Source organism: Pseudomonas sp. CCOS 191, from assembly GCF_001007005.1.
In the GTDB taxonomy this organism is placed as follows: Bacteria; Pseudomonadota; Gammaproteobacteria; order Pseudomonadales; family Pseudomonadaceae; genus Aquipseudomonas; species Aquipseudomonas soli.
Map to the genome: position 1 here is coordinate 3,706,581 of NZ_LN847264.1, position 56,754 is coordinate 3,763,334.

Annotated in this window: 55 protein-coding genes and 1 tRNA gene (2 of these 56 running past the window's edge); 46 read left to right on the plus strand and 10 right to left on the minus strand. The window is 59.5% G+C overall.

Annotated features, from left to right (window positions below; translation table 11 throughout):
* Positions 1-1,013: the 5' portion of an acyl-CoA dehydrogenase C-terminal domain-containing protein gene (locus CCOS191_RS16360; protein ID WP_046856119.1), read on the minus strand. Its footprint begins 766 nt before the window's first position; the window shows 1,013 of its 1,779 coding nt (coding positions 1-1,013); it begins with the start codon at positions 1,011-1,013; its stop codon lies beyond the left edge, outside the window.
* A gap of 438 nt (positions 1,014-1,451) precedes the next feature.
* Between CCOS191_RS16360 and CCOS191_RS28010 the strand changes: the two genes are divergently transcribed.
* The 4 genes from CCOS191_RS28010 (at position 1,452) to CCOS191_RS16375 (ending at position 4,818) form a co-directional block, all read left to right on the plus strand.
* Positions 1,452-1,616, plus strand: a complete 165-nt coding sequence (locus tag CCOS191_RS28010; protein ID WP_156177624.1) for a hypothetical protein — start codon at positions 1,452-1,454, stop codon at positions 1,614-1,616.
* A 152-nt stretch (positions 1,617-1,768) separates the two neighbouring features.
* On the plus strand, positions 1,769-2,980 hold the full coding sequence (locus CCOS191_RS16365) for an acyl-CoA dehydrogenase family protein (protein WP_046856120.1): 1,212 nt from the start codon (positions 1,769-1,771) through the stop codon (positions 2,978-2,980).
* Between the two features lie 12 nt (positions 2,981-2,992).
* Positions 2,993-4,021, plus strand: a complete 1,029-nt coding sequence (locus CCOS191_RS16370; RefSeq protein WP_046856121.1) for a phosphotransferase — start codon at positions 2,993-2,995, stop codon at positions 4,019-4,021.
* A 26-nt stretch (positions 4,022-4,047) separates the two neighbouring features.
* Positions 4,048-4,818 carry an SDR family NAD(P)-dependent oxidoreductase gene (locus CCOS191_RS16375; RefSeq protein ID WP_046856122.1) on the plus strand — a complete coding sequence of 257 codons (771 nt, stop codon included), beginning with the start codon at positions 4,048-4,050 and terminating at the stop codon, positions 4,816-4,818.
* Between the two features lie 567 nt (positions 4,819-5,385).
* On the opposite strand, the gene CCOS191_RS28455 is transcribed toward CCOS191_RS16375, so the two are convergent.
* Positions 5,386-5,610 (minus strand): hypothetical protein, encoded by a 225-nt coding sequence (locus CCOS191_RS28455; RefSeq protein WP_082120445.1) that lies wholly within the window; start codon positions 5,608-5,610, stop codon positions 5,386-5,388.
* Positions 5,611-5,673: 63 nt separating this feature from the next.
* Positions 5,674-5,919 carry a hypothetical protein gene (locus CCOS191_RS16380; protein ID WP_046856123.1) on the minus strand — a complete coding sequence of 82 codons (246 nt, stop codon included), beginning with the start codon at positions 5,917-5,919 and terminating at the stop codon, positions 5,674-5,676.
* A gap of 424 nt (positions 5,920-6,343) precedes the next feature.
* Here CCOS191_RS16380 and CCOS191_RS27510 point away from each other — a divergent pair, with 424 nt between their 5' ends.
* The 21 genes from CCOS191_RS27510 (at position 6,344) to CCOS191_RS16485 (ending at position 24,794) form a co-directional block, all read left to right on the plus strand.
* Positions 6,344-7,069 (plus strand): hypothetical protein, encoded by a 726-nt coding sequence (locus CCOS191_RS27510; RefSeq protein ID WP_082120446.1) that lies wholly within the window; start codon positions 6,344-6,346, stop codon positions 7,067-7,069.
* Positions 7,070-7,182: 113 nt separating this feature from the next.
* Positions 7,183-7,398 (plus strand): AlpA family transcriptional regulator, encoded by a 216-nt coding sequence (locus CCOS191_RS16385; protein WP_046856124.1) that lies wholly within the window; start codon positions 7,183-7,185, stop codon positions 7,396-7,398.
* 4 nt (positions 7,399-7,402) lie between these two features.
* On the plus strand, positions 7,403-8,281 hold the full coding sequence (locus CCOS191_RS16390) for a ParA family protein (RefSeq protein ID WP_046856125.1): 879 nt from the start codon (positions 7,403-7,405) through the stop codon (positions 8,279-8,281).
* A 14-nt stretch (positions 8,282-8,295) separates the two neighbouring features.
* Positions 8,296-9,837 carry a ParB family protein gene (locus CCOS191_RS16395; RefSeq protein ID WP_046856126.1) on the plus strand — a complete coding sequence of 514 codons (1,542 nt, stop codon included), beginning with the start codon at positions 8,296-8,298 and terminating at the stop codon, positions 9,835-9,837.
* A 15-nt stretch (positions 9,838-9,852) separates the two neighbouring features.
* Positions 9,853-10,404, plus strand: a complete 552-nt coding sequence (locus CCOS191_RS16400; protein WP_046856127.1) for a DUF2857 domain-containing protein — start codon at positions 9,853-9,855, stop codon at positions 10,402-10,404.
* A complete protein-coding gene (locus tag CCOS191_RS16405; protein WP_046856128.1) occupies positions 10,398-11,603 on the plus strand; it encodes an STY4528 family pathogenicity island replication protein in 1,206 nt (401 codons plus the stop codon). Before CCOS191_RS16400 ends, CCOS191_RS16405 begins: the two co-directional genes overlap by 7 nt.
* A 148-nt stretch (positions 11,604-11,751) precedes the next feature.
* Positions 11,752-12,516, plus strand: a complete 765-nt coding sequence (locus tag CCOS191_RS16410; protein ID WP_046856129.1) for a PFL_4669 family integrating conjugative element protein — start codon at positions 11,752-11,754, stop codon at positions 12,514-12,516.
* Entirely contained in the window at positions 12,513-13,007 is a 495-nt protein-coding gene (locus CCOS191_RS16415) for a DUF3158 family protein (protein WP_046856130.1), read from the plus strand. The genes CCOS191_RS16410 and CCOS191_RS16415 overlap by 4 nt, the downstream gene beginning before the upstream one ends.
* A gap of 5 nt (positions 13,008-13,012) precedes the next feature.
* Entirely contained in the window at positions 13,013-13,441 is a 429-nt protein-coding gene (locus CCOS191_RS16420; protein ID WP_046856131.1) for a single-stranded DNA-binding protein, read from the plus strand.
* A 513-nt stretch (positions 13,442-13,954) separates the two neighbouring features.
* Complete coding sequence (locus CCOS191_RS16430) at positions 13,955-15,922, plus strand: DNA topoisomerase III (protein WP_046856132.1); 1,968 nt, start codon at positions 13,955-13,957, stop codon at positions 15,920-15,922.
* Between the two features lie 741 nt (positions 15,923-16,663).
* On the plus strand, positions 16,664-17,203 hold the full coding sequence (locus tag CCOS191_RS16435) for an STY4534 family ICE replication protein (RefSeq protein WP_046856133.1): 540 nt from the start codon (positions 16,664-16,666) through the stop codon (positions 17,201-17,203).
* A gap of 67 nt (positions 17,204-17,270) precedes the next feature.
* Positions 17,271-17,528 (plus strand): hypothetical protein, encoded by a 258-nt coding sequence (locus tag CCOS191_RS16440; RefSeq protein ID WP_046856134.1) that lies wholly within the window; start codon positions 17,271-17,273, stop codon positions 17,526-17,528.
* Positions 17,529-17,590: 62 nt separating this feature from the next.
* The gene (locus CCOS191_RS16445; protein ID WP_046856135.1) at positions 17,591-18,085 is read left to right on the plus strand and encodes a JAB domain-containing protein; all 495 of its coding nucleotides are present in this window, start codon (positions 17,591-17,593) and stop codon (positions 18,083-18,085) included.
* A 58-nt stretch (positions 18,086-18,143) separates the two neighbouring features.
* On the plus strand, positions 18,144-18,860 hold the full coding sequence (locus CCOS191_RS16450; protein ID WP_046856136.1) for a DUF5983 family protein: 717 nt from the start codon (positions 18,144-18,146) through the stop codon (positions 18,858-18,860).
* Between the two features lie 130 nt (positions 18,861-18,990).
* A complete protein-coding gene (pilL2, locus tag CCOS191_RS16455; protein WP_046856137.1) occupies positions 18,991-19,509 on the plus strand; it encodes a PFGI-1 class ICE element type IV pilus protein PilL2 in 519 nt (172 codons plus the stop codon).
* Entirely contained in the window at positions 19,506-20,174 is a 669-nt protein-coding gene (locus tag CCOS191_RS16460) for a hypothetical protein (protein ID WP_046856138.1), read from the plus strand. The genes pilL2 and CCOS191_RS16460 overlap by 4 nt, the downstream gene beginning before the upstream one ends.
* Before the next feature lie 10 nt (positions 20,175-20,184).
* Positions 20,185-20,901, plus strand: a complete 717-nt coding sequence (locus CCOS191_RS16465) for a TIGR03759 family integrating conjugative element protein (RefSeq protein ID WP_046856139.1) — start codon at positions 20,185-20,187, stop codon at positions 20,899-20,901.
* Positions 20,883-21,437 carry a transglycosylase gene (locus CCOS191_RS16470; protein WP_046856140.1) on the plus strand — a complete coding sequence of 185 codons (555 nt, stop codon included), beginning with the start codon at positions 20,883-20,885 and terminating at the stop codon, positions 21,435-21,437. Before CCOS191_RS16465 ends, CCOS191_RS16470 begins: the two co-directional genes overlap by 19 nt.
* Complete coding sequence (locus tag CCOS191_RS16475; protein WP_231867445.1) at positions 21,434-21,895, plus strand: integrating conjugative element protein; 462 nt, start codon at positions 21,434-21,436, stop codon at positions 21,893-21,895. The genes CCOS191_RS16470 and CCOS191_RS16475 overlap by 4 nt, the downstream gene beginning before the upstream one ends.
* Positions 21,896-21,904: 9 nt before the next feature.
* Positions 21,905-24,031 (plus strand): type IV conjugative transfer system coupling protein TraD, encoded by a 2,127-nt coding sequence (gene traD / locus CCOS191_RS16480; protein ID WP_046856141.1) that lies wholly within the window; start codon positions 21,905-21,907, stop codon positions 24,029-24,031.
* A 34-nt stretch (positions 24,032-24,065) separates the two neighbouring features.
* Entirely contained in the window at positions 24,066-24,794 is a 729-nt protein-coding gene (locus CCOS191_RS16485; RefSeq protein WP_046856142.1) for a TIGR03747 family integrating conjugative element membrane protein, read from the plus strand.
* A gap of 42 nt (positions 24,795-24,836) precedes the next feature.
* Here CCOS191_RS16485 and CCOS191_RS28015 read toward each other — a convergent pair whose 3' ends face one another.
* Positions 24,837-26,186, minus strand: coding sequence for a hypothetical protein (locus tag CCOS191_RS28015; RefSeq protein WP_156177627.1), 1,350 nt, complete (start codon positions 26,184-26,186; stop codon positions 24,837-24,839).
* 339 nt (positions 26,187-26,525) lie between these two features.
* Between CCOS191_RS28015 and CCOS191_RS16495 the strand changes: the two genes are divergently transcribed.
* From CCOS191_RS16495 to CCOS191_RS16555, 13 genes are all read left to right on the plus strand, one after another.
* On the plus strand, positions 26,526-26,861 hold the full coding sequence (locus CCOS191_RS16495; RefSeq protein WP_046856144.1) for an integrative conjugative element protein, RAQPRD family: 336 nt from the start codon (positions 26,526-26,528) through the stop codon (positions 26,859-26,861).
* On the plus strand, positions 26,848-27,087 hold the full coding sequence (locus CCOS191_RS16500) for a TIGR03758 family integrating conjugative element protein (RefSeq protein WP_046856145.1): 240 nt from the start codon (positions 26,848-26,850) through the stop codon (positions 27,085-27,087). The genes CCOS191_RS16495 and CCOS191_RS16500 overlap by 14 nt, the downstream gene beginning before the upstream one ends.
* Before the next feature lie 15 nt (positions 27,088-27,102).
* Complete coding sequence (locus tag CCOS191_RS16505) at positions 27,103-27,480, plus strand: TIGR03745 family integrating conjugative element membrane protein (RefSeq protein WP_046856146.1); 378 nt, start codon at positions 27,103-27,105, stop codon at positions 27,478-27,480.
* A gap of 7 nt (positions 27,481-27,487) precedes the next feature.
* On the plus strand, positions 27,488-27,889 hold the full coding sequence (locus CCOS191_RS16510; RefSeq protein ID WP_046856147.1) for a TIGR03750 family conjugal transfer protein: 402 nt from the start codon (positions 27,488-27,490) through the stop codon (positions 27,887-27,889).
* Positions 27,886-28,524, plus strand: coding sequence for a PFL_4703 family integrating conjugative element protein (locus CCOS191_RS16515; RefSeq protein ID WP_046856148.1), 639 nt, complete (start codon positions 27,886-27,888; stop codon positions 28,522-28,524). The genes CCOS191_RS16510 and CCOS191_RS16515 overlap by 4 nt, the downstream gene beginning before the upstream one ends.
* The gene (locus CCOS191_RS16520; protein WP_046856149.1) at positions 28,524-29,327 is read left to right on the plus strand and encodes a TIGR03749 family integrating conjugative element protein; all 804 of its coding nucleotides are present in this window, start codon (positions 28,524-28,526) and stop codon (positions 29,325-29,327) included. The genes CCOS191_RS16515 and CCOS191_RS16520 overlap by 1 nt, the downstream gene beginning before the upstream one ends.
* On the plus strand, positions 29,317-30,825 hold the full coding sequence (locus CCOS191_RS16525) for a TIGR03752 family integrating conjugative element protein (protein WP_046856150.1): 1,509 nt from the start codon (positions 29,317-29,319) through the stop codon (positions 30,823-30,825). Before CCOS191_RS16520 ends, CCOS191_RS16525 begins: the two co-directional genes overlap by 11 nt.
* Positions 30,788-31,207 carry a TIGR03751 family conjugal transfer lipoprotein gene (locus CCOS191_RS16530; RefSeq protein WP_046856151.1) on the plus strand — a complete coding sequence of 140 codons (420 nt, stop codon included), beginning with the start codon at positions 30,788-30,790 and terminating at the stop codon, positions 31,205-31,207. Before CCOS191_RS16525 ends, CCOS191_RS16530 begins: the two co-directional genes overlap by 38 nt.
* The gene (locus CCOS191_RS16535; protein WP_046856152.1) at positions 31,207-33,948 is read left to right on the plus strand and encodes a conjugative transfer ATPase; all 2,742 of its coding nucleotides are present in this window, start codon (positions 31,207-31,209) and stop codon (positions 33,946-33,948) included. The genes CCOS191_RS16530 and CCOS191_RS16535 overlap by 1 nt, the downstream gene beginning before the upstream one ends.
* A gap of 219 nt (positions 33,949-34,167) precedes the next feature.
* Positions 34,168-35,139: a TIGR03756 family integrating conjugative element protein gene (locus CCOS191_RS16540; protein ID WP_046856153.1), complete on the plus strand. Its 972-nt coding sequence runs from the start codon at positions 34,168-34,170 to the stop codon at positions 35,137-35,139.
* Positions 35,139-36,494, plus strand: coding sequence for an integrating conjugative element protein (locus CCOS191_RS16545; RefSeq protein WP_046856154.1), 1,356 nt, complete (start codon positions 35,139-35,141; stop codon positions 36,492-36,494). Before CCOS191_RS16540 ends, CCOS191_RS16545 begins: the two co-directional genes overlap by 1 nt.
* Complete coding sequence (locus tag CCOS191_RS16550) at positions 36,491-36,796, plus strand: hypothetical protein (protein ID WP_046856155.1); 306 nt, start codon at positions 36,491-36,493, stop codon at positions 36,794-36,796. Before CCOS191_RS16545 ends, CCOS191_RS16550 begins: the two co-directional genes overlap by 4 nt.
* Before the next feature lie 9 nt (positions 36,797-36,805).
* Complete coding sequence (locus CCOS191_RS16555) at positions 36,806-38,344, plus strand: conjugal transfer protein TraG N-terminal domain-containing protein (protein ID WP_046856156.1); 1,539 nt, start codon at positions 36,806-36,808, stop codon at positions 38,342-38,344.
* Positions 38,345-38,348: 4 nt separating this feature from the next.
* Here the strand turns inward: CCOS191_RS16555 and CCOS191_RS27515 are convergent, their stop codons facing one another.
* Positions 38,349-38,708: a hypothetical protein gene (locus CCOS191_RS27515; protein ID WP_070095638.1), complete on the minus strand. Its 360-nt coding sequence runs from the start codon at positions 38,706-38,708 to the stop codon at positions 38,349-38,351.
* Positions 38,709-39,165: 457 nt separating this feature from the next.
* Here CCOS191_RS27515 and CCOS191_RS16560 point away from each other — a divergent pair, with 457 nt between their 5' ends.
* The 3 genes from CCOS191_RS16560 (at position 39,166) to CCOS191_RS16565 (ending at position 41,179) form a co-directional block, all read left to right on the plus strand.
* The gene (locus CCOS191_RS16560; RefSeq protein ID WP_046856157.1) at positions 39,166-39,531 is read left to right on the plus strand and encodes a DUF3085 domain-containing protein; all 366 of its coding nucleotides are present in this window, start codon (positions 39,166-39,168) and stop codon (positions 39,529-39,531) included.
* Between the two features lie 296 nt (positions 39,532-39,827).
* Positions 39,828-40,154: a hypothetical protein gene (locus tag CCOS191_RS28020; RefSeq protein WP_156177630.1), complete on the plus strand. Its 327-nt coding sequence runs from the start codon at positions 39,828-39,830 to the stop codon at positions 40,152-40,154.
* Positions 40,155-40,240: 86 nt separating this feature from the next.
* Positions 40,241-41,179 (plus strand): ArdC family protein, encoded by a 939-nt coding sequence (locus CCOS191_RS16565; protein ID WP_046856158.1) that lies wholly within the window; start codon positions 40,241-40,243, stop codon positions 41,177-41,179.
* Between the two features lie 86 nt (positions 41,180-41,265).
* Here CCOS191_RS16565 and CCOS191_RS16570 read toward each other — a convergent pair whose 3' ends face one another.
* Together CCOS191_RS16570 and CCOS191_RS28460 are read right to left on the minus strand one after the other, a co-directional pair.
* On the minus strand, positions 41,266-41,631 hold the full coding sequence (locus tag CCOS191_RS16570; protein ID WP_046856159.1) for a histone-like nucleoid-structuring protein, MvaT/MvaU family: 366 nt from the start codon (positions 41,629-41,631) through the stop codon (positions 41,266-41,268).
* Positions 41,632-41,758: 127 nt separating this feature from the next.
* Entirely contained in the window at positions 41,759-41,953 is a 195-nt protein-coding gene (locus tag CCOS191_RS28460; protein ID WP_082120448.1) for a DUF7740 domain-containing protein, read from the minus strand.
* Positions 41,954-42,175: 222 nt separating this feature from the next.
* Here CCOS191_RS28460 and mobH point away from each other — a divergent pair, with 222 nt between their 5' ends.
* Positions 42,176-43,894: a MobH family relaxase gene (gene mobH / locus CCOS191_RS16575; RefSeq protein WP_046856160.1), complete on the plus strand. Its 1,719-nt coding sequence runs from the start codon at positions 42,176-42,178 to the stop codon at positions 43,892-43,894.
* A gap of 60 nt (positions 43,895-43,954) precedes the next feature.
* On the opposite strand, the gene CCOS191_RS16580 is transcribed toward mobH, so the two are convergent.
* Positions 43,955-50,587 (minus strand): DUF3320 domain-containing protein, encoded by a 6,633-nt coding sequence (locus CCOS191_RS16580; protein ID WP_046856161.1) that lies wholly within the window; start codon positions 50,585-50,587, stop codon positions 43,955-43,957.
* 249 nt (positions 50,588-50,836) lie between these two features.
* Positions 50,837-51,844: a hypothetical protein gene (locus CCOS191_RS16585; protein WP_046856162.1), complete on the minus strand. Its 1,008-nt coding sequence runs from the start codon at positions 51,842-51,844 to the stop codon at positions 50,837-50,839.
* Positions 51,845-52,036: 192 nt separating this feature from the next.
* Between CCOS191_RS16585 and CCOS191_RS28600 the strand changes: the two genes are divergently transcribed.
* On the plus strand, positions 52,037-52,606 hold the full coding sequence (locus CCOS191_RS28600; protein WP_331711939.1) for a hypothetical protein: 570 nt from the start codon (positions 52,037-52,039) through the stop codon (positions 52,604-52,606).
* A gap of 39 nt (positions 52,607-52,645) precedes the next feature.
* Positions 52,646-54,634 (plus strand): AAA family ATPase, encoded by a 1,989-nt coding sequence (locus tag CCOS191_RS16590; protein WP_331711940.1) that lies wholly within the window; start codon positions 52,646-52,648, stop codon positions 54,632-54,634.
* A gap of 235 nt (positions 54,635-54,869) precedes the next feature.
* On the opposite strand, the gene CCOS191_RS16595 is transcribed toward CCOS191_RS16590, so the two are convergent.
* Positions 54,870-54,957, minus strand: a tRNA-Ser gene (locus CCOS191_RS16595).
* Between the two features lie 146 nt (positions 54,958-55,103).
* Here CCOS191_RS16595 and CCOS191_RS16600 point away from each other — a divergent pair.
* Positions 55,104-55,775: a Bax inhibitor-1/YccA family protein gene (locus tag CCOS191_RS16600; RefSeq protein ID WP_028692373.1), complete on the plus strand. Its 672-nt coding sequence runs from the start codon at positions 55,104-55,106 to the stop codon at positions 55,773-55,775.
* A gap of 212 nt (positions 55,776-55,987) precedes the next feature.
* Positions 55,988-56,754: the 5' portion of a nucleobase:cation symporter-2 family protein gene (locus CCOS191_RS16605; protein WP_046856163.1), read on the plus strand. Its footprint extends 613 nt past the window's final position; the window shows 767 of its 1,380 coding nt (coding positions 1-767); its start codon is at positions 55,988-55,990; its stop codon lies beyond the right edge, outside the window.

A 56,754-nucleotide genomic window follows, 5' to 3' on the forward strand; every position in this document is an offset into this window, starting at 1 on the left:
GCAATCCGCTGCCCATCGACAGCCCCACTCGATGCCCGTCCCTGGACACGATCACGGGCATAGCTGATCGCACTCTGATAAGAACGCTCGCCGGTAGCCAACCCTTGGACGCCCACTCCCAGCCGCTCGTAGTTCATCATGGTGAACATTGCGGCCAGACCTTTATTCGACTCGCCGACCAACCAGCCCTGGGCACCATCGAAGTTCATCACACAGGTCGCTGATGCCTTGATGCCCATCTTGTGCTCGAGAGATCCGCAGCTCAGGCTGTTCTTCTCGGCCAATGTGCCGTCGTCATTGCTCAATACCTTGGGTACCAGGAACAGCGAGATACCCTTGGGACCGACAGGGGCATCAGGTAGCCGAGCCAATACCAGGTGCACGATATTTTCGGTCAGGTCGTGCTCACCACCGGTAATGAAGATCTTGGTGCCGCTTATTGCGTAGCTACCGTCCGCTTGCGGCTCGGCGCGAGTACGGATAATGCCGAGGTCGGTTCCGGCATGCGGTTCGGTCAGGCACATGGTGCCTGCCCACTCGCCGCTATACATCTTCGACAGATATTGACCTTTCAGCGTCTCGCTCGCGTGTGCATTGATTGCCATACAGGCGCCAGCGGTCAGCATGGGGTACAGACCAAATGACAGGTTGGCGGCATTGACGATTTCATCGACCAGCGTCGAGAGCATCTTCGGCATGCCCATCCCGCCCTGGCTGGCATCCCCTGCAACTCCGCCCCATCCGCCCTCGGCAAAGGCCTTGTAGGCTTCCACAAACCCTTGAGGTGTTGTTACCCGCCCGTCTTTCCACTGACAACCTTGCTCATCACCGGGACGATTCAGCGGTGCCAGTACCTCGGCTGCAAGCTTGCCTGCCTCGTTCAGGATCGCCTCGGCAGTTTCCGAGTCGATAAAGTCGTGCAGAGCAGGAAACTGACCCCACAGTTTACTGGCCTCGAATACTTCATTGAGGATGAATTGCATATCTCGCAGGGGGGCTTGGTAATCAGACATGGCATTTCTCGAAAATGAGTTGGGTGATGCGCATCCCAAGAGCGAAATGCACACAGGGCAACCGGATTACTGCTGTTGCTGGAACGGGCGCTAATTAAAGACAACCACCGTTATGCTAATTCGTGGAATTGCTCGTTGGCAATGCCCTTTCGGTTGTGCTGTCGCTGCCCCTATTGGTGTGCAGGCTGACCGCCCTGACGAGTAGAAACCCGCTGGCGCATGCCTGACAACGGCCATGCGGCCGAGATTCAGGTGCGCATCACACAGCAAAATCGATAACAAGAAAGCCCCACGGCGCTTCAACACCACGAACGCTAATTCATGAATTGCACATTTTCTGGCGTGTTCTGTTAAATATCTGTCGCGCGGAGCCTTTAGACTTCAAATCACCTACAACAAAAACCGGCAACCAGCCGATCGCTGGACTCGGAGAAATTCATGCGCCGAATTGCGTTCATCGGCACGGTCACGTTTTTGCTCACAGGCACGTTGTATGCGGCAGAGCAAATCGTGCAGACCAGCCCCCTTTACCCTTGGCCTGTCTACCTGATGTCCAGTTTCGCGGACATGCTCAAACCCCTGCGCGATGCATTGGCAATCTAATGCTGACTTGCCCCCATCCTTCATCCGACAAGCATGATTTCCAATCGTCAAAGCAAGGGCATTGAGTTCGGTAATGCACTGGCGCATGAACCCTGCTCGCTTCCAACCCCCGTCTACGCAACACACCCCCGCGTCCTATCGAGGAATACAGCATGCACTTTGAATACAGCGCAAAAGTTCGAGACCTTCTCGGGCGGCTTGAGCGTTTCATGGAAGATCACGTATACCCAGCCGAGCACGAATACCATGATTTCATCGAGCGCTCCGACAACCGTTGGGTCATTCCTCCGGTAATGGAGCAACTCAAGGCGCGTGCACGGAGCGAAGGCCTGTGGAACCTGTTTCTGGCAAAGTTCGACGACTACGGCTCAGACCTGACCAACCTGGAATATGCGCCGCTAGCCGAGGTCATGGGCCGCTCGTTCATCGGCCCGGAAGTGTTCAACTGCAATGCGCCAGATACTGGCAACATGGAACTGCTGGCTCGCTATGGCAGCGAAGCGCAGAAACGCCAGTGGCTGCTGCCGCTGCTCAACGGTGAAATCCGTTCAGCGTTCGCCATGACGGAACCAGCGGTTGCTTCCTCCGATGCCACCAACATCGAATGCCGCATCGAACGGCACGGTGATGACTACGTGATTAACGGGCACAAATGGTGGACCACTGGCGCACCCGATCCCCGCTGTGCGTTCCTGATCGTGATGGGCAAGACCGATCCCGATGCCCCGACGCATTACCAACAGACGCAGGTCATCGTGCCGATGGATACCCCCGGCCTCAAGCTACTGCGCCCCCTGCGCGTATTCGGCGACGACGATGCCCCACACGGGCATGCCGAGATCCTGTTCGAGAATGTACGCGTCCCGGTTGGCAACCGGATCGGCGACGAAGGACAAGGCTTCGAAATTGCCCAAAGCCGACTGGGTCCAGGCCGGATTCATCATTGCATGCGCCTGATTGGGTCCGCTCAACGTGCGTTGGAGCTGATGTGCGCCCGGGTCGAGCAACGGGTGGCGTTCGGCAAGAAGCTCTCCGAGCAAGGTTCGATACGTGAGGACATCGCGCGTTCTCTGTGCGATATCGAGCAGGCACGCCTGTTGACCTTGAAGGCTGCCGACAAGATGGACCGCACCAGCTACAAGGACGCGCGGGATCTCATCGCGATGATCAAGATCGTTGCCCCAACCATGGCGCAGCAGGTCATTGACCGCGCCATCCAGGCTCACGGTGCACTGGGCCTGTGCCAAGACAGCTTCCTGCCGCGCGCCTTTGCTAATGCCCGGGCCATTCGCCTGGCCGATGGCCCCGATCAGGTGCACATGGCCTCATTGGGCAAAGCGGTGATCAAACGCTACACAGCTTAAGGAGCGACTACCATGACCCACATTGAAAACCTCGACAGCGAGCGCCTGGGCGCCTACCTGGAAGCCGTTCTGCCCGGTTTCAACGGGCCTGTCGTGCTGGAGAAATTCGCTGGCGGGCAGTCGAACCCGACATACCGGCTCCGCGCTGGCGGGGCTGATTATGTGTTACGCAGCAAACCACGGGGCGCACTGCTGAAGTCCGCTCACGCGATCGACCGTGAGTTTCGCGTCATGCAAGCCCTGCGCAACACCGAGGTTCCGGTAGCCCACCCGTACCACCTCTGCGAAGATGCCAGCATCATCGGCAGCGACTTCTACCTCATGTCGTTCGTGGAGGGGCGGATTTTCTGGGACCCCGCACTGCCGGAGATCGAACAAGGCCAACGCACTGCCTACTACAAAGAAATGAACCGCGTGCTGGCAGCGATGCACCGCCTGGACGTCGAAGCCATCGGCCTCGGCGATTATGGTCGAGCCGGTAACTACTTCGAGCGGCAGATCGCGCGCTGGACCCAGCAGTACCAGGCCAGCGAAACCGAGACCAACCCGGCGATGAATCAGCTCATCGACCGGCTACCGATGTTGCTGCCGCCAGACGACGGGCGTGTCAGTCTGGTCCATGGCGACTATCGCCTGGACAACTTCCTGTTCCATCCTACCGAACCACGCATCCTCGCTGTAGTCGACTGGGAACTGTCCACTCTCGGGCATCCCTTCGCCGACCTGGCGTATCAATGCATGCAGTGGCGCATGCCAAATGACGGCCTAATCCGAGGGTTGGGTGGCCTCGACCGCCAGGCATTAGGCATACCAGACGAAGAAACCTATGTCGCCGACTATTGCGCGCGCATGGGACTGGAAAAGATCGAAAACTGGAACTTCTACCTAGCGTTCAGTTTTTTCCGGCTTGCCGCGATCGCCCAAGGCGTGAAGAAACGAGCCCTTGAAGGTAATGCTTCCAATACGCGGGCTCACGAAACGGGTGAACTGGCTCGGCCCCTCTCGCAGATGGGGTTGGACCTCATTGCCCCTGGGAATTGAAATTTCCGTGGTTTGGAGAAGTTACGATGGTTAATGAACGTTTTTCGCTGGCTGGTAAAGTTGCTCTGGTTACCGGCGCTTCGAGTGGCATTGGTTATTGTCTCGCCCACGGCCTGGCGCAGGCTGGCGCCACGATCGTGGCATCGGCTCGCCGGATCGACCGGATCGAGGCGCTGGTGCACGACATCAACAACAGCGGCGGTAAAGCCATCGCTGTTGCCATGGATGTGACCTCCAGTGATAGCGTGCGTGAGGCATTTGACGCTGCGGCATCAGAGGTCGGCGTGTGCGACATCATTATCAACAATGCCGGCATCGCTTCCCCTGCGCCCTTCCTGGAGACCGACGAGGCCTCCATGGATGCTGTGCTGGACACCAATTTCAAGGGAATCTGGCGCGTATCTCAGGAAGCCGCGCGCCGGCTTGCCGAGGCCAAGCAGCCGGGGGCGATCGTTAACATCGCCTCGATACTCGGCCTAGGCGCCCTGCCCGGGTACAGTGCCTATGCCGCCTCCAAGGGCGCCGTCATACAGTTGACCCGGACGCTGGCCAATGACTTGATGCGCTATGGGATCCGGGTCAATGCCATTGCACCCGGCTGGTTCGAAACTGAAATGAGCCAGCCTTTTTTCGCCAGCGAAAAGGGACAGGCAGCCATACGCTCGATGCCATCACGACGCCTGGGCCAACTCGACGAATTGATTGGCCCGGTGATCATGCTCGCTAGCGAGGCGGGTTCCTTCGTCAATGGCATAGTATTACCGGTAGACGGAGCCCATCACACCCGTTTGGCATGAGGATATTGCTGCGCAAGAGGACACAGAACTGCCATGCCTCTGTGTCCCACTAGCAAGCCTTTAGGCTCTCTAAAACAGCCCAGGCTGGCGAGTATCGGTTCCACCCGAGCAGTAGTGAAACTCCGAACAAGTCTGCCGGTTCCCGCGATGAGCAATGTCTTGACATCAAAAAGCCGCTTTTTCAGGCGTGAGTCGCCTCCGAACCAGAGCTTGTCCTGGTTCTTGCGCGCTACGGGCGCACCGCGACCGCATGGCCACCTTCCACTACCAAATCTTGGTGGTCAGCCCCTGCGCCGATCCGCTGAGGAACATGGCGCCCACATTCAACGCCGAGAAATCGAGGCCCATGCCCAAACCGCTCCTTTACAAATTAACAGGCCGCCTGAACGCGTGCGCACCATCATTCGCGCCCAACTGCTGCCACAGCGCCGAGAGGCCGCCCAACAATGGACGGACTACATGGACCGACTACGAAAAAATGCAGCGTTCGTTACACACACAGGCTGATAATGATTCACAGCGCTGCATCCCCTACAGTTTAATGACGCTTGCAAAATTTGCCTCAGCTCACGTTCTTCCGTAAATATCATCTGCATTTGCATCTCGACCACGGTTACGACATGCACACTCCAATTCAGCCTCAGCCCGTGTCGAAAAACTTAGAACCAGGCGAAGTTTATTTTGCGTATCGTACAGGTCATACCCTACTCCAACAGCACTTCCACGACCGTGCCGAGCGAACGTTTCGCCCTTGAGAGGTAGTGCTGGAATCACCACAAACCGAGCCGACATATTGACCTCTCACTTTTAAGAGTGACGTCAATCCACGCTTGCAGATAAGCGCTCGCAGTATTTTCAATGTTTACGAAAAGAAAGCCCTTCAAACTCAACGTCAAACTCAAAATCGCGCAACCGGATCAACAACTCTTGAAATGCGTGCTCACCGGCCAGTAAACGGGCAAAGACCGCACACTGACACAAGAGCGAGTCGAGTAATAGCCGCTGATCTTCCTCAGATTGGAATTTATTCACGCCAGCAAGAATGAGCTTGTACGCCGTTTCGGCGTAGATACTTGGCTTAGCCTGATCATGACAGTCCATGTCCTTCCTCCCCCGGGTTCGTTTCGACTTTGCCGACGCCAGAGAGTGGATGGCGGCGACCCGCAGGGGTGAGAAACCGGCTGATACCAGACCGGCCAGACGCGAACGCCTGCCCTACGGATCGCCATAACGCGACCCGCTGGTATCAATTCGGGTTCTCACACCCGGCGCCGATATGCGGCGCCCGACAAGGATTGCACACGTCCATCTTGCGGTGCAACCCTTCAAACCTCTCTAGCGTAAGTCAGACAGCCATTTTTTCGGACAAGAGCTGACCTTCCGGCCCCCACGCCTAAGGTGACCACGTACCGAGAGAACTAATCCAATGCGACAATGTCATCAGTATTGGATCCAAAGCGGCACCCTAGACAGCGCTTCCCTATCGTTGAGAAACCTAGGACGAGTTTTTAGCAGGAGGCTGGCCATGACCCTGACAAGAAGCTCCTACCACCCCATTGATGCTGCGATTCTTTGGTGCGGTCTTGCCGGTTACGAAGCCGAGATCCTACCAATTGCTTTGTCCCACCCAGCTGAGTTACTCAAGTATTTCCCCCAGTGGCCGTCTTTGCACTTGTATGCAGAACGTATATTCGATGCAATTGATTGTCACGAGCTGCCAGCTACTTACTTAGGTCACCCAGTAGAGGCACACGACCGGATTGAGCGAGCCTTTTTAACCATCCGCCATTCTGATCTTCGGGTCTGGATTGCACGCTACTACCCAGATGAAAAACCAGGTTTTCTCTTTAAAAATGACCACACTCAATGCATCAGCCTCGCAACCTATCTAACACTGACGGCCCACTTGGAGGCCGCTGAGCGCGAGCTGAAAAAAGTTTCCCGCGACTATGAGGAACTGGTCAAAAAAACATCCATAAAAGGTCAACAAAATTCAGACCTAGCGATCAAAACAAAACCATCAAGCACGCCATCTGAGCCTTTTCTCTATTATAGGATAATTGGTTCACTGTTAGCTGTCATTGTAGGGAAATCGCAACACGGCCAAATACAATCAATCTACAAAAACCAATCCGCAGTGGTAGACGCCATTACCTCCCAATTCCCAGGAATACCGGGCCTCAGCAAACGTACCCTTGATCGGAAATTTGCAGAGGCTAGGCGTCTTTTAACCCAAGCCACACAGGGTTAGTGCGCCATTGCCAGGCAATTGTTGCCATTGCCTGGCAATGATTTTCCACTCCAACGAGCCTTCACTGACTGTCACATCCCACTGCGCACCACATGGTGCTAAGGAGTGACATCATGCAACCGAGCAGCCCTGCCCCACTGTCTGCCGACCGCCACATCATGCGCCGCGATGAGGTGGAACAGAAAACCGGCTTCAAGCGTTCGCACATCTACAACCTGATGAAAGCCGGGCTGTTCCCACAATGCCGGCGCATTGGCACCCGCGCCGTCGGTTGGGACTCACTGGAAATCGAGCAGTGGGTCCAGGATCGACTCTCGGTCAGGGAGTAACGTCATGGACGTCCTCTCGCTGATCTCGACCAAGGGTGGCGCAGGCAAAACTACCGTCGCCGCCAACCTGGGCGGTGTGCTCGCCGATGCGGGCCTTCGCGTCCTGCTGCTGGACCTGGACAGCCAGCCGACTCTGTCCAGCTACTATGCCCTGCGCGAATCCCGTGAGGCCGGCAGCTACGAACTCATCGCGCAACGACTCACGGCACCTGAACAGGTCATTTCCACCACCGTCATCCCGCACTTGGACCTGATCGTGTCCAATGACCGCGCCGGGCACATCAGCACCCTGCTGCTGCATGCGGCCGATGGTCGCCTGCGCCTGCGCAACCTGCTGTCGGCTTTCGAGGATCTCTACGATGTGCTGATCATCGATACCCAAGGCGCGCGCAGTGTCGTCGTGGAGATGGTTATCCTCGCGTCCGACTGTGCCCTGTGCCCGGTCCCCCCAGAAATGCTCCCCGCACGCGAGCTGCGACGTGGCACCCTGGGGCTGTTCGAAGAGTTGGAGCCCTACCGCTGTCTGGGCGTCACCTTGCCGTCGGTGAAGCTGTTGCTCAACCAGGTCAACGCCAATCGCCGTGACACGCGCTTGATCATGCATAGCCTGCAGGCGTCCTTCGTGGGTGACGCTCACGTCAGCGTCTGCACCACGGTGATTCCAGACCGTGTGGCCTACCCCAATGCCGCCTCGCTGGGACTACCCGTGCACCGCGTCGAACCCAGACCATCCTCCGGCAGCCGCGGCCCTTGCGCCGCAGCGGTCATGCGCGCACTGGCCGTCGAGTTGCTCCCGCAGTGGGCGCAGCGACTTACCAAATCGGGCGCGCATGCGCCCGGCCAAGCGTCAGTGGTTGGCCGTCGACTCAGCCGTCACGGCTGATGGGAGGCTCTGTGATGAAGTCGCCGTCTTCCGAAGACATCACGCGTCAATTGCAGCAAGCGCATTTTCCGCAGAAACAGGGTCGCGACACCACGCCCATGCCCCTCGGGGACACACCGCTGGTGGTCAGCCTCGAACAACTGCGCCCGTACGAACTCAATCCGCGGGTGGTCCGCAACCCGCTGTATGACGAAATCAAAGCCTCGATCCGTGAGCGCGGACTGGATCAGCCCCCCGCGATAACTCGTCGCCCGGGTGAGCCGCACTTCATCATCCGCAACGGCGGCAACACGCGCTTAAGCATCCTCGGCGAACTCTGGCAGGAAACCCGCGAGGAGCGATTCTTTCACATCCACTGCCTGTTCCGCCCTTGGCAGTCCGAGTCGCATGCCTTGATCGGGCACTTGGCCGAGAGTGACCTGCATGGCCAGCTCACATTCATTGAACGAGCACTCGCGGTGGCGAAACTTAAGGAGATGTTGCAGGAGCCCGATGTCCCCCTCAGTCAGCGTGAACTTTCTGCACGCTTGAGCAAGGGTGGCTACCCGATTTCACAATCGCACATCAGCCGCATGTTCGACACGCTCGAGCACCTGCTTCCGGTCATCCCACAGGCGTTGTATGCAGGTCTTGGCAAGCCCACCATCGTCCGGGTCATCAACCTGCGGAGCCGAGCGGAGTCGATCTGGAATCAGTACTTGGGGGGCGTTCAACAATTCACGCTGCTGTGGTTCGAAGTGCTGTCGGCGTTCGACAGTGATAAGCCCGAGCTGAATTGGAGTGAGCTGCAGGATGAACTGGTTGCCAAGATGGCGGTACAGTTGAAGCAGACCCCCCGCCTGCTCACCTTGGAAATACACCAGGAAACGCGTCGCTCACCGCCGCCCTCAGACGCGCTTCAGCCTCTCCCGCAATGCTCACCAGGCGAAGCCTTCCCCCAGCCACCGGCCATCGAAGATGAAGCAGAAACGGCGCATCAATTGCCCGCACCTGAGCCGCTGAGCAGCGCGAACAACACCTCGGCAGCCAAGGCTCCACGCCTTCCCAATATCCGCGAGGCGCTGAGTGAAGGCGACCCGCTTGCTGCTAGGCGGCCAAACGCTCTTGAGGTCGGCGAGTCCTCGCATGGCTCCACCTCACCTCTCGCATCAGTACAGGATGACATCTACGCCTTACGTGAGCGTTGTGCTGCCCTGGCGGCTGACCTGGCCGCATATGCCGATGCCAGTGCCATGGTCAAAACACACGCAGAGGGCTTGGGTTTCACCCTGGCCATTGAACATGGCGAGCAGCTGAGCCCTAGACACACCGGCATTCAGCTAGTGCTCTCGGCCCTGCTGCGCCTGCAGGACGACGTGACCTGGCAGCAACGCCAGCAGCTGCCGGCCGCGCTGTTTGGCCAACTGCTGATTGGCGCCTACGACCTGCCCTTGCCCGAACGCCCGGCCCTGACCGTGGGTCTAGAACGACTACCTGATACCCAGTTGGAGCAGCTGTACGCCTTGATCCGCCACGCCCGGCAGTTGATCAAACTGACGCTGTCGTCCACGCGTTAAGTGAGGAGCCGCCTCATGAGTACGACTTTCAATCTGTTGAACCATGCCATGTTGAACCAGGTGCTGCATGAGCTGCGTCATGGCCGTCTGCAGCGCTGCAAAGCGCTGGGCCTGGCCGACGAGGACATCGAGGTCCTGCAATCGCTACCACCTACCACACTGTCCCACCTGGCGCATTCATCGATTGCCTGGGTCGAAGTCAAGGTCGATATCACCGTGCTGCGCCGCCTGATCGTTCAGGCCGAGCGTGACGAGCAGAACGAACGCTTGATCAATCGGGCGCTCAAGCTCGGCGCGAGCTCGACCATCATGTACCGCTACTTCGGCCTGGACCATTCGGAAACGGCGCTACGCCGACGTGTGCTCAAGATCGAAACCCACCGCGGCCGGCCGGTCCAGCTCAGTGAAGCTCAGGAGCACGCCGTGTGGAACCGTTGGACCCAACTGCGAAAGGAAGATCCGGATAACGATCCGCTGGACACCATGATGATGCTGGCCGAGGAACAGCACATCAGCCTGACGCTGGTCTGGCAACAGGTCGAACTGTACGGAGACCCACCATGCTGAGCTTCTTCGAAGTGGACTGGCAGGACGTGGTGCGCCAGTGCTACGACGCTCTTCGACGCCGAAATGAGTGCCAAGCTGCCCAGGCCCAGCAAGCGGCGGCGGCGGAACCCGCGCTGCGCACAATCTACTACGGCGACAACAATCCGTTGCCGCAAGCACTGCTCCTCGACCGCCGTCTAACCCCGCTGGAGCGCAACACCTGGCAGGTCCTGTACTGGCTGATCACCGAGCGCCAGGTCAGAACACCGCGCTACCAGGACCTGCAGCCCTACCTGGCGACCAGCCCTTGTGGTACCCAGGCGTCGCGCGAGACCATCGCCCGCGCACTGAACGTCCTGCGTACGACCCGCTGGCTCAGCCTGGTCGATCGCTCGCGCGACGCCTGGGGCTGTCTGCGTGGCTGCGTCTACGTACTGCACGGCGATCCGTTGACAGCGGCCGAGCAGCTCGAGCTGGACAGCGGTTACGCGGGGCTGCTGCAACAGAACCTCAGCCATGCCACCAAGGGGGTGCGTGATGTGACGCAGCGTGTGCTGACCGAAATTCAAGCTGACCCGCACGTCGCCCAGGACGACAAGGACAAACTGGGCTCACTGCCGCCGACACAGCAGCAAACGCTGCCGCTGATAGCCGAAGACGCGCAGGCGCAACATTCCGAACCTGGTCTGCGCCCCCCCGTTCGGAATGCTCACGCCTCGGCCACCGATTCCGAACCCTGCGGCAATGCACCGGTTTCGGCTGTGATTCGGAATGCCGACGCCGGCCGTACAGTACAGAAAGACCAGAGCAAAAAAAGTACAGTACTGGCGCAGGTGGAGTTCGGACGAGCCCGGTGGCCAGAGGATTTACCGCTGACCCCGACCGAGCGGCGCATGGCCTCCCAGGCAATGCGCCAGCTCGAGCCGGAACAGCAACAAGCGGTGATCAATGAAGCGGCGGTGCGCTGCGCACGCGGTGAGATCCGAAAACCCGTCGCCTACCTGATGGGTTTGATCAAACGTGCCTGTCAGGGCGAGTTCACCCTGTGGGCGGCCCGCGCCGAGGCAACGACCGCACCGTCGCGCACACCAAAGGCCACGCCAGCGGAGCCGTCCGGAGAGCGATCCAAGGGCGGTGGTCAGCGCACTGCATCGCCACTCGCCCTCTCCTGCCTGGAGGAACTGAAGCAACGCTGCCGCAGTTCGCTTGTGGCTACCTAGGGGTGGATCTCAGTGGATTTGATGCCCATGCCATTGAATCCAAGGAGGTCCAGCCTGTAATTACGAGCGGACCACCTTCGGGTTGATCCGCGTCGGATTGCCCGGATCGGCCCATCGTCGGCGTCATTCCGACGGCGAGGTACCGGCGATGACCGATCACTACCAGCTCAACCTGGGCTCTCTGCGCAGCAGCATCACCCTCACCCTGCACACCCACCATGCGGCGCGTCTGTGGCAAGGTCGCATGGGCCGTGAAGGGGTACACGCAATCATGGGCATGGCCGGTTACATCGGCGTCACCAACCTGCTCAAGCACGCCAGCAGCCAGGATGACCCGTTCGCCGACTGGTTCATGCTGCAGCTGGAGGACAAGCTGCTGCAGGCTAAGGCTGAAATGCGTGGGCTGACCAAACAGGTCAGTCGGGTGGAGCGCGCCCTGCCGACCCAGATCGATATCGGCGAAAACCTCAATATCCATCCTGTCACCCTGCCACTGTTCATCGGCAGCCAGTTGGGCTTTCTTGCGGTCTACCTGCTGACCGACTACGACACCCTGGTGCGCCGCGTTTTGCTCGCCCACCACACGGCATTGATCGGCCGCCCCGACATGGAAACTTGGATCGATCACGGCGCCCACGAACTGCGCAGTCTGTTCGGTCTGGCTCAGCGCTATCGTCTGGCGGGGGTCAGTCGGGATGACATGGCCGCCAATAACGCCCGTGCTCGCGAAGCGATCGACAAATTCGGCCTGCCACCGCAGGACATTCTGGAAGGCAGTCGCCGCTCTCAATTCGCCCCCCCCATCGCGCGAAGTCAGGCCACGTCGAATCCCGATGAGCCGGATCAACCTGCCCTGCCGGAGGCCGAGGCACATCCTGCGCCGGAAGACCCGGCCGAAGGGGGTGAGGCATGACCCTGGCCGATGCGATTGCCCGGCGGTTGTCAGCGGATGCCTATCGCGCGTTCGCACAAGGTGCCTCCCTAAAAGGCCTTTTAAAGCCTTTTAAGGGTAAGGGGGAGCTGCAGCAGTTCGCCGCGATGATCCTGCGCCTGCGCACCCAGGTCGCCGAATTGATGGCGGTGATGCTGGCAATCATGGCGCAGCCCCCCTTCTCGCTGCTGGAGTTGCGACTGGTCGTCCAGCACAGCGCGACGGGCACCGACTTCCTGCGCTGGCGCAGTCCGGATTTTCAGCGCATGGGCGTGCAGGTGTGGCAGGAAGCGGTGGTTCATCCGCATCTGCACCCTGAGCTGCGGCAAGCGTTGTATCAGTTGGAGACCAACCGCGTGGTGCTGAACCTGCAGATGAGCAGCCTGCAGTCGCTGTATCGCCAGGCCGTCGCCGGTGCCAGCAAGCTTGAGGCCGCCGAGCTCGCCCTGACCCGTTTCCCCACCGAGGAGTGACCCGCATGAGTACGTTATTTGTAGGTGAAGGCAACATCGGCAGCGTTCCGGAATTCCAGGAGTTCAGTTCGAACCCGGATGAGCCGCGGCGCCTGCTGCGGCTGAATGTCTATTTCGACAATCCGGTACCGCGTGAAGGCGGCTACGAGGACCGTGGCGGCTACTGGGCGCCGGTCGAGCTCTGGCACCGCGATGCCGAGCACTGGAGCACCCTGTACCAGAAAGGCATGCGCGTCCTGGTCGAAGGCCGCACGGTCAAGGAGGAGTGGGAAGACAGCGAGGACAATGCGCGCGTGACCTTCAAGGTCGAGGCCCGGCGCATTGGTATCCTGCCGCACCGCCTGGTCTCGGTCTCCATGCGCGAGAAAACGCAGGACACTACCAGCACCACGCGTAAAGGCGGTGGCAAGAAAGCCACGCGCAAGGCCGGGTGAACGTGGAACTCAGTGGAATCACTGCACACTGCGCGATACAGCAGGGAATGCGCAGTTCACCCGGCGAGCAGCACTAACGCTCGTTACGCTAACCATCTCACCGAGCTTCCCCGCACTGCCCACTCTCCAGCAACTGCTTCACCTCCGTCAGGCACTGATCCAGGGCAAGGAATGCCCGCCAGGCCGTCGGACTCTCCTGAACCCAAGCAATCAACAGCGCGCGCCTCCCCATTGTCCGGTTCCAGATAGGTAGCCATGAACCGCTCGTAGGCCTTGATCGCTAACTTATCAGCCTCACTCTGGTCGGATCCATGCACGTTTCAAGGAGCTGGGTGGCGCCGATAAGCAGTTCTCCCTGGAGTTTCTGCAAACGCTGGTCACCCACCTTGAGCAACGCAAATAAGGGTTTGTCCCTGCGCTGGCACGTCGAACCGATCCCCCCGGTTTCGGCTTTATCCTGGTACTCCACCACCACCCCCCCACCCTGTCGGTACCCACCGAGAGGGCCCGCATATGCGCCTGTTCATCTGCGAAAAACCGTCCCAAGCCCGCGACATTGCCCGAGTACTGCAAGCCAGCCGGCGTGGCGATGGCTGCCTGCAGGGCCAGAACGTCACCGTCACCTGGTGCATCGGCCATCTGCTGGAAACCGCGCCGCCTGAAACCTATGGCGATTACAAACGCTGGTCGTTGGACGACCTGCCGATCATCCCGGACCGCTGGCAGTTGGTGGTCAAGCCCAAGGTCGCCAGCCAACTGAAGGCGATCGACCAACTGCTGCGTACATGCCGCGAAGTGGTCATCGCCACCGATGCTGACCGCGAGGGTGAGATGATCGCCCGCGAGATCCTCGAGCGCTGTCAGTACCAGGGACCGATCCTGCGCCTCTGGCTTTCCGCCCTCGATGAAGACTCGATCCGCCGGGCCTTGGCCGCCTTACGTCCGGGCGAACAGACCCTGCCGCTGTACCACTGTGCGCTGGCCCGCTCTCGCGCCGATTGGTTGGTGGGTATCAACCTGAGCCGGCTGTTCACCCTGCTGGGCCGCCGTGCCGGTTTTGATGGTGTGCTGCCGGTAGGCCGCGTCCAGACGCCAACCCTGCGCCTGGTGGTCGAACGCGACCGGGCCATCGCGAGCTTCGTGCCGCAACCCTTCTGGAACGTCGGCGCCCAGTTGGTGGCAGAAGGCATGAGCTTCAAGGCCCGTTGGCAACCTCCGACTACGGTCTGCGACGATGAGGGCCGCTGCATCGATGAAGCGGCCGCCAGGCAAGTCGCACTGCGCCTGAGCCAACACGGAGCGGTCCGCATTGACACCATTGAGGTGGAGCAGGTCCGTGATGGCCCGCCACTGCCGTTCGACCTCGGCACGCTTCAGGAAGTCTGCTCGGCCAAACTCGGGCTCGGTGCCCAAGAGACGCTGGGAATCGCCCAGGCCCTGTACGAAACCCACAAGGCGACGACCTACCCGCGGACCGATTGTGGCTACCTGCCCGAGAGCATGCTCGATGAGGTGCCCCGCATACTCCATGCCTTGGTGGCCGCCACCCCTGCTCTCGGTCAGGTCATCAAAGAGCTGGATCCGTGTCGCCGCTCGCGCGCCTGGAACAGCAGCAAGATCACCGCGCACCACGGCATCATTCCGACCGCCATCACGCTCGACTTCACTCAGCTGTCCGAGCGCGAGCAGTCGGTTTACGCGCTGATTCGCGCCCGCTACCTCGCGCAGTTTTTGCCTGAGCATGAATACTTGAAGACCCAGGTGCTGCTGCAGAGCCAGGCCGATCAGTTGCTCGCTCGTGGCAAGCAGATCCTGATGCGCGGTTGGAAAGCGGTGATCAACGAGACCCATGGCAATGAGCCCGGCGAGCAGACACAACGTCTGCCTACGCTCCGCGAATCTGCCTCGCTGGCGCTGACTGACGCAGCCGCCATTGCCCAGCGCACGCAGCCCCCCAAAGCCTACACCGAGGGCACGCTGGTCAAGGCGATGAAAACCATCGCCAACCAGGTGGCCGATCCGCAGCTCAAGCAGACACTCAAGGACAGCTGCGGCCTCGGCACCGAAGCCACCCGCGCGGCCATCATCCAAGGCCTGATCGACCACGGCTACCTGACCAAGAAGAAACGCAGCCTGGCGGCCTCGGCTGCGGCGCACACCTTGATTGAAGCGGTGCCACCGGAAGTAGCCGACCCGGTACTGACGGCGCTGTGGGAGCAGGCGCTGGAGCGCATCGAGTCGGGCCAGTTGAGCGTCGAGGGCTTTCTTGCCAAGCAGGCGCAGTGGCTGACCCGTTTGGTGCGCAGCAACGCCTCGCTCACCCTGCAGCCGCCCCCCTCGAAGGGACCGCTCTGCCCGGAGTGTCGCAGCACCATGCGCCAGCGCAAAGGCCGCAGCGGCAGCTTCTGGTCCTGCATCCGCTACCCAGAATGCAAGGGCACCAAGCCGGTAGCCAAAACCAAGCGCCCGAAGAAGACATGACTTGACGGCGCACCGCCGCGCTGGTGTAGTGAATTTGCCCCACGCCACTTGGCGCCCCCAGACCGATTCGCTCCGGGCAGTTCGGTCAGACTCGTAGAGTTCGGAGCCACCCTTCACCGCCTCTGCGGATAACTTCTCAGCGTTCCAAGTTTCCCAGGTGGATGACCCATGCGGCTTGTGCCAGGCCTCAAGGGTCATCCGCTTCGGCGACGATGCTCAACTCCGGTGCCCGCCGGCGAAACACTGGGCACCTTTTGTGCGCGGATGCGTGCCAGTTGATTCCGACCCAGGCCACGACAAGGGTCGGTTGATCAGGTGTATCGACAGCGGAGAGTTTGCGACGAACTCCGGTGTCACATCGCCGGATCAAAGGTGGTCCACCTCCTCCTAGCCTGATGACCGTCGGGCTATTTTTTCGCCACTGAAAATCCACTGAAAGCCACCGAATTCCGCCCGTCCAGACCATCCCAAATCCCCGGTTGACGGAGGGTTGGCTGCGTTTTATAGATGAGCTGCACACCGCTGTCGTTGACAGCACCCAGGCCGCCAGAACCTTCAAGGCTGCGCCCGATTCGGGTGGTTCTCCCCAAGTGCGACTCGCGCTCGGCAGCTCGCACGGTCACCGACCTGTCGGTGATGAGCGCCCTCTCTACCGATCATGTGTTTGCACCTACCCCTTGCGGAACTCACCAGCCGCCAGGGTCGGTGGATGTCCGCGTTCTGCTGAACAGGAGCTCCACCATGACCACTGCAAGCAATAACGCCCCCACCACCTACTTCAACCTGCACACTCAAGGCATTGGTTACCTGAACCGGGTCCGCGAAGTCCCGGTTCGCCGTGGCCAAGCGTTCATGGCCTGCGACATCGCCGCCTTGCACGGCGCCTCGGACGACGTTGAGTACACCCGCTTCGACTGCAAGGTCGCCAGCGGTGAAGCCGACCGGCTGATCCGTGAACACCTCGAAGACGTCCGCGCTGAACGCAAAGTCCTTATTGCGTTTCGCATCGGCGACCTCTGGGTAGATCCCTTCCTGTACGAGAAAGGCGAACGCAAGGGGCAACCCGGCGCCAGCCTCAAAGGCCGCCTGATCTTCATCGAGTGGATCAAGGTCGATGGCCAATTCAGCTACCGTGCGCCCGCCCGCACCGACGCTGCCTCTGACGCGATGGAGCCTGCGGAGGCGGATGGGGATAAGCCAAGTACTGACGGTGACTCCGATCAGCGCCTGCCAGCTCCGACCGCCGCCCGTAACTCCACCGCAACAACTCAATCTGCCTGAGGCAGTTTGACCGCCAACAACAGGCGCTCTTGGGAGCGCCTGTTGTTCATTCGCGTCGGAGGTTGCCATGGAAAGCTTCTGGCTCTGCAAAGACTGCCTGCAGGCGGTTGCTTACGACGACTTCAGCGCCGTGTCGCTGTATTACAGCGAGGCCGAAGTCGACCAGCGAGTCGCGCAGATGCGTGAGGCGGTGCAAGCGTTGCTGCCGCTCAGCGCTGATTTCGATCCGCACACCGGCATCGGCATCGATCCGTACTCCACTCGCCTCTGCGAAGCCTGCCATTCCACGTTGCACGGCGCCCGCCATCGTTTCACACGGCTGTAACCGCCTGATCCTATCCACCGGAGGCCCTCCCCCGAAGCGCTCCCGCACACGAGGTTCTGCCCATGAACACCCAACTGACCCTGGTCGAGCCCCTCGACCCCGCCGTAATCCAGCGCGCCCACGAAGATGCATTGATCAACGAAGCATTGCAGCTGCTGGACCAACGCTATTTCCAGCGCGGCGAAGTGCTCATGACACCCGCCGACGCCGCGTCTTACCTGAAGCTGCGCCTGGCGCCTTATCACCACGAAGTGTTTGCCCTGCTTTACCTCGATTCACGCCAACGCGTGCTGGACTTCGAGGTATTGTTTTTCGGCAGCATCGACGGTGCTTCGGTGTACCCCCGTGAAGTGGTGGTCAAGGCACTGGCACACAACGCCGCCGCAGTCATCCTCAGCCACAACCACCCCTCCGGCTGCCCTGAGCCCAGCGGCGCCGACCGCGTACTGACTACACGCCTGATCGAAGTGCTGGCGCTGGTCGAGGTCCGCGTTCTGGACCACATCATCGTTGGCGAAGGTCAGCCCCTGTCCCTGGCTGAATATGGCTGGATCTAACCCTCTCTCTCGCCACCGCCTGCATGGGGTGGCGTTCTCTTTTAATTGGAGCGCCACCATGCTCAACACAACCCCCAACCCCTTTGCCCGCGGCTTCCATGCGTTCTCCTGCGAGCGCGTGGTCCAGATCCACTACGACGACCAGTGCCCGCCCTGCTACCGCCCGCTGCACACTGCCCAGCTGGACTTGGGCGACGACCACATCAACTGTCAGGCCTGCGTGTTCGATGACGACTGTGCCGTCATCACGGAAGGCCAGGATGTCTCTGGGTTTCTTCGCATGCCGTTGCCCGCGGATGGTGTGGTTACCACCGTGCTGTACCAGGTCACGGCCGAGCGGTTGACTGGCTCGGTACACCTCGGCGACCTTCCCAGCCAAGAAGCAGCGGAGCACCTAATGCAGCAGCTGTCCTTTACCACCGGCCAGTACAGCCGCAGCTGGGAGATCAGCGCATCTCACCTACCGGCCGACGAGTACGCCTACCTTGAGCAGCTTGCCCGCAGCGAACGACCGGCGGGCTTCTTTGAATGTTTCCCATTGGTCAGCAACCGCTCCGTCGGCTGCAAGCTGTACTCGACACCCTGGCACCGCAGCGCTCACGTGGAAGGTCCCGGTTGCTCAGCAGCAGATGTCTGCACACGCCTGCTGGATGAACAGGTACCGCCAGTGTTGATGACCCTGTTGCTGCTGGCCGGCCAAGCCGACACGCGCTTTCTGGTGTTCGATCCCGATGCAGCCCCGTTGGCAGGACTGCCAGTGTTTACTGACGATTGACCCAAGGCGCCCTGCAGGGCGCCTTTTTTATGTGTTAGGTCAGTTAAACCGGGTGGGCAATTTCGGTTTTTCAGTGGGTGCACCTCGCGCGCGTTGCCAAGGTGTCGGCAACTTCTGTCGAGACCTGCTCATGCACACGCCCGTACGTCCTTACCTTGTCCTGATGCTCGCGCTGACGGGCTGCAACACGTCACCTGCCATTACCCCACCGATGGCGCCAGCCAAGGCCGTAGCCGCTCCGGCTACCCCCTCCAAGCCGTTGTCAGAGTCACCGGCGTGGGCCCGCCAGGACCGCTACACCCTGGTCAGCACGCGACCGACGCTGGAGCAACGCCAGCCATTGTTTCAGCTCATCACCGTGCAGATTTCACCGGCGCTGCACGCGACGGTCGGTGATGCCCTGCGCCACGTGCTGCAGCGCTCAGGCTACTCACTCTGTGCCAACCGCGCCGAGGTCACGACCTTGTTCAGTCACCCCCTGCCGGCCGCGCAGCACCAATTTGGGCCGATGGCGCTGCTGGACGCCTTGACCATCCTCGGCGGTCCGGCCTGGCGGCTCGTTATCGACCCGGTCGGACGCAGCGTGTGCTACGCCCTTCGCGCACCGGTGCCCGTCCCACCTCTCCCGCCTCTGGAGACCGCGCCATGAAGGTCCAACACTTTCAGGCCCTGGTGCTCGGGGCTCTGTGCCTCGGCGCCGCCGTTCTGGCCGCGGTGACCTACAACCACCAGCAGCAACTGACCGGGCTCTCGGTCGCTGCGGAAAATGCACCAGCCGATCCAGTACCCGCGCTGCGTCGGCATCTCGATGCACTCAGCGCCGACGTTTCGGCACTCCCAGCGCAAGTGAACTCGCTGGGGGAGCACCAGCGCCAGCAGGACGCGACCTTCGCGACGTTGAACAAACAGCTGGATGGGGTGAGCGCTTCGCTTAAGGCCATTGAAGCCCTACCTCGGGGTCCGACCAAGGCCGATCTGGTCACGCTAGAACAGCGATTGGGCGACGCCGAAACCGCGGTCCACACCCTCGAGGCTCGACCGGCTGCGACATCCGCACAACCCCAGCCTGCGACCCCTGCCAAACAGGCCGCCAAAACCCAAGCCCCGACGCCGCCCTTCACGTTGCTGGGAATCGAGACCCGTGGCGACGTCAGATTTGTCTCGGCCCTGCCGGCCGGCGCGCATGCCCTGTCGACCGTCCACCTGCTGCAGCCTGGTGACAGTCTGAATGACTGGCAGCTCATGGACATTCGCCGGAACCAGGCCGTATTCCAGGTGCCTGGCCTCGGTGAACGCTCGCTGCCCCTGCCTTAACGAGGTGAGTATGGTCCGGTTCACCACCCTCTCGCTGCTCCTGCTTCCCATCTTCCTGGTGACAGGCCCGGGGTGGAGCGCACCCGCCACGGTCGAAACTCAGCAGCAGTCCAGTGAGAGGGCCCCACTGCAACAAGCGCGTTCCGCAGCACAGGCCAAGGCCTGGGGCCTGACCGATGACGAATGGGCCAAGTTCGAGCGTCTGCAGAGCGGTCCCCGGCATTACTGGTCACCGCAACTCGACCCGCTGACCACCCTGGGCGTGGAAGCCGATTCGGACCAGGAGCGTCAGCGCTACGCCGAGCTGCAGGTGCGCCTCGAAGCCAAGCGTGCTGCGCGCGAACTGGCCTATCAGAAAGCCTATACCGCGGCCTGGGTGCGGTTGTTCCCGGGTTTGCTGCCGGTACAGGGGGTGAGTGATGCCGCAACCCCGTCGAGCAGCCCGCGCTATGCGGTGTTTGTGGAAGACCCGTGCTCGACCTGTGAGGCCAGCCTCCGCCAATGGCTGAACACAGGCATCCACTTGGACGTCTACCTGGTCGGCAGCCAGGGCGACGATGCGCGCATTCGGCAATGGGCACGCAAGGTGGGCATTACCCCTGCCCAGGTTGGCAGCGGCCAGGTCACCCTCAATCACGACCGTGGCCGCTGGTTCACCCTCGGCGCCAGCCGCCCCCTGCCCGCACGCTTTCAACAGGTGGAAGGGAAATGGCAACGCGTCGACTGAGCCTCGCCCTAGCCCTGCTTGGGGGGACGGCGGTCCACGCTGGCGGCCTGCCCCCGCCGGCCTACCAGTTGGCCGCCGCCCAGGCCGGCATCCCGGCCTCGGTGTTGTTCACCATTGCCCAGCAGGAGAGCGGTACGTTGCTGCGTGGGCAGCTCATCCCCTGGCCGTGGACCTTGAATGTGGCCGGCACGCCGCAGCGTTTCGCCAACCGTGACCAGGCCTGCAGCGCACTCACCGTGGCGCTCACCCGGCATGATCCCAAGCGCATCGATGTCGGCTTGGGGCAAACCAACCTGGGTTACTACCCCGAGCGTTACCCCACCGCCTGCGATGCCCTCGATCCACGTAGCAACCTCGCCGTCACCGCCGACCTGTTGCGCGAGCACTACGCCGACGTCGGTGACTGGATCGTCGCCGCCGGTCGCTACCACCGGCCTGCGGGTGGGGCCCCGGCGGCGCGCTACCGCATGCAATTCAGCCAGCGCTGGCAGCACCTTGAAGCCGCCACGTCCAGCCGTAGAGGGCCACGCTCATGATTGACGTACGCCGGGGCGCACTGATCTGCGGGCTGCTGAGTTCGTTGGCTGCCGGGGCATGGCTTGTGCCAACGCCCCCTGTCATGGCCGCTGAATCGGCCGCGCCGGTCGAACGGCCCGATCCACGCACACTGGACTGGGTGTTGCCGGTGCACAGCTCGCGCCTTACGCCGGGCGAGGTGCCGCGCAGAGTACTGGATCTGCCTGGTTTGGTCCCGCTGTTCCTGGTTGGAACGGAGGCCGCCTCATTGGCGTGGCTGACTCAGCACGCGCCAGCGCTGAAGCAGTTGGGCGCTAACGGCTTGGCCGTTGAGGTCCCCGATGCTGCAGGGCTGCAGCGCATCCAAGCGGTAGCACCTGGGTTGACCATCTGGCCAGTCAGTGGCGACGACATCGCCGAGCGACTGGAACTGGAGCACTACCCGGTACTGATCACACCGACCGGCCTGGAGCAGTGAGGTAGCGCCATGGGCGATCATGCGATGGAATCCCTGCTGCGCCCGGCAGTGGAGCTGTACACCGTGGGCATCTGTGCCGGTGCCGGCGCGCTGTGCCTGCATTCGCCCTGGGCGGTGGCGCTGTCACCGGAGGTTGGTGCCGGCATGGCCCTGGCCTACACCGCCTTCGGTCTCAAGCGCCTCAACGAGGCCCGTATTGTTTTGCGTTATCGGCGCAACATCCGCCGCCTGCCCCGTTATTCGCTGACCAGCCGACAGATACCGGTCAGCAGCAAGCGCCTGTTCATGGGCCGTGGCTTTCGCTGGAGCCGGCTGCACACACAACGCTTGCTCGAAGCACAAGACCCCGCACTGGCCCGCTACGTCAACCAGTCGGTCGCATACCAGTGGGCCCGCCGCCTGGAGCACCTCCTGGAAAAAGCACCGCCTGGGCTCTCCCTCCTGCCCCGGATGACCGCCTGGGACAGCCCATTCAACCCGGTACGGCCGCTGCCGCCAGTAGGCGGCTCACCGCTGTTGCACGGCGTCGAGCCCAATGAGCAGGAAGCCTCCTTGCCACTGGGCGAACGCGTGGGCCATACCCTGGTGCTGGGCACCACCCGGGTCGGCAAGACGCGTTTGGCCGAGGTCTACATCACCCAGGACATTCACCGACCAAGCCAGGAAGTGGTGATCGTCTTCGACCCCAAAGGCGATGCCGACCTGCTCAAGCGCATGTACGTGGAAGCGCGACGCGCCGGCCGTGAACACGAGTTCTACGTCTTCCACCTGGGCTGGCCGGAGATTTCCGCACGCTACAACGCCATCGGCCGTTTCGGTCGCATCTCGGAAGTCGCCACTCGGATTGCCGGCCAACTAAGCGGCGAAGGCAACTCGGCGGCATTTCGCGAGTTCGCCTGGCGCTTCGTGAATATCATCGCCCGGGCGCTGATCGAGCTCGGCCGGCGCCCCGACTACCTGCAGATCCAGCGCCATGTGGTAAACATCGACGCGCTGTTCATCGAATACGCCCAGCACTTCTTCGCCCGGCATGACCCGCAGGCCTGGGAGACCATTGTTGATCTCGAAGCTCGGCTCAACGAGAAGAACGTGCCACGTCACATGATCGGCCGCGAAAAACGCGTCGTAGCCATCGAGCAGTACCTGACTGCCAAGCGCCTCTTCGACCCGGTGATGGATGGCCTGCGCTCGGCGGTGCGCTACGACCGCACCTACTTCGACAAGATCGTCGCCTCACTGCTGCCGCTGCTGGAAAAACTCACCAGTGGCAAGACGGCCCAGTTGCTGGCACCCAGCTATGCCGACCTGGACGATCCTCGGCCAATCTTCGACTGGCTGCAGGTCATCCGTAAACGCGGCATCGTCTACGTCGGCCTGGATGCGCTGTCCGATGCCGAGGTCGCCGCCGCCGTCGGCAACTCGATGTTTGCCGACCTGGTCTCCGTGGCCGGGCACATCTACAAGCATGGCATCGACCACGGTCTCCCGAACTCCTCCAGCGCGACCGACAAGGTACCCATAAACCTGCACGCCGACGAGTTCAACGAGCTGATGGGCGACGAGTTCATCCCGCTGATTAATAAGGGCGGCGGTGCCGGTATCCAGGTCACCGCCTACACCCAGACCTTGAGCGACATCGAGGCACGCATCGGCAGTCGGGCCAAGGCTGGCCAAGTCATCGGCAACTTCAACACCCTGCAGATGCTGCGCGTACGTGAAACTGCGACCGCCGAATTGCTGACCAATCAGCTGCCCAAGGTCAACGTGCTGACTCGTACCCTGATCTCCGGCGCAACCGACACCGCAGATCCGGATGCGCATACAGATTTCACGTCGTCCTCGCAGGACCGTGTCACCACCTCGGCCGTGCCGCTGATCGAACCGGCGCACATCATCGCCCTTCCGAAGGGCCAGATGTTTTCGTTCCAGGAAGGCGGACAACTGTGGAAAGTGCGAATGCCGCTGCCCAAACCGGCCAGCGACGATGCGATGCCGGCGGATCTGCAGGCCCTGGCTGCGCGCATGCGCGAGTCCTACAACGCCAACGCAGGGAGTTGGTGGACCAGCGCTGGCGGCGCACCGACAGTCGATTTCGATCCCGAGATGCCACCACCAGGACATAAACACGCCCCGTGATCCTCTGGCCGCCCGCGAACACCTGGGAGCTTTTATGCCTACAGCCCCATCCAACCCGCCTCAGACACAACGACGACCAGGCCTGATCTCCGGCACGCTTGAGCTGTGCCTGCGATTGCTCGGCCTGCTGTTTGCTTCCCTGCTGTTCTCCATCCTGCTGGAGTTCGTGGGCATGCTGTGGTTCTGGCCAGAACAGGGCTGGCATCACAGCCATACCATGTGGCTGAGTGAACTCGGCTGGCTCAGCAACCACTTCAGGAGCTCACTGCTGGTGCAGGAGCCGGCGCAAGCAACCGCGAAAATCCTTGAGCGCCTTAACGATTGGGTTGTGGTCCGCTCAGGCTGGGCACAATCCGACACCCACCTGAAGACACTCAGTCGGGAGTCGTCGCTGCAAGGACAGCTTGCTCAAGCTTATGCCGCAGGGCAAGACTACCTGCTAGCGGCTCTGTTCACGGTTTTCACCTTCGTGGTGCGCTTAACCGTTCTCACTTTGGCCACGCCACTTTTCTTGCTTGCGGTGCTCACTGGCATGGTCGACGGGTTGATGCGCCGAGACCTGCGCAAGTTTGGGGCGGACAGGGAGAGTAGCTTTGTCTATCACCGAGCCAAACGAACATTGTTGCCGCTAATGGTCAGCCCATGGGTAATCTACCTATCCCTGCCCTGGTCGCTGAATCCCAACTGGGTGCTTCTGCCATGCGCAACGCTTCTTGGTTGCATGGTCGGAGTCACTATCACCACATTCAAAAAGTATCTATGACGCGAACGAGATGCCAGACGTCATCCACCCAATCGAAATTAACTAAACCTTTTCAACGAGCCTAATCGGCGATCTAGATATACAATCTTTACAATCAACAACAATAAAGCTTTCTTTAACGTTTGCGTGCACCGCATTAGACCCACATACAGGGCAGCTAAAAACTGATGCCATTGAAGAAACCTCAACCTTTGGCGCCGAGAGGAAATAATCATCTATCTTCCCGTATGACCCACCATCCTCCGCTCGCAAAACCAGATCAAAAACCACTTTATTTAGCTCTGACCTAGGATCGCTCGAAAGATAACGTTTAGACGTCAGATCCCAAGCCTCTCTCTCAGCTTTAACACCATACTCCTCCATCCTTCCCGGCATTATATTTGACGCCTGCGTCTTGCTAATGTTGCCACCCAAGTAGTAATCATTAGCCCTGCGAGCCGCCAGATATGCAAAATAACAAATCACAGCTAGACTATAATTTACCAACAGAACCCCAACAACATCCCTACCTTTTTTCTCAGCACTAAACGGCAAAGACAATCGATCACATTGATAATTAATTTGCCGGACAGCTTGTTCTACAAGAATATTTTTTGCCAAGGTTTTCAGTTGGTGTGCGTCGAAGCCCGTAGCCGGAACAGACAGATCCTTAAGGATCGTTCTCTGCACATCCTCCAACGGAGCCCTTCGGCCATCTTGGATTGCAATATTCATGATCCAGCGAACGCCAAATACATTTGCCGACTCGACATTATTAGAGTCAAATGCTGAGACTGGGGACTCTGGGTCGACTGCAAGAATACGACGCCGGTAAAGCAGCACCAAAATCTCATGCTCCAAGCTTTGAGAAGGTGCAAACCAAACATCCCTACCGCGCTCAGCAACAGACTTGACAACCGAACGATTTAAGTCTGCCTGTGCATTCACCAGTGCCAAGAGATAGCATTTCTCTTCAAGATCCAGTTTTTCATACCTAGTAGCCTCGCCAATACGAGGTTCCCAACACTGAAAAACCTTCTCACGAAATAGCCTTTCCTTTTCCTCTACGGCATTTTGCTGGGCTATTTTACAGGGCCCGCACGCACAGAACCTCTGCCTGCGCCGAGAACCAACCGAATAGTCTTTATGATCGCACCCTTTGCAAAAACCAACCGTATCACCAGATGCAATATCACCCTTACTTTTTCGCCGCTCATACATTTGCAGCTCACAATAAGGGCACGAAACACCGGCCAATTGCACTGGCGGAAACACCTTTACCAGGCTATTAGGCGAGATATCAATTTCATATTCATCAACCAAGTCAGAATTGCGCTCACCCGATATATAACGCCGATACAACTCTTCAACCTGCTCATCAGAAAGATGCGAAATTTCAGGCTGGTGTTCCATTTTCAGACTCTACAATAAGTTAAAACTGCGAATTCTAGCTCATCCCACCTCAGGACAAAACCGCCTTGACTTTTCAAGAAAGTTCAGCAGACACAGCTTCGACGATCGGGAAAGCGACCCGACAAGGGAGCTAGCTGACGTGAGCCCTGACTTTGCGAGCGAGAGGATCATTCAAGATCTCGTAATGCACTCATCTCATTTCGCATCCCAAGATGACGCCATACCGAAGTCGAGAAGAACCCAGCGAGATATTTCGAGAGAACGCCTTTCCTTTTATCTCAATACCTAGGTCTTTCTGCCTCGGCACCATAGCGGCCAGACACAGCTCTGGAGGTCGTGATGGCAAAGCACTCTCACCTATTGATGATCGCCTGCCTAGTAGCATTTACGGCGAATGCGCAGAACGTTCCTGAGCGCGACGACTTGGGGCTAGTACAGCGGCAGATCACTGCCATCGAACTCTTGGCCGACCGCGCAAGCACCGACTCAGTCGATGATGCTGGAGCCCGCTATCGCTTCGATTACCCGAGGTTCGTTGCGGACCTTGAGCGTGTGCGTCAAGGCATCCAAAAATACTTGTCGCCCTCCCGCGCGCAGCCGACTGACCTGGTCGAACTGGCCGGCCAGTACCGTGCTGAAGTGCCTCATTCGAGCCGTTCCGATGAGCATGACTGACGCCCAACTCAGCGCATTCTCGGCCGTTGCCGGGTTTACCCCGCAGCTGAGCTCGGTGTTGTGGCGCTCATCGGTGCTGGTACTGGCGTTGCTTTGGTGTGCCTGGGCGCTGTGGACCAGCTACCGCGGTTGGGCGGCCGGCAACCTCAATTTCGGCGCTCTGGGTGGCAGCACGCTGCGCCTGGCCCTCGCCTTGATCGTGCTGATGTTTTTCATGCTGTCGTAACCAGGAGACCCTGCCATGAAACTCTTCCGTCGCTGCCTCCTTCCACAGCTCTTGCTGCGGGCTACCTATACAAACGTACTGTTCGGCGGCTTGGTGCTTCTCTGCTCGACGTTGGCCAGGGCTGATCTTCCGACCATGGAGGCACCGTCCCGCGGGGAAGGATCGGGCCTGATCGACACTATCAAGAACTACGCCTATGACGGCGGCATCCTGCTCGGTCTGTTGATCGCCACCCTCGCCTTCCTAGGCGTAGCCTGGCATTCGCTCACCGTTTATGCCGACGTGCAGAACCAGCGCAAGACCTGGAAGGATCTCGGCGCCGTGGTCGGTGTCGGCGCGCTGCTGGTCGTGGTGATTTTGTGGTTCCTCACCAAAGCCGCCACGATCCTGTGAGGTTGCCATGTCCGACGCCCCAGCTTACCTGCCTGACGGCACGCTGACCTTTCTGCCAGAACGCCTGAACCATGATCCGGCGGTCCTGCGTGGCCTCACCAACGACGAGATGTGGGTCGCCTTGATCGTCGGTGCAGTGGTGGGCCTGATTCTGGGCGGGCCGCTGGCGGTGGCCACCGCCTCCATCGCCACTCTGCCCACATGCATGTTTCTGTACATGACGCTGGTGCTGCTCGGCGGCGGCAAGCTGCTACGCCGGGCCAAACGCGCCCGCCCGGAAACTTGGCTGTATCGACGCCTGCAGTGGCAGCTGGCGGTGCACTGGGGCATCGGCACTCAATACCTGATCCTGCACTCCGGCCCGTGGACTGTTCGGCGCACGAACCGGCTTAAGAGGACCGCCCCATGAGCCGTTTCCGCAACAAGGTGGATGCGCAGCAGGCGCATATCCACAGCCTGCGCCTGGCCGTGGCAACCTTGGCGCTGCTGTGCAGTGGGCTCTGGTACGGCTGGCAGTCCGCCCCCTTCGAACTGACCATTCACGTACCGCCGGATCTGCGCTCTGGCAGCACGCGCAAATGGTGGGATGTGCCGCCCGAAAATATCTATGCCTTTGCCCTATACATCTTCGGCCAACTGAACCGTTGGCCCACCGACGGCGAGGTCGACTACCATCGCGCGATCTACGCCCTGCAGCCCTACCTGACACCCGCATGCAAGACGTTTTTCGATGGCGACTTCGAGTACCGCAAGGCAGCCGGAGAACTACGTGGCCGCGTGCGCGGCGTGTACGAGGTGCTGGGCCGCGGCTATAGCGATGATCCCGACCTGCGGGTGAAACAACTGGATAAGCACAGCTGGCTGGTCAAGCTCGACCTCAATGCCGACGAGTACTACGCCGCCGAACCGGTGAAGCGCGTGGTCGTTCGCTATCCGCTGCGTGTGGTGCGCTTCGACGTTGACCCTGAGCACAACAAATGGGGCCTGGCCCTGGACTGCTACGAAGGCACACCGCAGAAGCTGACACTACCCGGAGGTGCATGATGATGCGTGTTTTGATCCTGATGCTGGTCTCGATTACCGGCTGGTGTTCCACTGTGGGTGCCGTCGAGGTCAAGTACTGGGACCGCCTGCCGCTGGCAGTGCCGCTGACGGTGGGCCAGGAACGTATCCTGATGTTGGATGAGGATGTCCGCGTCGGGCTACCCAGTGCGATCGCCAAAAAGCTACGCGTGCAGTCGGTCGGTGGGACGGTGTACCTGCGAGCGTCGGAAGCCATCCCCCCTACTCGACTCCAACTGCAATCGGTGAAGTCGGGGGACATCATCCTAGTCGACATCGAAGCACTCGATGGCAGCGAGTCGCTTGAGCCGGTCAAGATCGTTGCCCAAGCTCAGGTCCCGGACGTGGAAAGCGCGACGGATGCTGCACCTGTAGCGACGCCGGTACCGGTGGTGCTGACTCGCTATGCAGCGCAGAACCTCTATGCGCCACTGCGCACCGTGGCGCCCTTGCCTGGTGTGCGCCGAATCCCGCTAGGCGAATCCTCAGGATTCAGCACACTGCTGCCGACCGAGCACGTGACCATCAAGGGGCTGGCAGCCTGGCGGCTGGGGGACTATTGGGTGACGGCGGTGAAGATCGTCAACCGTGGGCCGGGCAAGGTCACGCTGGACCCGCGTCACCTGCAGGCCACGCTGTATGCCGCCACCTTCCAGCACGAGTACCTGGGACACGCCGGCACACCTGAAGACACCACCGTGGCGTACCTTGTCACCCGCGGCGGCGACCTGAAGCACGCGCTGCTACCACCTCCTGCACCGGAGGCCGCCGATCATGAAAGCTAACGGTTTGCTGAAATGGCTGGTACCTGCGGTCCTGCTGGGCATTGTGCTGATCATCGGCAAATCCTGGGTAGCGGCGCCGGACGCTCAACCTGCCCATGACCCCGAAAACACCGCCCTCAGTCCGGAGCAGGCCAAGGCCCTCGGCATTGCTGGCGACACGCCGCACGACACCGTGGCCACGCTGATTGGCCAGGTCAAGGCGATGCGCAGCGAGATGCTGTCGCTGAAGAAAGGCAACGAGACCCTGCAGACCGAGAATAACCGGCTGCGCACGCGCGAAGGCAACATCGACAGCCGTATCCAGAGCACGCTGAGCAGTGTCACCCAGCAGGTCACCGAGCAGCGCCAGCAGGCCAACGATGCCCGGCAGAAGGCCGAGCAGCAGCACCGCGAGACCCAGGGCTTGCTGTCCCGGCTCAAGGACCAGCTCACCAGCAAGCCGGCCGCGAAGTCCGACCTACCCGTGGGCTTCGGTCTCGAACCGGGTGACGAGCAACAATTCTCCGGAGCACAACCGCCGGCGGATGCGCTGCAGTGGATCGAGCCATCCAATGCGCGTGCCGGACAGGAGGGAGTCAGCAAAGCGGAGGGGCCGTTGTCGGCGCTGACGTCGAAGTTCAAGGATCTACATGGCCTGGACAACAACGCCATCGACCGCGGCCAGGACCATCTGCGCAGCGTGGCCAAGGGCGAGCGCGACCTGGAAGGCACTCAGGATCGGACCGAGGGCGCCAAGCCGGTCTACACCCTCCCGGAAAACTCGACCCTGATGGGCTCGATCGCCATGACCGCCCTGATAGGCCGAGTGCCGGTGGACGGCACAGTGAATGATCCCTACCCGTTCAAGGTGCTGGTGGGACCGGACAACCTCACCGCCAACGGCATCGACCTACCGGACGTAGTCGGCGCGGTCATGAGCGGTACCGCGGCCGGCGATTGGACCTTGTCCTGCGTGCGCGGCCAGGTCGAGTCGATCACCTTTGTCTTCAGCGACGGCACCGTCCGCACGGTGCCACAGCCACAGAAGGTGGTCAGTCGCAACCGCAGCAGCGCCCAGACCTCGGACTCCGAAAAAATCCGCGGCGGACTGGGCTACATCTCCGATCCTTATGGCATCCCCTGCATCGCCGGCGAGCGTCGCTCCAACGCCCAGCAGTACCTGGGCAGCCAGAGCCTGATCACTGCGGCCGGCGCCGGCTTCGCGGCCGCGCTGGGTAGCGAGCAAACCAACACTTCGTTCATCAACTCGGCCAGCGGCAGCCTGGGGCTCTCGCAAAACAGTGGCAACAGCGCGCTGAACTCGGTCATCAGCGGTGGCATCGGCGATATTCGCGACTGGATCAACAAGCTCTATGGCGAAGCCTTCGCCGCCATCTACGTCCCACCGGGGGCCAAGGTGGCCTTGCACCTGGATCACGAAATCAGCATCGACTACGAACCCAAAGGCCGGAGAGTGAATCATGAACGCCCATCCGTTTCGGTACTGGACCTGGATTAGCCTGCTGCTGTGCCTGCACCTGGCAGGCTGCACCACCAGCAAGGACGAAATGCTGCCCCATGGCGATCACACCATGCTGGATATCTGGAACAGCGGCGGCGCGGTCGGCACGCAACAGCAATTGCAGGAGGCTCGCGGCGAACTGCGCCGGCCGGTGCTCGATCCCGAACGCCTGATCAAGGACCAAAGCGTCTACACCCGTACGGCCGCCAACGAGATCCGCGCCCAGTTCCCGCGCCTGCCTAACCCTGATCTGGTGATGTACGTCTACCCGCACCTGGCCGGTACCCAACAGGCACCCGTGCCTGGCTACTCGACCGTATTTCCGCTTTACGAGAAGGTCCAGTACGCGCTGCCCGGCGAACGCCTGGATGATCTGTGATGGACGATGATGCAGATCGCACCCCGCCGCGCTGGCAGCCCTGGCGCGCGGCACAGCGTCGGCGCGCCACGTGTGCGGATGAGGCCGCCCAGTATGCACACAACCCCAGCTTCACCGACCACTTGCCCTGGGTCGAATACCTCGAGGAAGAGCAGTGCTTTCTGCTCGACGACAACCGCTCAGTGGGCGCGGTGTTCGAGTTGCAGCCGATCGGCACCGAGGGCCGTGAGCCCGAATGGCTGATGGCGGCACGCGATGCGCTGGAAGATGCACTGCAGGACAGCTTCGACGAGCTCGACCAGGCACCCTGGGTGGTGCAGTTCTTCTGTCAGGACGACAGTGATTTTTCCCCGTATCTGGAGCGCCTGGAACAGTACGTGGCACCACGGGCGACAGGCACACCGTTCACCGCCGCTTTCCTCGCCTCGATGCAACACCACCTCGATGCCATTGCCAAGCCAGGCGGCTTGTTCGACGACCATGTCGTGTCGCACCTGCCCTGGCGCGGCAGCAATCGACGGATTCGGCTAGTGGTCTATCGCTGGCTCGGTGACCAGGCCGACGACGAAGGGCAAAACCCCGCTCAGTTGCTGGGAAGGACCTGTGACCGTCTGGTGGCCTCGTTGCAGGCCTGCGGGGTCAATCCTCGTCGGCTGAACGGACGTGACTTCTACGCCTGGTTGCTGCCTTGGTTCAACCCAGCCCCCACCCTCACTGGCGACTCACCAGCGGCATTCTATCGACGCGCGCCCTACCCGGAGACCGATGACGGCGATGGGCTGTCGCTACCGTTCGACCACGACTTTGCCGAGCGACTGTTCTTCCACGAGCCACGCTCAGACAGCGAGCAGGGGCTGTGGTATTTCGATCAGCAGCCGCACGCGGTGATGGTGGTCGACAAACTGCGCCGGCCACCCCATATCGGCCAGTTGACCGGCGAGACCCGCAAGGGTGAGGCGCTAAACGCCCTGTTTGACCAGTTACCCGAGCAGGCCGTCATGAGCCTGACCTTGGTCATCACACCCCAGGATGTGCTCGAGGAGCAACTCAACCGCTTGGCGCGCAAAGCCATCGGCGAAAACCTGGCCTCAACCCAGACCCGCCAGGACGTGGAAGAGGCCCGCGCGCTGATTGGCCGCCAGCACAAGCTATACCGCGGCACCTTGGCACTGTACCTGCGTGGCGCCGATGAGCCGCAATTGCGCCAGCGCTCGATCCAGGCCGCCAACGTACTGCTCAGCGCCGGCCTGCAACCGGTGCGTGAGGGCGATGAAGTAGCCGCCTGCAACAGCTACCTGCGTTGGCTGCCGATGGTCTACAACCCCGCGCGGGATAAACGCAACTGGTACACCCGGCTGCTGTTCGCTCAGCATGTCGCCAACCTGCTGCCGCTGTGGGGGCGTAGCATCGGTACCGGCAACCCAGGGATCACCTTCTTCAACCGAGGTGGTGCGCCGCTATCGTTCGATCCCCTATCCCGCTTCGACCGCTCCATGAATGGCCACCTGCTGTTGTTCGGCCCCACTGGCGCCGGCAAGTCGGCCACCCTGGTTTCGATCCTGATGCAGGTCATGGCGGTGTACCGGCCGCGCCTGTTCATCATCGAAGCCGGCAACTCCTTCGGCCTGCAGGGCGACTACTTCGCCACCCTCGGCCTGACCGTCAACAAGGTTCAGCTCAAACCCGGCAGCGGCTTGAGCCTGGCCCCCTTCGCCGATGCTCGGCGGCTGATCGAGCGCCCCGATCAGGTCGCAAGCCTGTCAACCGAAGACCTGGATGAAGACGCTTCGGGCAGTGACGAGCAGCGTGATGTGCTGGGCGAGCTGGAGATCACCGCCCGCCTGATGATCACCGGGGGCGAAGCCAAGGAAGAGGCCCGCCTCACCCGGGCTGACCGCAGCCTGATCCGCGAATGCATCCTCGACGCGGCCAGGCATTGTGCAGCCAGCGATTTGCAAGTCATGACGCGCCATGTGCGGGATGCCCTCCGAGCGGTAGCCAGCGACGCCCACCTGCCCGACAAGCGCCGTGAGCGGGCCCAGGAAATGGCCGAGTCCATCGACCTGTTCTGCCAGGGCTTCGAGGGTGCGCTGTTCGACCGACCAGGCACCCCCTGGCCGGAAAGCGATGTCACGATCGTCGACCTCGCCACCTATGCCCGCGAGGGTTATGAAACGCAGATGTCGATCAGCTACATCAGCCTGATGAACACGGTGAACAACCTTGCCGAACGCGACCAATACCTCGGTCGTCCGATCATCATGGTCACTGACGAAGGCCACATCATCACCAAGAACCCGTTGCTGGCGCCCTTCGTGGTCAAGGGTACCAAGATGTGGCGCAAGCTCGGTGCCTGGTTCTGGCTCGCAACGCAGAACCTGGCCGACTTCCCCGACGCCGCGCAGACCATGCTCAACATGATCGAGTGGTGGATCTGCCTGAACATGCCGCCGGCGGAGATCGAAGAGATCGCGCGCTTCAAGAAGCTCACACCGGCACAGAAGACCCTGCTCCTATCGGCGAGCAAGGCCTCGGGCAAATACACCGAGGGCGTGGTCTTGTCGAAGCAGCTGGAGACGCTGTTTCGCGCGGTACCACCGAGCCTGTACCTCGCCCTGGCCATGACCGAGCCTGAGGAAAAGGCGCAGCGCTGGCGGCTGATGGAAGCGCATCAGCTGTCCGAGCTGGAGGCCGCGCTTCGGATTGCGGCGGAAATCGATCGCCTTCGCGACATGTCCTGAACCTCGGAACAGACAATGTTCTGGGCCTGCTGATCAATAATAATCGACAGGAGAACATTTGTACTCCAGCGGTTATTTTGGACAAACCCAGCATCACCTTGGCGACAGAAGAAACCGAACGTCCGAGTCTCGGTTTGTCCATCCCTCTCCTCTGCCTGATCCGCGATGCTGCATCTCGGCGCATGGATGCACACCGTTGCCCTTTGCCGAGCGCTGCCGATGAACCTGAATGTCCCATGCCGACCACCACAGCCGAGCAAACCTGGCCGAGGTCGCGCCTTCCTCGCGATCGCGTCGCTCATGGCTACCGAGCAGTGCCTTGCGCTGACCACCCCCGCCATCATTGCCTCCGTCACGTCACTCCAGTGCCTGGAGTACCGCGTCGTCGGGATCTGCTACTGGCTGCTGTGTACGCCTTTCGGCTGCACGGTGCGAACCTCGCCCAAGGTCCGGCATTTCATTCCCGAGCTGGTGGTGTCGAGCTATTCCGACACCGGCAGTAACCCCTGGAGCGAGATGTCAGCCTTGTCGGCGCCCACCCCCCTGTCGCAAGGCGGGGGCAACCTGATCACACCCTCACCGCAGCGCAACAACCTGCCCCGCTTCAAGAATGTCGACGGCATCGGGCACCCCGCCGGCGCTGCCCTGACGGCCCTGGCCCACAGTTTCGGGTATGCGTGTCCGAGCGGTGCGGTGCCGCTTGCACCCTACTACCTCAGCACGCTCGATCCGCTGGCCTGGCGTCACGCCATTCCCGAGTCCGTGTACCCGCAGGCACTGATCCCGGGTATGCGCGAGATCGGTAGCCAGGCCCTTGGCAACATGTGGGGCAACGTCTACCCACGGCAGGGTTTCCTGGTACAGCCCGACGACTTCAAGGCCGCCGCGGTGATGGCGCAGCGCGCTAGTGACTTCATCACCCGCGTTGGCCAGCCACACGTGTATCTGCCACTGCAGCCGATGCCAGCGCCTGGCTATTGGCCGCCGCAGCCGGTGATGGAGAACACGATCAACAATCACCGCTGGCAGTTGCTCGTACCGATGATGCAGACCACCTGCGCCATCTTCCCGACCCCGACGATCCAGAGTGCCGATGGCGCCTACGCCTGGTCGCTGTGGCGCCCGTACAGGTGCTGCCAACGCATGGGGCAGACCTTCCTGTTCAGCATCGACTTTGATGGAGGCCAGTGATGAACACCCTCTCGTTCGGGTTGGTATGTCTTTTCGTGTGCGTCGCTGGCCACGCCGCCGAGAGTGGCTACCACTTGGGCGACCAGGCACAGGTGTTGGACGACCGGGTGATGTACACCATCGGTGGCGGATCGGCGGCGGGCGCGCCCTCCTCGCTCTACCGCCCCAGCGGACTCGGTGTAGGCCTGTCCTGGCGCGCGAACATGATGTGCGGAAACATGAACCTCTCCAACACCTTGCAGAACCAGCTCAACGGGGCCACGCAGGGTTTCCAGCAGATCATGGGCAATGTGATTCAAAACGCCACCCAGGCGGTGATGTCGCTACCAGCGATGATCATTCAGCGCGCCAACCCCGGGCTGTATGAACTCCTGAGTAACGGTGTGCTGCAGGGGCGCATCGACTTTGACCGCTCCAAGCTCACCTGCCAGGCGATGGCGGCGAAGATGGCAGACAAGGTCGACCAGGCCGGCTGGGGAGCTCTGGCGCAGAACCAGGAAATGCAGCACAACCTGGAGCAATCCGACGGTGATGCCGTGACTGCGGTGAAGGACACCGAATCGAACAACGGCAACAACGGCATCAGCTGGATTGGCGGGCAGAAAGCCGGCGGCCATGGCCAGGCGCCGATCCGGGTGACCTCGGACGTGGTCAAGGCGGGTTACAACCTGCTGCACAACCGTTCGGTCGATGACACCTCGGCGGTCGGTTCAGGTTGTCAGAACGGCGCGATTTGCCAGGCTTGGTCGACCCCCGACGAGGCGGCTGAGTGGGCCACTCGTGTGCTCGGCGAATCCGAGGTGGAGACCTGCGATGACTGCGAAACACTGCGCGTCAGCGCGGGTGCCGGACTCACGCCACTGATCCAGGAAACCTACATCCAGCACCTCGAGGGCTTGCAGCGCATGCTGTCGGGCGCAGAGGAGCCCACGCCAGAGAACCTCGGCAAAGTCTCCAGCCCGTTGCTGCAGGTCTCACGCGGCGTCATCGAAGGCCTGCGGGATGACCCCGATCAGAACCTGCTGGCCCGACGTTTGGCCAGCGAGACCGCGCTGTCGAGCGTGATCTATAAGGCGATGCTGCTGCAGCGCACGTTGCTGGCCGGTAGCCGTGAGCCCAATGTGGCGTCGGCGCAGCCTGCCACCACCGCCCTCAACAGTAACGTTGAAACGCTAGAGCGCGAGATCCGCCTGCTGCAAACGGAGTTGCAAGTGCGCCAAGCGCTGGCCAGCAACACTGCCAGCCTGGTCCTCGATCGCCACGCCGGTGGCGCCGATGCCTCACGCAGTATCGACCAACGCGATCCACGCCCAGACCGCCTACAGCGAGCGGATCAGGGAAGGAGCACGCCATGATGCCGTTATCTGTGAGGAGCTCGGTCGTTCGGGGCCTGCTGATCCTCGGCGTCGGGATGGTCATGTTGCTGATTCCCTCGATGGCGCTGCAATTGAGCGGCCCCCAGCTGGAATGGATCAAGGAGGCACGGGGGAGTACGCCGTATCTCGCCTACTGGCGAGCCTTACTGTACACCCTGATTTTCGCCGGTTGGACCGCAGCACTCCGCTTGCGGCCAACCTCGAAAGACCAGCAACGGCTCTTGCGCCTGGGCCTGATCGGCTTCGCCGCGATCATCCTGGTCGAACTGTCGCGCGTGTGAGGTGCAGCCATGAACATGAGCACCAACGGCTACCTCGAATACTACCTGTCGCTGCTGGCCTGGATCATCAACAACGGTATTTGGAACACGCTGGCAGACACCGGACTGTTCGCCGCGCCGTTTGGGGCGATCATCCTGCAGGAATGGTTGTCAGCCCGCCAACAGGGCGCCGACGAGGGCAACAAGGGCTTGCTGTCGATCCCACGCGTCGAGAACAGGTTGTGGATTAGTTACGTCGTCATCCTGTTTGGCTGCATGCCGTTTTTCCCACTCAACCTGTCCTCCGTAACCTTCGACGATGCGGCGAGCCAGCGCTGTGGTGTATCGGTGGCCAAACCCGCTGACACGGCCTGGGGAACCACCTTCAACACCATTGGCGAGAAATCCGCCAACGTGCCGGTGTGGTGGTACCTGGTGCATGTCATGAGCAAGGGCATTACCGCCGCCGCCACAGCGTCGATTCCCTGCGCACCCGATATCCGCGCGATGCGCATGAAGATCGACAGCTCGCGGATCAACGACCAAGTGCTGCTGCAGGAGGTCGCGGACTTCACCCGCGACTGCTACGGCTTCTCGCGCTCGAGACTGTTTACCAACCGCCCTGAGCTAGACGAATCGCAGAGCTACGATGCGTCTTGGATTGGATCTTCTTACTTGCTTGATACGCCGGGTTACTACGACACGGATCGCTCGCGCACGCCCCGGGTTGATTGGCCGTATGACGAGACGCGGGACACCTCCCTGCCCCGGTTGGACAACGGTGCGGGCTACCCAACCTGCAAGCAGTGGTGGAGCGATGCCACGGTCGGCTTGCGCGACCGCCTGGTCGCCGTGGTGGATCCCAATCTACTCACACAGTTGCGCGGCTGGCTGACCGGGCGGAGCTCTGCCGAAATCGAAGACGCCACCCTGCGTGAACTGGTTAGCCCCCGCCAGCAGTCATTGAGCATGGCGCCTGGTCAGGTGTTCCAGGACTACGGCAGCAGCGCCCGAGGGGGCTCATTGACACAGGGGCTCAACAACCTGGCGACCAACACCGGCCTGGCCCTGGGCTCGTTCAGCAACTTCCCGGCAATGAATGCGCTACGCGCTGCTCTGCCAATGGTGCAGGCTTTCCTGATCATGGGCACGATCATCAGCCTGCCGCTGGTGCTGCTCATCAGCACGTATCAGCTCAAAGCGCTGATGACGATCACCTTCGCGCTGTTCACCCTGCATATGCTGACGTTTTGGTGGGAGCTGGCCCGCTGGATCGACTCGAGCATGCTCGACACGCTGTACCGCCAGGTCTCTGCCTCGGACCAGGCGCTTTTAACATTGCCAACGGCAGGGTTCATGGATGGGACGGTCACCGCGCAGGTGATCGAGTACGTGATGGGGGCGATGTTTTTGGTGCTCCCGATGTTCTTTCTGGGAACCATGAGCTGGGCGGGGTACAACGTTGGCAGCAACGTTCAGAGCCTTCTTACTCAAGGTGCAGAGAGTGCCAAACTCCAAGCTGGGAAGGGAACATCACAAGTTGTTGGAGGCGTACAAAAGCTCAAGTAATCAGTTAACGAAGTGATCCGTGTTCGTCGTACATTTCTGGATACTTGAAACGATGCTGAGGATGGCTAACCTCGAATACATCAGGCTCATCATCATTCGCTTCAATAGGCAGCGCGGCAAACGCCCATAGGGCTACCATTCCGACCGCCAGGAAGAATGCAACTGATGCGACAGCAAGCAAAAGAATCACCTTAACAATCTGCATACCGAGCCGGCGATACCCAAACGGAACGCTCGCCAACATCGGTGAATGCAGCACGCTGGCTTCTAGCTGATTCACCAATCGACCCGCGCGAGTTGCGGCACGAATCAAATACTTGCCGAAAGAAGTACGGCTGGGGTTTGAAGACGCTGGGGTCGCCACTTTCCTACCTCCATTTACTTCACCGCACGTGCGGTCAAACCGCTTTGAAAAATTTGGATCCAAGCCTTAGCTTACTCCTCCCCTGCGGATTTCCATGACCGTTGATCACTTGGTTTACGCTGCTGATCGCCAGTGGTACTGCATGGATTGATGCAGTGCACTCTTCTGAAAATCACCATTGACGTTGTGCCGACCCGCTTGATAAACCGGACAGGCAAGCGCTGGAAAACCAGCACCCCAGGTGGCCACAACCTTCAAGGCCACGTCACTCCCGTGATGGTTGTCCCAAGGGCGATTAGCGTTCGGTGGCTCGCCCGGTTACCGCTCCCGCGGTGATGAGCGCTCTTTCACATCTGCCTCACGGAGCCCTGCTCCGTTGAAGCTCCTTTTCCATTTCCGTGCTGGGAATTCTTCCCGCATGGGTGGCATTCCTCCGCACTGCCTGGAGGAACTCACCATGTTGCGCTTCACAGGAACTGAACTTCACGCCGTCTTGACCGAAGCGGCCGTCATCGGCTGCCGTGTCGTCTTGGTCAAAGACCACGGTGTCTACCTCATGTCCGAGTTCGGTGAAAGCAAACCCGACGGAGGTAGCCGCAAACACATCGCCTACGCCATGGGCTGCAACCCTGACGTCGACGACTTCGACGCTTGGTGGAATCGCGCACGCAGTGAATTCGGTGGCGACGATTTTGCCGAGTACTTCGACCTTGATGATCCGGTTCTGGAAAGCCTACGCGGCACCAACGGGTCGCTAGTAGTTGAAGCCACATCCACGCACTTGTACATCGCTGCCGAGATTGCCCGCTCCGGGAAATCCTGAATGCTCTCGCAACACCCGCGATGTCCCAGGGATGCACGAGCTAGTGCCTCTCTGGGATATCGCCCACTTCAATCTTTACGCCGACAGCAGCCGTTCATCTGGACCTTTCGAATGGAAAGCCTTTGCTGGAAACGGGTGGAAACTTGCACTGCTCGTTGCCCTTTATCGGGTATTGCCCTAACAGAAAAGCGCGTTTTAATGCCTAGACACGCCTAGTTCACAGTGTGAGTTGTGGCGATGGGACTTCCCCGAGTTGTTCGTGAAGCCATCGCAAGCTCAGCTCCCGGGAGGCACCAGTGTCTAAGAAGAACCGTTCCTTACCCGCCATTGTCCTGAGCCCAGGGGTGTGGCAATTCATCGCCGAGGTTGGTACGGCTACTGACGAAGTCGAGCAATCAGGACAGCGCCTACAAGCCGTAATGGGCATCGCCTTGGCATGTGTAGGTCGTCGCCGACTACGCCTGCCGCTCACGCGATTGCGCACTCCACCGCTGCAAGGCAACTCAGCATCGTTAACCGCTATCCCAGAGCTATTGGTAGCACAGATGACGCCGCGCAACGGCCCCGTATTTCTGCACATCAGGTTGCCACATGAGATCGGCGTCGACTTCTCATCGGCCTGATACACCTCGTTCCACCACTGTCCACCTACCCCACCGGGAACCCTTCCCGGCCGGGCAGCGTTCCCCTTTTTGCACTGGAGAACGTCATGTCCGACATCTACCTGGACGTCACCAACAAGATCGTCAACGCCCTGAATCAGGGGGTGATCCCGTGGATCAAACCCTGGACCACTACAGGCTTGCAGAATGACTCGCCTTTTCCCATCAACGCGATTACCCGACGTCCCTACGCCGGCATCAACATTCCACTGCTGTGGGCCGAGGCGCGCTTGCGTGGGTATCGCCAGGATCGCTGGCTCACCTACAACCAGGCGCGCAAGGCCGGCGGCCATGTGCGCAAGGGCGAGCAATCGACCCTTGCGGTGCTGTACAAACCCATGAGCAAGGAAGCGCACGACGAAGAGGGTCAGGTCGTCCGCGATGAGCAAGGCAATATCAAGATGGTGCAGTTCGCGCTGCTGCGGACGCATTGCCTGTTCAACATCGAGCAGACCGAGGGACTTCCCTATGACGAGCAGCACCACAATGAGAGCGAAGATCCAGTGGCGTTCATCGATCATGCACCTGCCGAGCGACTGTTGACCGCCAGCGGCGCACGCATCGAGCATCGCTACGGGGATGACGCGTTCTATTTACCGATACGGGATCTCATTCAATTACCCATCAAGGCCCAGTTCGTGGACGTCGGCAGCTATTACGCGACCGCGCTGCATGAGCTGACGCACTGGTCGGGTCACCACGCCCGCCTCAACCGAGAAGGCATCACGGGCGGTCACGCGTTCGGCTCTGCAGCCTACGCTTTCGAGGAGTTGGTCGCGGAGATGGGTGCAGCATTTCTCTGCGCCCTCACCGGCACTCAGGGCGAGTTGCGCCACGAGGAATACCTGGCGTCCTGGTTGAAAATACTCAAGGAAGACAAGCGGGCCATCTTCCGCGCTAGTGGACTGGCCCGTGAAGCGTCCGAGTACTTGCTGGCGCTGCAGCTGGATCAGTCCCGTGAGACGACCGAACGGCTAACGGCGTGACTTTTCACTTCAAATAGAAAGGCCCCAACCGGGGCCTTTGTTTTGCCTGCAACGCCGAGCATCGGCCGCTGCAATTGAGCACGCGATTACTGCAGCCAGCTCTCGACGACATCCGAGCCGTGCTCCTGCTTCCACTGCTTGAGAATCTTGTGGTTGCCGCCCTTTGTTTCGACGATCTCGCCGCTGTTCGGGTGCTTGTAGCGTTTGACCTCACGCGGCTTGCGCTGAGCGCCGGTGGAGGCGCTGGAAGTGCTCACACTCACGCCCTTGGACGGATCCAGAATGGTGATGACCTGGCGCAGGTTCATACCGTACTCATCCAGCAAGGCCTTGAGCTTTTGTTCAAACTCGATTTCCTGCTTCAGTCCGGAATCGTTTTTCATCGCGTCCAGCTGTTGAAGTTGAGCAGCCAGTTGAGCTTCCAGTGCTTTGAATTCGGCAAGTTTGGACATATGAAGTCTTTCCTAGAGTTGGGGCATGTGTGGCGATATTACCCGAGGCACAGATTCTCGCCGAGCTTTAATTCGCTCTTCAGCTAACTTTTCATCCGTCAAAATGTGCACATATCTAAGTGATTAATCAGTCCGGCAAGAACTGGCAAACGTGGCCTACTAGTTCCCGAGGCTTGGGACTGTTGCCAATCTTGAATAACATATCGCGCTGACTGCGTGGCAGCCTTTTCGCGCAGCGCTTGGCCGCAGATCGAATGGCAGCATCAGTACCATGAATCCGGTCGGCCAGTAGCACGATCAAAATGGCATCGCTCAACGTCATCAGGCTACCTTCCCCCAAATAATGCCGGATAGTCTAACTCCCGAGAAAAGGACAGGCCATTCCGGTCCAGCCCGTAACCCGATGTGCCAGGCTTCGCATTTTCGCGTTTGCGAAAAGGACCAAAGCGTTAAAGGGTAACGGCGGCAATGGTAAGGGGGCACAAGGGTAAGAGGCCTATCCGAAAAGGCAAAAGGACCTTTTGAAAGCAAAGCAGGTAACGCGATGAAGCGTTGGTGGTTCAAACATCAAAAAGGCAATGCCGCAGAGCCCACACCCGCCCTAGCGCCCGAGGGTTTTTTGCTCCCGCTCCCCGCTGAATCCCTGCTGTGTGCCGACCACCGGAGAAAGCTGCTGGAGCGCATCTGGCAATACACGGCGCTCTCCGAGCCTCAGTTCGATCAGCTCTACCTCGAGCCGATACGTCGTTACGCCAGCTATGTTCAGCAACTCCCCGCCAGCGAAAGCCACCACCATGCCTATCCCGGCGGCATGCTGGACCATGGACTAGAGCTGATGGCCTGCAGCCTGAAGTTGCGCCAGTCGTACCTGCTACCCAGCGGCGCCGCACCGGAAGATCAGGCCGCGCAAGCGGACGCCTGGAGCGCGGCGATTGCCTACGGCGCCTTGCTCCACGACGTTGGTAAGATTGCCGTCGACCTGCAGGTCGAGTATCAGAATGGCGAGGTATGGCACCCCTGGCACGGCCTTTTAAATCAGCCCTATCGCTTTCGCTACGGCGCCGGCAGCGACTATGAGCTACACGGCGCCGCTGCGGGGCTGCTTTACACCCAGATCTTGATGCCCCGCCAGCTCGACTGGTTGAGCAGCTATCCGATCTTGTGGAGCCAGCTGCTCTTCCTGCTGGCCAACCACTACGAGCATGCCGGTACCCTCGGGGAACTGGTGCTACAAGCGGACCGCGTATCCACCGCGCAGAACATCGGTGCCAATCCCACCAAGGCCTTGCAGGCACCCAAACACTCCCTGCAGCATCATCTGCTCATGGGCCTGCGTCACCTGGTCAAGAACGAGTTCAAGCTCAACCAGCCCGGCGCAGCCGGTTGGCTCACCGAGGATTATCTCTGGCTGGTCAGCAAGGTCGCCACCGACAAACTACGCGCTTACCTGCTCGCTCAAGCGGTTGACGGCATCCCCACCTCCAACATCGCCTTGTTCGATGAGCTGCAATCACATGGATTGGTGGACGCGACACCTGAAGGTAAAGCGGTATGGAATGCCAACGTAATAGACGATGACTGGCAACATCGCTTTACTTTTCTCCGCCTGCAACCGAGCCTGATATGGGCCGATGCCCCTCGGCCAGACTGCTTTAAAGGAACGGTTGAGCCAATGATGGAACATCCTCTGCCGGCCGGTGAGACCTGCGAGTCGGCTTTGGATCGACCGAAACCAACGCCGGAAAAAAAACAGCCCGTATCCGAGCACCAGAACCAGAATTTTGACTATCTCGACGATTTGATGGACATGCTGCAAGAGCCGAGCGAGCTCGAAACTGGACCAAACGCGGGAAACCTGCAATCCACCCTTGAGCCACCCAAAGATGCGGAGGGGCTGGCCTTCCTCGAATGGCTCCGCGAAGGAGTTCTCAAACATCGCTTGGTGGTCAACGACAGCAAGGCCAAGGTTCATACCGTAGACGGCACTTTTTTCCTAGTCACCCCGGGCATTTTCCAACGCTACGCTGCCGAACACCCCGAGTTAGCCGAAGCAGACCTTCAAAGCGACGCCTGGCGACGAATCCAACGTCACTTTGAAAAGCTGGATGCTCATCTAAGAAAGCCCAATAGGCAGAATATTTGGACTTGCAAGGTTAGAGGTCCTCGCAAAACAAGCTTATTAAATGGCTACCTCCTGCGAGAGAAAGCAGCCATATCTCGAGAGCCACCAGCGGACAACCCATTCCTCACATTGATCAAATAAAGCACCGGTGGAACCTCAAGTGCCCAGGGTTTGAACAATTCATACCCTGAACACATCAACCTAATCTTCCCCGCGATGACGAATAGCCTTCTCGATCCGCAAGCGGCCAGCGTGTGCGAGCTTCATAACACCGGCCTCTCTAGCAACAGCGTGGATCAAGGCCTCAGCCTCGTGCCCCTTGGTCTCCATTTCACCCACAAGTGCGGCCAATTCCTGCAAGCAAATTTCTACAAGGCTGCGTACAGAGTCATCGTCACCAGGACGACGGAATACGACCGCTGAATCTGATTGGAGGCTGGCAGGCCAGAAGAACGTGCCCAGTTGTTCCTCCTCATGTGCCCTGAAATGAGCATGCGCAAGCTGATCGACACGATCTCGTATCCGCGCTCCTGTACGCACCCAGCCATGCGCTCGGGCGATGCGCCGAGCCAAGACACTGTCCAATACGGGGCCTTCTTCATTCACGACATGAGCGATCATGCTCTGTAGAACCGGTGTGTAGGCGGCCTCAAAGAACTGCTCGGGGTTTACGCCCTGTACTGCTTGAGCAGGATCTGTCTCTCGATAAATTGGATAGTCCATCGGTTCGTAGGCTACGTACTCCGGAACGGCGTCAACAGTGGCCACCTTCGCGTACTTCTGCTCTTGGAAGGCACCTGCCGGATCATTGGCGACAGGCATGCCCTCCTCGCCTGTTACCACTTGGGTGACCTGCTCGACCACCTCGATCACCTCCGCGACTGCGACGTCAGCTTTGAGCCGATACACCTCCTCAGCAGCATCGATTTCAGCCTGTCTCGCTCGTGATGTTGTGAGCAACGCTGAGAGCTTCTGATGAACCTTCTCGGCTGTGTTGGCAGCATCAATCCACCAATCAGTCGACCAGATTCTGACGATCTCCCAGCCCAGACCGCGCAGTACAAACTCACGAAGCTTGTCGCGGTCGCGTGCAGTGGCGCTGCGATGGTAGGTTGCACCGTCGCACTCCACGCCGGCGAGGAATCGACCAGGGGCATCGGGATGCACGATGCCTAGATCAATGCGGAACGACGATACGCCGATTTGGGTAACGACGTGCCAGCCTTTCTTGGAGAGCTCAGCCGCAACGGCTTTCTCAAATGGACTATCAAAGCCACCCACGCTGCCTCTATCGGCTTGTACCAGAGCCTGCGCCCCTCTCTCCGCAAACTCGAGGAAATGCTTAAGATCTCGCACGCCCTCGTTTTTGGTTCGAGAGAGATCCATGTGCTCGGGCCGAGTTGTAGAAAACACCACAAGCTCCTGGCGCGCTCGAGTGATAGCGACGTTCAGTCGGCGCTCGCCGCCCTTGTTGTTCATGGGGCCGAAGCTCATCGACGGAGTGCCTGCGGCATCCTTACCGAAGGTGATCGAGAAGTAGATGATGTCTCGCTCATCGCCTTGCACACTCTCAAGGTTCTTCACGAACACCGGCTCAAGCAGCGATTCAGAGAAATAGCTATCGAGAGAAGGATCCTTGCGGCATGCCTCGTCGAGCAAATCCTCGATTAGCTTCTGCTGCTCGCCGTTGAAGGTCACAACACCTACGGTATGCCCAGACTCGCGGAAAGCTGGAGATTTCAACCTGGCAACCAGGTGCGCAACGAGCGCTTGAGCCTCAATGCGGTTCGTGCGTGAGCCGCCTCGATCATAAACACCCGCCACAGGATGGAGCGTGACTGCTTTATCAGTGGTGAACGGGGACGGGAACGTAACCAGCTCCGACTTGTAGTAGCGCTGGTTCGAGAAGGCGATGAGGCTCTCGTGGCGGCTGCGATAGTGCCAGTTCAGATTGCGAGTCGGGAGGTTTGCACTGATGCATTCATCCAGGATGCTTTCCAGATCTGCTTCAGTATCCTCATCTTCCGATGAAGACTCAGCTCGGCCGAAGAAGGATGTTGGTGGTAGCTGTTTCGGGTCACCAACCATGACGACCTGACGGCCGCGCGCCATTGCGCCGATCGCATCCCACACAGGGATTTGAGATGCCTCATCAAAGATCACCAGGTCGAAAGGCGTCGTGTCGGATGGCAAATACTGAGCGATCGACAGTGGACTCATCAGCAAGCACGGTGTGAGCTTGGTCAGTGCACCTGGCGCCTGGCTCATTAGCTCGCGCAGCGGCATGTGTCTGGTTTTCTTGTTCATCTCATGGCGCAACAAGCCCCACTCCGATGAACGACTTACGCTCTCCTGGCTAGGCAGTTCAGCGCAAAGGCGCGCGCGCAGCCAGTCACGAGTCAACGAGATGAACTTATCATCCAAAGCTCTGAAATCGCGGATGCGCTGTTCGTGCTCAGCACTGACAAACGTGCGGATGACTGCTTCGTTATCGACGGTCGCGTTAAGCCACCACCGTGCGTAGTTCACCTCAAGTACACGACGCACCTTGCCAGCGGTAATGGCGCCGCTCTCCATGGCCTCCACTATTGGAGCCAAGCCAACCGCGTACGCCTCATCTCGGACTTTACGCCAGGCGCACCAAGCTCTCAGGCGAGGCTCGGATGTGACCATCAGCTCACAGTTCTGCTTGAGCTGTTCGAGCGACAATTCGGAATTCGCCGCTACGGTTTTCTCAGTAAACTGGCCCACGGCCGTCAAGTGAGCTGATCGCACCTCAACTTGTTTCAGTTTGTCGCGAAGGGTAATACCGGACTGAGTGATTGAGCCTTCTAGCTCGAGCAGAGCATTCCCGTCACCAAGCAGCGCATTCAGCGGCCCTTTGAACCCTGCGATCTGCTCCGGATTCTCGGCGAGCTTGGATAAAGCCACTGCAATCTGGCCTTGGAAGAGCACTGCCTGCCGTGCGTCATCCACCTTGGTCTTCAAATCACTCCAAAGTGGAACAACGTCTCGTAAGTCAGAAAGATCTGCCAGCTCTCGCTCGACAATGCCTCTCTTTTTAAGGAGGTCAAAATCACTCTTCAGGGTTTGGCCACAACGCCCCTCCTCCACCAGAGAATGGTCATCGGTTAGACGACCACGCTCTTCAATTTCTCGCCGCTCAGCCTGGAACTGCAGCGCTGCTGTCAGCACTTCAAGCTCTGTATCGAGGCCCTTCCACAGCTCAGCAGTCTGATTACCAAGCTCCGTGAATTCCGCCAAATCAGCGTCGAGCCGAACAATTGAGCGCATGCGCGAGAGCTGAGTCTTTAGAGCTTCGCCGAGCTGCCCTTGCTCAATTGCATCAAAGCCTTCGTCGTGCCAGGCCGATTTGCTTAACTGATTCGCCACAGCGACCTGTAAGGCAATAGCGCGCGACAGGTTGCCTGGGTTGGTCTTCGCCCCATTCCAGACGTCTGCCGACTGGGTGCCCGGCTGGAGTTCGTCAATGGACTTTCTCACACCGCGGATTGCGATCCATGTCGAAAGATCCTTCGCAACATCTGCCTCTCCAGGAGCAGCTTGCACTGCGGCAAGGGAAGCGGTCACACGACGCTTGCCTAGCCACGACTTCGGCCAAATGGCATCGTCAGCCTTAAGCCAATCCTGGTGCAGGCTTTCAACATCAAGCGCTTCGACCGATTCGCTGTAGGAGATCGAAAGCTGATCAGTCAGCTCTTTGATCTGCGAGAATTTGGAAAGCGCATCTTGCAGTGTTTCCACTACGGCCGGAGTCCATGCGGGGCTCAAGGAGTCCACGGTAGACCTGCGCTGACTCAGCAAATCCATCGCACGTTTGGCCTCTGCCACTACCTTGGAAGGCCAGGTTGTTGACAGCTTGGAAGTGAGAGCCCGGTGTTCCTCGATCCAGTTACATCCATCCGTTAAACGCTGCGCAATGGATCGTGCGCTCGGTAGCAACGCGAAGCGCCAATCTTGGCCCGCTGCGGTTGGCAAAACTGAAGAAAGAATGGACAGCCCTTCAAGTGGCGACGGATTGTGAGGAACACTCGGAAGCCCTGCCAACTCGACGAAGCGATCAATCGCTTTTTGAGCCTCAAGAACTGAAGGAAGTACTTCACGAGCCGCCTGCACAAACTCTTGTCGCCAGTGCGGAGACCATTCAGTTTGACCTATACCGGAGAGTGCATGCCCGCCAAGGTGTTCATAGCCAACCTCTTGAGCGTTAACCTCAAGGCGGTCGCCGATCTCGCGAATATCCAGCATCGCTTTCTGATCGTGAATTTCAGGCGAGATCCAAGTGAGATTTGCTGTCGGCTCATCGGTACCGGAGGTCACGGTTCCAATTGCATCGTAGACGGTGTAACCATTCCGATATCGGTTATGAAGCCGCTCAACATAGATGTTAAGGCTGTCACGGATTGAGGCGAGACGCTGAGCCTCAACCTCCCATGCATCCGCATCAACCTCCCCTTTGGCCTCCCAGGCTGACTGTAGTTGTGCCAAGACATCAGCTTTGCGCGCTTTGCTGGAGTGCAACTCGAGACAGAACTCTCCAAGCCCGATTTCACGTAGGCGTCGGTAAACGACATCCAGAGCGGCGATCTTCTCCGAGACAAACAGCACACGCCGACCTTGAGCGATCGACTGAGCGATCATGTTAGAGATCGTCTGGCTTTTGCCTGTGCCAGGCGGGCCGATCAGCACGAAGTCCTTGCCTTTGGAAGCGGCCATAACCGCAGCGAGCTGGGACGAGTCGGATGGCAGGGGACAGAAAACGTCTGCCGGGCCGTAGTCACGATCTAGAAATCTTGCGTCTGGAAACGGAGTACCGGACGCATATGAGTCCCTGGGAGTATCGAGAAGGTGCTGTACGACAGGACTCTGCCGAAGATGATGAGCGTTCTCTGACAAGTCCTTCCACATGAGAAATTTGGCAAAGGAGAACATGGCCAATGTCACATCTTCAGACAACTCCCATCCAGGGATGTCCTTGATGGCATGTCCTACCCGCCGCCAAATGCCGACAATGTCCAAACCCGAGTCGTCACGAGGAAGCTCAGTCTCCAGCGTTCCCAGACCTAGCTCAAAGTCCTGTCGAAGCATCTCGATGAGCGTTGGGTTGAAGCAAGGTTCATCGTCGTGGAGCACGATCGAAAAACCGGAGCGTGCACTCTTACGCTCTAGACTGACCGGTATGAGTACCAATGGCGCACTGTACTTTTGACCGGCCTTGTCTTCACGTGTCCACTTCAAGAAGCCCACTGCGAGGAACAGGGTGTTAGCTCCGCCCTCTTGTAATGCGGTACGGGCTCCTCGATAGAGCTCGGTCAAGCGCACATCCATTTCGCGATTCGTGAGAGCAACAAAAACCTCTCTACGCTTCAGCGCATCCTCTGCATGACGCCGCCGAACGTCCTCACGCTCGCGATGCTCATAAAGCTCTTTCTCACGTGGATCTGCTCCATCCATCAGGTCGGGGCGCGTCAGAAGCTTCAGCGACTGCCCATTAGCAAGAATGTCTTCGAGAGCTCCGGGATCCGGAGCCTCGAGCTTGAGCGCCTTCTTCCCGTACTTGAAGTTGAGCAGATTGTTGCGCAGCGAGAGATCGAGCAGCTTGCGCTGCCACCGCTCCAGCCTGTCTTTGGGGCTAAGTTTGCCAATGTCCTCTACTTCAACATTGACGATCTCATCGGGGATATCGTCGCCATCCTCAATGAGGAAAACTGGCTCATCGTCCGACTCGGTTGTCACGACCCGGGCAATTTGTGCTTCAGAGCTCGCTAACGGCTTGATGCGTTGCAGGCGAGCACGCCTCACATCAAGCAGCATTTCAAATTCAGACTCGGCTTCCTCATCAATCTGCTTGGCCCCACGCTCAACTGCGTAAGCGAAGGAAGGGATCGATGACTGAGTAAGCAACGTGGTCTCAAAAAGAGCAAGCTCCTTGAGCTTCACCCTTTTCCTAACCGTCGAGACGTCATCGATCAAGGTGGTGGTGAACTCTTCAGGCTTCAACCAAACACCTGCGAAAGCATGGCCGCGGGTAAAGACGATCACCGGATTCAGGCCGATCTGCTCCAAGGCCGCGCACAGGAAAAGGGTCAGATCCATACAAGTCGCTAGGCCGGAATCCGCAATCTGGCTAGGGCTTCGCACCTTCTGCCCGGACTGCTCAAAGCTGGCCGGCGGCAAGGAATAATCCAATTTCATTCGTGCAACGGCGCCCCAGGCGGCTGAAGCGAGTTGCCATGCTCGCTTAGGGCCGCCGTTGTAGCCGTCCAGTGCGGGCGATTTGTCACTCAAGCGCATCAAGTCGGCAGCGCTTTTGAGGAGTCTTTCTACCGCCGGGTCGTTAGGCTGAACGAACGCCGCCGTCATGTCTGGGATGTGCCGTAACCCACCCCACTGATTGCGCGGCAGTAGCTCCACGACCTGATCTAGTTGCGCAATAACTTTTCGACCGCCCTCAGCCTCTTTGCAATCCGCTTCTAGCACAAAGGAGAAGGTGGACATCTCTGCTTCAGTGAGCCTACTTAGCAGAGGCCCGTCCAACACCAAGTCGAGACCCGGAATGGAACGGAAAGATTCTGCAGCCACCTCTTCGATACGCCAGGTTTTAGCCTTGAAGACCTCGGGAGATGAGGTCAAGGTCAACGTGGCGTTGAGATGGCGTTCACTCGTTTCATTCGAAAGCCGTAGCTCATGAATCACTGGGATCGCGTTCTGGAAATCTGCCAGATTGAGCTTTGATACCAAGGTAGCGAGGATCTTGAGCTCTTTCGGTTTAGGTTCGTCTTGTGGGGTGATTTGCTGAACGAGCTCGTCCATGCGCAACCTTCCTTGTCTCAAATGCCCAGGGGGTGCAGGCGATCGCCGGTCAGAGAGGCCCCGCTTGAGCTAATGGCGCGATGATAGCGCGTCTTGCTAAAACAGTAATGAGCCTTTGGTCACCCTTGGACTTATCTACATGGACTTTCGAACATCGGGTAAACCAAGGCGGCGCCACAGCGGAAAGTCCGTAAAAGACTCCCCACCTCCTTTGCGGGCTGGAGAATGCACTCACCCTGCGAACGCAGCTCAAGCGGTCTGGAGTTTGAAACCCTTTGCATCTAATGCGGCAACGGCCGCGAAACCCTGCGTCTTCTTGAAAGACATGCTGTAAACGAAGTTTTTCATCGCATCAGATGGATCGATCGCGTCTAGGTTGAGCGAATTCAAGGTGATTCGGGAGAACGCCACGCTAAGGATCGGCAGTTCCTCCACGTGGCCGGTTGAACTGTTCAGCACATTATCGAGCGCAGTTACAATCACCAGGTCATCAGGCAGGATGGCCAACAGCTCCCGAGCTACCCGCAGAGCACAGCTACAAACGTAGTCTTGGTGCAGCTCGTTGAACCGGCCAACCGGCATAGCCTTAGTCGACAGCTTTCCACTTTTCAGGAGCGATTTGATCTCGCTCGGGATGACATGAGTGCCATGGATCGCTAGGCGGGCCTCAAGCAAACCGGACTCATGAACGATCAGTTCGATACCAGATCCCAAGTGGGAGATTTCAGTGAACGGTTCGAATGCTTCGATTGCATCGAGTTTGGCCTGCTTATCTCCACCAAGGATGCGCTGTGCTAAATCACGCTCTTCAGACCAGTTCGAGTGTGCATCGCGCCACTCAACATGCGCAGCTTGATAACGGCGCAGATCCTCTGCTTTTCCCACCTCGACCTTGAGCGTAAGAGCTTTGCGCTGTCGGGCTTCCAACTTGAAAAGGCGAGCCCAGAAGTTAGGAGAGTAGCTCTCTAGTGCATGAGTGGCGGCAGCTTCAGAGATAGCGTCCTGTTGAGGTTCCCTTGGCTCTGCTCCATTTAAAAGAGACTTCCAATTGATGGCGCCACCACACTCTTTGTGGACAGAGAGCAAAACCTCTACGTGGTTTTCATAAACCTCAACCTCATAGGCAGCCTGCTCGAGTGCCTCCATGCGCGCATACTCTTTGTGCTGACGCTCCAGTTCGCGCTGACGACGATGAGCATTGCGCTCTGCACGTCGAGCTGAAGCTTGCATGGTTCGCAGCGTGCCTTTCCATCCCATCTCATCTCTCCTTAGAAGTGGCCTGTGATAGCACATTAACATGCAGCCAAAGCTGATGACGATCATCGAGCATTACGAATGCCGCGCAGGCGGTCAGCACACCCTGATTACATTTTGTAGGAAAGAGCTAGCCTGCATACTGGCATAATGCCACTGGTCGCCTAGTCTCAAGGATTTTAACCTTGAGATTGCATGATGACGAAGATTGAGCAGGAACCGATAGTGATGGACGACTTTGAAACCTGGCTGAATGGTCGTCCGAAGTGGCTACAAACTGCCGCGCGCACAATGATCGATGCGAAACGCCAGCTCAATGAAGTGGAAATCAAGGAGCTGGCTAGGCTCTGCCAGCTTGAAGCCAAAGGTCAGCCTGACTCGGGCTTTCTGAGCATAGTTGCCGGCACATTGTCGCAAGCCGCAACCAGGCCACCCGTTAGAATTGACGAAATTCGCGAAGTGCATGGTCTTAACGCCATCAAATCCGGAGCCCATCTTCCATTCGGAAACTCGAACCTTGCCGTCATCTATGGTCAAAACGGCACTGGTAAAAGTGGGTTTGCACGACTGTTGAAACAGGTCTGTGGGTCTCGCTCCAAGGACGAGATTCGAAGCAACGTATTCGATCCTAACCACACGGACTGCCGTGCTCAATTCAAGGTATCGATTGACGGCAAATCCGTTGATATCCATTGGGACATCCCCAGCGGCCCTCACAAGGCGCTGCGCCAAGCGCAGGTGTTCGACAGCAAGGCCGCCCAGTAATACATGGGGCGAACCGAAGCTTGCTATGAGCCAAGTCGCATGAAGTTTGTATCGGCACTCATCGCCACTGCGGACGCCGTCAACGCAGAGCTGACTAGGGAAAAGGAACGACTGAAAGGAGCCCTCCCTAACCTACCTAGCTCCCTTTCGTTTACGGCAGAAGCAAAATGGCTGCAGGCACTCAAGAGTACGACCTCGGCATCGAGCATAGATAAAGAGTGCTCGTACACCGAGGAGCTTGACCGTGAACGGATTGAGAAGGAAGCGCTCCTGGCCGAGAAGGATATTTCTGGCCGAATCCAAGCGATAGGCAAAGAAAAGACGGCATTGAAGGGTATCGAAGCGTCGATGTCGACGCTGCAACTGGGATCGAATGATGCCGCCGCGCTTGATCTAGTCAGCCTGAATGGCAAAGCCGCTAACACACGTAAAGCAAGTGAGGAGGCTGCCTCCGCTATTTTCGGGAAAGCAGAACTGGAGGGTGTTGGCACAGCGACATGGCAGCAGATGTGGGAGCACGCTCGCGCCTATTCCGCTGCCGCAGCGTATCCTGACTCGGCCTTCCCGAACGTGTCAGCTGAGTCACGATGCGTGCTTTGCCATCAAGATCTGGACGGTGCCGCAAAGGCCCGGCTGGCCGGGTTTGAAAAGTTTGTCACTGACGGCCTAGAGACGGCCGCAAAAAAAGCTGAAGCAGCTTTGAATGAACGTAAGCGCCGTATCCCGGCCCTTCCCTCGCAAGCCGATTGGCTCGTCCATATGTCTACCTTAGGCTTTGAGAAAGCGGAAGCGGAATCTTGGCTCAGCGCTCTAAAGGCACGATTTGAGCGGATAGCAACAGGTACTCCGCTCGATGGTCAGTATCTCTTTGATTGGTCGAAGATCAACGAGGCGGTGAAAACGAAGTCCGCAACGTTGGTTAGCGAAGAAGCAAGCCTGGCCGCACTGCAAAAAGATGAGCATCGTCAGGCCATGCATCAGCGCGTGCTGACGCTTCAGGCGAAGCAATGGCTTTCCCAGAACAAGCCCTCGATTGTTGCCGAAAAAAACCGCCTGACCGCGCTCGCCTCCCTAGATAAAGCATCACGCTCGGCAGCTACTAACTCGCTGACCACGAAGAAAAATGAGCTTGCCAAAACTGAGCTGGATGCAGGCTACCAGGCTCGTTTTGTGGAAGAACTAAAGCTTTTGGGTGGCCACCGCATACCCGTATCCCCGCAAAGCAAGTCCGGCGGTAAAGGAAAAATCACCTTCGGCTTAAATCTAGTGGGATGCCATGGGGCGCATGGCCCAGAGTACATCCTCAGCGAGGGAGAAACTCGAATAGCTGCACTCGCAGCGTTCCTGGCAGATACAACAGGCTCTAACCAGCTGGCTCCCTTTGTCTTTGACGATCCGATCTCATCACTCGACCAAGATTTCGAAGAGAAAGTCGTGGAGCGCCTTGTGCAACTATCGCATACGAGGCAGGTCATCATATTCACCCATCGACTTTCTCTGGTATCCCTCGTGGACTCCGTCACAGACAAATTGTCGAAAAACCCCGGCATGACTCCCGTAAAGCCAACGGTGACCTCGCTGCGCAGGATGGACAAAACAGCCGGAATTGTGGCAACCCAAAGTGCCCGGGACGCCAAACCAGCTAACGCAGTGAAGTACCTGATCGACCACACGATCAAGCACCTGAAGAAGCACCAGGAGAATGCTGAAGTCGATAGCTACGAAGTGCTGGCCAAAAGCGCTTGCAGTGACTTCAGGATCATCGTGGAAAAAACGGTTGAGTTCATTCTGCTAGCGGATGTCGTCGGACGCTTCCGCCGTGCGATCAACACTCAAGGCAAGCTACACAAGGTCGCCAAGGTCACGTCCGCGGACTGCTCACTCATTGATGATCTAATGACCCGCTACTCCGTGTTTGAGCACGCTCAATCTGATGAGCTACCGAGCAGTGCACTTGACTTGACGGTGTTTGAGGCAGATGTCACAACGCTGCAAAAATGGATTGCGGAGTTTTCATCACGCCAGTAACGCGCTCAGAGGCGCGAGTCGAGCGCTGGATTCTGTGAGGGCTGGAAACTGCTTCTCTAAAGCAACTCGAGGATCTGGCGACCACACCACCGCCCCCTGCGGAAGAGCGTAGCGAGCACATCTCATTCCGCAGAACGCTCGGGAAAGCCAATGCGAAAATGGGGGACCAGATGGGGGACCGGACCCCTTCAGAAACGACAAAGCCCGTCTAGCGCGGGCTTTGTATATAAAAATATGGCGGAAGCGTAGAGATTCGAACTCTAGGATAGTTGCCCATCGACGGTTTTCAAGACCGTTGCCTTAAACCACTCGGCCACGCTTCCAGCTGTTTTGCGGCGGCAATAATACCTTAATGTAACAAGCTGTCAAACTCTCTGTGTCGCGGCTTGCGACAGCTCTGATATGCTCTGCACCATACGTTCCACTACCGCAGGTCCCAGACCGCGGTCTCACCCCAAAGGAGTGCGCCATGCGCGAACAGGATTACGCCGTCCAACACGGCCAGCAGGTCGAGCAGCAGGAGGTCAGCAAGGTCCTGCGCAACACGTACAGCCTGCTGGCCCTTACCCTCGCCTTCAGCGGCATCATGGCCTTCGTCGCCCAGCAGATGCGTGTCGGCTACCCGAACATCTTCGTGGTGCTGATCGGCTTCTATGGCCTGTTCTTCCTCACCAACAAGCTGCGTGACTCGGCCTGGGGCCTGGTGTCCACCTTCGCCCTCACCGGCTTCATGGGCTTCATCCTCGGCCCGATCCTCAACCGCTACCTGGGCATGGCCGGTGGCGCCGAAGTGGTCAGCTCGGCCTTCGCCATGACCGCCCTGGTGTTCGGCGGCCTGTCGGCCTACGTGCTGATCACCCGCAAGGACATGAGCTTCCTCAGCGGCTTCATCACCGCCGGCTTCTTCGTCCTGCTGGGTGCCGTGGTGGCCAGCTTCTTCTTCCAGATCAGCGGCCTGCAACTGGCGATCAGCGCTGGCTTCGTGTTGTTCTCGTCGGTCTGCATCCTGTTCCAGACCAGCGCCATCATCCATGGCGGCGAGCGCAACTACATCATGGCTACCATCAGCCTGTACGTGTCGATCTACAACCTGTTCGTCAGCCTGCTGCAGCTGTTCGGCATCATGGGCCGCGACGACTGATTTAAACGGTTGCCAGCGCCTCAGGAAAAGCCCGCTTCGGCGGGCTTTTTCGTGCCCGCTGAACAGCGGCGAGCACCTCACAGAGATTGACTTAAAAGTCAGCTTATTAGCGCCTTTCTCCGCGATTGTGCGCCCATCGTGCTTGCCTCTACCGCAATGTCCGTTCTGCCCGTAGAATGCGCTCCTTTTTTCTTCCGGGGCGGCATTTTCCCATGAGTTCACACGAACACGGCCCAGGCGCGGCGGCGCCTGCCAATGAACTGGTCCTTGGCCTCGAGGACAAGCCTCGCCTGCTGATCGGCCTGCTGGCGGCACTGCAGCACTTGCTGGCGATCATCGTGCCGATCGTCACGCCGGGGTTGCTGATCTGCCAGGCGCTGGGCGTGTCGGCGCGTGATACCAACCTGATCGTGTCGATGTCGTTGGTGATCTCGGGCATCGCCACCTTTGTCCAGTGCAAGCGCTTTGGGCCGTTCGGCGCTGGGCTGCTGATCGTGCAGGGCACCAGCTTCAACTTCGTTGGCCCGCTCATCGCCGGCGGCGCGCTGATGGTCAAGCAAGGCACGCCAGTTGAAGGCGTGATGGCGGCAATCTTCGGCGTGGTCATCGCCGGTTCGTTCGTGGAAATGGGCGTGTCGCGCATCCTGCCCTTCGTCAAGCGCCTGATCACCCCGCTGGTGACCGGGATCGTCGTGCTGATGATCGGCCTGACCTTGATCAAGGTCGGCCTGATCAGCATGGGCGGCGGCTTTGGCGCCATGGCCAACGGCACCTTCGCCGATGGCGAGAACCTGCTGCTGTCGGGTGTGGTGCTGGCGATCATCGTCATCCTCAACCGTGTCCCGGTGGTATGGATGCGCAGCTGCGCCATCGTCATCGCCCTGGCGGTGGGCTACGCCCTGGCCGGGTACCTGGGCCGTCTGGACTTCACTGGCATGCACCAGGCCGCGCTGTTCCAGGTGCCGACGCCGTTGCACTT

Bases quoted from the DNA above. Each gene is read 5' to 3' on its own strand.
- CCOS191_RS16510 (WP_046856147.1), top strand. From the start codon at position 27,488: ATGTCCGACGCCCCAGCTTACCTGCCTGACGGCACGCTGACCTTTCTG.
- CCOS191_RS16465 (WP_046856139.1), top strand. From the start codon at position 20,185: ATGGTCCGGTTCACCACCCTCTCGCTGCTCCTGCTTCCCATCTTCCTG.
- CCOS191_RS16380 (WP_046856123.1), bottom strand. From the start codon at position 5,919: ATGGACTGTCATGATCAGGCTAAGCCAAGTATCTACGCCGAAACGGCG.
- CCOS191_RS16585 (WP_046856162.1), bottom strand. From the start codon at position 51,844: ATGGGATGGAAAGGCACGCTGCGAACCATGCAAGCTTCAGCTCGACGT.
- CCOS191_RS16430 (WP_046856132.1), top strand. From the start codon at position 13,955: ATGCGCCTGTTCATCTGCGAAAAACCGTCCCAAGCCCGCGACATTGCC.
- mobH (WP_046856160.1), top strand. From the start codon at position 42,176: ATGAAGCGTTGGTGGTTCAAACATCAAAAAGGCAATGCCGCAGAGCCC.
- CCOS191_RS16525 (WP_046856150.1), top strand. From the start codon at position 29,317: ATGAAAGCTAACGGTTTGCTGAAATGGCTGGTACCTGCGGTCCTGCTG.
- pilL2 (WP_046856137.1), top strand. From the start codon at position 18,991: ATGCACACGCCCGTACGTCCTTACCTTGTCCTGATGCTCGCGCTGACG.
- CCOS191_RS16365 (WP_046856120.1), top strand. From the start codon at position 1,769: ATGCACTTTGAATACAGCGCAAAAGTTCGAGACCTTCTCGGGCGGCTT.
- CCOS191_RS28460 (WP_082120448.1), bottom strand. From the start codon at position 41,953: ATGACGTTGAGCGATGCCATTTTGATCGTGCTACTGGCCGACCGGATT.
- CCOS191_RS16550 (WP_046856155.1), top strand. From the start codon at position 36,491: ATGATGCCGTTATCTGTGAGGAGCTCGGTCGTTCGGGGCCTGCTGATC.
- CCOS191_RS16505 (WP_046856146.1), top strand. From the start codon at position 27,103: ATGAAACTCTTCCGTCGCTGCCTCCTTCCACAGCTCTTGCTGCGGGCT.
- CCOS191_RS16495 (WP_046856144.1), top strand. From the start codon at position 26,526: ATGGCAAAGCACTCTCACCTATTGATGATCGCCTGCCTAGTAGCATTT.
- CCOS191_RS16440 (WP_046856134.1), top strand. From the start codon at position 17,271: ATGGAAAGCTTCTGGCTCTGCAAAGACTGCCTGCAGGCGGTTGCTTAC.
- CCOS191_RS16580 (WP_046856161.1), bottom strand. From the start codon at position 50,587: ATGGACGAGCTCGTTCAGCAAATCACCCCACAAGACGAACCTAAACCG.
- CCOS191_RS16485 (WP_046856142.1), top strand. From the start codon at position 24,066: ATGCCTACAGCCCCATCCAACCCGCCTCAGACACAACGACGACCAGGC.
- CCOS191_RS16530 (WP_046856151.1), top strand. From the start codon at position 30,788: ATGAACGCCCATCCGTTTCGGTACTGGACCTGGATTAGCCTGCTGCTG.
- CCOS191_RS16600 (WP_028692373.1), top strand. From the start codon at position 55,104: ATGCGCGAACAGGATTACGCCGTCCAACACGGCCAGCAGGTCGAGCAG.
- CCOS191_RS16445 (WP_046856135.1), top strand. From the start codon at position 17,591: ATGAACACCCAACTGACCCTGGTCGAGCCCCTCGACCCCGCCGTAATC.
- CCOS191_RS16520 (WP_046856149.1), top strand. From the start codon at position 28,524: ATGATGCGTGTTTTGATCCTGATGCTGGTCTCGATTACCGGCTGGTGT.
- CCOS191_RS16410 (WP_046856129.1), top strand. From the start codon at position 11,752: ATGACCGATCACTACCAGCTCAACCTGGGCTCTCTGCGCAGCAGCATC.
- CCOS191_RS28015 (WP_156177627.1), bottom strand. From the start codon at position 26,186: ATGGAACACCAGCCTGAAATTTCGCATCTTTCTGATGAGCAGGTTGAA.
- CCOS191_RS16470 (WP_046856140.1), top strand. From the start codon at position 20,883: ATGGCAACGCGTCGACTGAGCCTCGCCCTAGCCCTGCTTGGGGGGACG.
- CCOS191_RS27510 (WP_082120446.1), top strand. From the start codon at position 6,344: ATGACCCTGACAAGAAGCTCCTACCACCCCATTGATGCTGCGATTCTT.
- CCOS191_RS28455 (WP_082120445.1), bottom strand. From the start codon at position 5,610: ATGTCGGCTCGGTTTGTGGTGATTCCAGCACTACCTCTCAAGGGCGAA.
- CCOS191_RS16435 (WP_046856133.1), top strand. From the start codon at position 16,664: ATGACCACTGCAAGCAATAACGCCCCCACCACCTACTTCAACCTGCAC.
- CCOS191_RS16415 (WP_046856130.1), top strand. From the start codon at position 12,513: ATGACCCTGGCCGATGCGATTGCCCGGCGGTTGTCAGCGGATGCCTAT.
- CCOS191_RS16590 (WP_331711940.1), top strand. From the start codon at position 52,646: ATGAAGTTTGTATCGGCACTCATCGCCACTGCGGACGCCGTCAACGCA.
- CCOS191_RS16565 (WP_046856158.1), top strand. From the start codon at position 40,241: ATGTCCGACATCTACCTGGACGTCACCAACAAGATCGTCAACGCCCTG.
- CCOS191_RS16500 (WP_046856145.1), top strand. From the start codon at position 26,848: ATGAGCATGACTGACGCCCAACTCAGCGCATTCTCGGCCGTTGCCGGG.
- CCOS191_RS16450 (WP_046856136.1), top strand. From the start codon at position 18,144: ATGCTCAACACAACCCCCAACCCCTTTGCCCGCGGCTTCCATGCGTTC.
- CCOS191_RS28010 (WP_156177624.1), top strand. From the start codon at position 1,452: ATGCGCCGAATTGCGTTCATCGGCACGGTCACGTTTTTGCTCACAGGC.
- CCOS191_RS16535 (WP_046856152.1), top strand. From the start codon at position 31,207: ATGGACGATGATGCAGATCGCACCCCGCCGCGCTGGCAGCCCTGGCGC.
- CCOS191_RS16515 (WP_046856148.1), top strand. From the start codon at position 27,886: ATGAGCCGTTTCCGCAACAAGGTGGATGCGCAGCAGGCGCATATCCAC.
- CCOS191_RS16540 (WP_046856153.1), top strand. From the start codon at position 34,168: ATGAACCTGAATGTCCCATGCCGACCACCACAGCCGAGCAAACCTGGC.
- CCOS191_RS16555 (WP_046856156.1), top strand. From the start codon at position 36,806: ATGAACATGAGCACCAACGGCTACCTCGAATACTACCTGTCGCTGCTG.
- CCOS191_RS16395 (WP_046856126.1), top strand. From the start codon at position 8,296: ATGAAGTCGCCGTCTTCCGAAGACATCACGCGTCAATTGCAGCAAGCG.
- CCOS191_RS16405 (WP_046856128.1), top strand. From the start codon at position 10,398: ATGCTGAGCTTCTTCGAAGTGGACTGGCAGGACGTGGTGCGCCAGTGC.
- CCOS191_RS16560 (WP_046856157.1), top strand. From the start codon at position 39,166: ATGTTGCGCTTCACAGGAACTGAACTTCACGCCGTCTTGACCGAAGCG.
- CCOS191_RS28600 (WP_331711939.1), top strand. From the start codon at position 52,037: ATGATGACGAAGATTGAGCAGGAACCGATAGTGATGGACGACTTTGAA.
- CCOS191_RS16385 (WP_046856124.1), top strand. From the start codon at position 7,183: ATGCAACCGAGCAGCCCTGCCCCACTGTCTGCCGACCGCCACATCATG.
- CCOS191_RS16460 (WP_046856138.1), top strand. From the start codon at position 19,506: ATGAAGGTCCAACACTTTCAGGCCCTGGTGCTCGGGGCTCTGTGCCTC.
- CCOS191_RS16570 (WP_046856159.1), bottom strand. From the start codon at position 41,631: ATGTCCAAACTTGCCGAATTCAAAGCACTGGAAGCTCAACTGGCTGCT.
- CCOS191_RS16420 (WP_046856131.1), top strand. From the start codon at position 13,013: ATGAGTACGTTATTTGTAGGTGAAGGCAACATCGGCAGCGTTCCGGAA.
- CCOS191_RS16390 (WP_046856125.1), top strand. From the start codon at position 7,403: ATGGACGTCCTCTCGCTGATCTCGACCAAGGGTGGCGCAGGCAAAACT.
- CCOS191_RS16545 (WP_046856154.1), top strand. From the start codon at position 35,139: ATGAACACCCTCTCGTTCGGGTTGGTATGTCTTTTCGTGTGCGTCGCT.
- CCOS191_RS16375 (WP_046856122.1), top strand. From the start codon at position 4,048: ATGGTTAATGAACGTTTTTCGCTGGCTGGTAAAGTTGCTCTGGTTACC.
- CCOS191_RS16475 (WP_231867445.1), top strand. From the start codon at position 21,434: ATGATTGACGTACGCCGGGGCGCACTGATCTGCGGGCTGCTGAGTTCG.
- CCOS191_RS16370 (WP_046856121.1), top strand. From the start codon at position 2,993: ATGACCCACATTGAAAACCTCGACAGCGAGCGCCTGGGCGCCTACCTG.
- traD (WP_046856141.1), top strand. From the start codon at position 21,905: ATGGGCGATCATGCGATGGAATCCCTGCTGCGCCCGGCAGTGGAGCTG.
- CCOS191_RS16400 (WP_046856127.1), top strand. From the start codon at position 9,853: ATGAGTACGACTTTCAATCTGTTGAACCATGCCATGTTGAACCAGGTG.